Below are 49,702 nucleotides of genomic sequence, written 5' to 3' on the forward strand. Positions count from 1 at the left end.
AATCAGAAGCAGGGGAAGTCGGTCGGGCCGGGCGAGTCGGCCGCCGGCCTGCAGTCCGGCAACCATGCCGACAGCGGCGGCGAGCAGGACGAGCGACAGGCCGGCGGTGGTGAGGTGAGCGGCGTGCTGGACGGCCGGCATCCGGGCGCCCCAGACCGCCATCACCACGCCCAGGCCGAGGAAGTAGCTGGTCAGCAGGACACGGCTGCGGCGCACGGAAGCGTCGGCGCGGGTCATGCGGGGCGGCCACCCGCAGCAGGCTCGTCGGCCGTGTGCGGCACCAGGGCGACCTGCAGATGGCGCACAGCCTGCTTGGCGCGGGCCTGTGCGAGGTCCGCGGTGGGCGCGGTGGTGATCAGGTAGCCGATACGGGCGGTGAACATGTTGCCGCCGTCGGCCGGGAGGAGCAGCTGGTCGCCGACCTGGTGCTGGAAGTGCACGCGTTCCAACCAGCGCGGGCTGACGCCGTCGAATCCGAGGCGGAGCAAGGTGCCGGAGGTGTCAGGGTAGAGCAGCAGCATCGCGGCGGCCGAGGACCGGGTCGGGGTGAGGTCGGGGGCACGGCCGCAGGCGATGTCGGCGGCGGTGCGCGGCAGGTCGATGCCGGTGGCGAGCTGGACGAGATGGCCGATCATGTCACCGGCGATCCGGCCGTTGACCTCGACCAGCCGCGGCCGGCCGTCGACCAGCCGCATCTCGACATGGGAGACGCCGTCGGTGATTCCCAGGGCGTGGATCGCGGCGCGTGCCGCCGGTGCGACCACGTCGAGCAGTGGGTCGGCGGCGTCGACCGAGTGGGCCAGTTCCTCGAAATACGGCGGGGCGCTGACCGTCTTGCGGGTGACGGCCACCACGGTGGTCTCACCGCCGTAGGTGACACACTCGGCCGACACCTCGGGTCCGTCGAGATACTCCTCCACCAGCACGCTGGTGGACTCGAGTCCCAGCCCGGCCGCCTGGTCGGCGAACGCGAAGGCGGCGGTGAGCTGTTCGGGGGTGTCGGCGCGGATCACCCCGATGCTGGCCGCGTGCGCGGCGGGCTTCAGCACGACCGGGTAGCCGATCCGCTCGGCCGCCACCTGGGCCTCGGCACGCGTGCGCACGCTCACCGAGGCTGCCGACGGAACCCCGTGCCGGGCGAACAACGTACGGGAGGTGGCTTTGTTGCGGCATGCCTGCATGGCTTCCGGGGCAGTGGTGGGCAGGCCGAGCTGGCGGGCGAGGCGGGCGACCGGGACGAGGTACCACTCGGTCCAGGTGAACACGCCGGCAAGGTCGTAGCGGTCGGCCAGGTCCCGGCCGGCGGCGGACAGCGCCGCCTGGTCGGTCGGATCGGACACGACCACGCAGTCCCGCAGGTACGGCGTCTCCCACGAGGGCTCTTCGCCGGTGATCAGGACGACGTCGTAGACGGCGGCCACGGACTGAAGGCAGTACCCGCGGTACGCCTCGGCCTCCATGTCGGATGCGGCGACGACCAGGACGACAGGACGGTCGGGCAAGAACAGGCTCCTCAGAATCTAAAGAGGGGGCAGGGATATGTGGACGGCGGCCCTCGGCGGCGCAGGGCCGCTGAGTGTCCGGCGAGCAGCCGCCGCGAGCGGGGCCGGCGGAGCAGAGCGGCGAAGTCGGTGCCGGCCGAGGATGCTTAGGCGGGAGGAAACCGAGAACTGTCAGTCGGCACGACGGCGGCGCAACTCGAACGCCGCAGCCCAGTGCGGGTTTTCGCTGATCAGCCGACGGGCGTAGAGGGCGGTGAAGTTGTTGTTCAGCCCGGCGACCCCGTACGGGAGTTGGCGGCGCAGGTCCTCGAAGAGGTCCTTCACGCCGACGCGTGTGGCGCCGGAGGCCAGACGGCGGGCGGCCATGCGTTCCAGGGCCCGGTAGACGTTCGGGTTGTGGGCGTCGAAGGCGTGGAACTGCTCGGTGATGGTGCGACCGGTCGCGCGGTGCGATCCGAGGGCGGCGATAGACATGAAGTTCTCCACAGGCTGAGGACGCAGCAGGGTCAGGTGCGCAGGACGGGATCGGTGCGAAGGCGGGCGAAGGAGCAGAACAGGCCGATGGCCTGCAGGGCGGCGCATGCGGTGATGACGTGTCCCAGGGCGTCGGGCGGGGCGAGCGCGGTGAGTACGCCGGCGACGGGGAAGGGCAGCAGGAGGATGAGGATGGTCGCCGACAGGGTGCTGCCGAACTTCTCCGGAGGGATCAGGCGGGAGCGCAGGGTGCGCAGGACGACCGTCATGCCTCCTTCGCCCGCCATGAGGACCGCGACTAGGACGAGGTAGGACCGGTAGTCGGGGGCCTGGGCGGCGGCGAGACAGCCGAGTGAGGCGAGGGCGGCGCAGGCGGCGCCGACCGGCCACAGACCGAGGCGGTCGATCGCAAACCGGCAGAATGTGACGCTGAGGAGCGTCGCTGCGGCAGCGGCGGACCAGACGAGGCCGACGGCGGTGGTGGACTGCCCGAAGTGCTTGACGACGATCACGGGGCCGGCCGCTTGGAGAAGGCCGGTGGCCAGGTTGGACAGGGTCAGCCCGGTCACGAGCCAGCCGAGCGCGGGCAGCGAGCGGATGGTGCGCCACCCGGTGAGCAGTCCGGCGCCGGACTGCCCCTTCGGCGCGCGGGCCGGTGCCACGGGCGAGGGCGGGGTGCGCAGGGCGAGCATGGCAGCCAGCAGCGAGAGCACGCTGATCATTGCGAGCATCGGCGGCGGCCCGGCGAGCAGGAGCACTGCGGCGAACGCCGGCCCGGCCATGGTTGCGGTCTGGTCGATGCCAAGCAGGACGGCCTGGACACGGTGGGCCCGCCGTCCTGCTCGCCGTCCGGCGGCGGCGCCCGCGGTCTCGGCCGCGATATAGCTGAACTCGGTGAGCACGCCGGTCGTCGCCGCCAGCACCATCACGGTCGCGCCCGCCACGGTGCCGGACGGGTGGAGGTGGAGCAGGACCGCGCCAGCGGCGAGGGCCAGCGCCCTCCCCAGGGAGGCAAGGTGGAAGACCACCGAGGCACCGCGCCGGTCAACGACCGAGCCGGCCCACCCGAACGCAGCCAGCCGCGGAATCCACTCCAGGGCGAAGGCGGCGCCCGTCAGCGCAGCGGATCGCGTCGTGGCTAGGACAAGCAGCGGGATGCCGTAGGTGGACATCGCGAACGCCAACGCGTCCGCCGTGCGCGGCAGGTAGATGCTGCGCATCAGCCCGCCGGTGTGGCGTGCGTGCCGCGGTGTGACCGCTGCGCTCACGCGACCGGCTCAGGCTCGGGCACCCTGGCCACCTGGGGGTTGTCGGCCAGCCACTGGATCAGGAGGGTGCGGGGACGGGCCAGCCCCGCCTCGGCACCGTCGCCGGTCAGCGGAGAGAGAGCGTCGGCGCGCTCGGTGGAGAGCGACAGTGCCAACAGGTCGAGGACGTGCCGGATACGGCGGCTGAACTCGCAGACGGGGGCCGGGACGGCGTGACGCCGGGCCCAGCGAGCCATCGCGTCGTACAGGTCGGCCAACTCCGCTCCTGCCTCGGTAAGTTCGAGACCGGAGCCGGGTGCGATCCGGACGAGGCCGTGGGCGCGGGCCGTGTCGGAGGCGCTTCGCAGTTGGTGCGTGGAGAGGTCGGGCAGGGTGCCGGCCAGCCGTCGCGGCGGTATGGCGCCGTTGTCGTCGATCTCGGTGACCAGGCGGATCAAGGAGCGCGAGGCGAGAAGTTCGACGGCGTGGCGTACTTCGGCAGGGGTGAAGGGGGTGCTCATCGGCGCGGGCCTCCCGCCGGGATGGCTGCCTTCGGGCGGGCGGTCGTAGCGTGCGAGAAGAGATCGCGGTGGTGCCACGCCGGAGAGGATGCGGTCGTGCGAGCGGGTGGGAGCGCCGCGGGGGTCGGCCGTGGCTGGCTGCTGAGCCACGGCCTCGGCGCGGGCTTCGCCTGCGGGTGTCCCCAGACCGGGTGTTGGGCCGCCTGGTCGAGGCTCTGCCCGGCGGACCAGGCGGACAGGGCGCCGAGCACGGGGCCAAGGCCGTCGCCGGCTGCGGACAGCCGGTAGGGCTGGCCGATGCCGTCGGTGTCGACCAGGCCGTCGGCGACGAGCTGCCGCAGCGGCGGATAAATGTTGGTCCAGTCGCTGCTGGGCATCACGATCCGGGCCAGAGCCCGGCCGCTGACCTCCTGTCGGGACTTGAGCACCCACAGGATGGCGGCGGCGTGGCGCCGGGTGAGCAGGGTGAGGCCGTCCTCGATCTGCTCGATCGCGGGCAGCGGACCGTCCGCCTTCTCCAGGTGTTCCTCGGCCCAGGTGACGATCACCGGCAGGACCGGCAGCAGGGCCGCGCCACGTTCGGTGTGGCGGTAGCTCACGTGCCGTGCGGTGTGTTCGGTGCGTTCGACGAGTCCGGCGTCGCACAGAGACTTGAGCTTGGGGTGGAGCTGGCCGTTCTGCAGCCAGGACACCTTGGCCGCCAGCTCGCTGTAGCGCAGCGGCGGGCCGGAGAGGGCCAGGAGGATCCTCACGTTCCAGCGTGGGGTGATCATGGCGAGGGCCTCGGTGACCCGGGCGATGTCGGCGTCGGTGTCAGGGGGCAGAGCGGTGATGGCCAAGGGAGGAACTCCTGGGTGAAGGAAAGAGAGAGATCGCCTGGGTCAGCGGCTGTGTGCCGGGCTCGGCACCGGTAGAGGCGGAGCTGGAACGGACGGCGAGGGAGCCGGCGGGGCAGGCGTCGAAGCCGGGACGCGGGCCAGGCTCTGCAGGACGGCGGCGACCGACTTGGCCTGGACGTCGCGGACGGCGACGGCTTCGGCGAGCCGGCGTGCACCGTCGAGGAGGTGGGAGACCTCGTGCGGGTCGATCTGCCGCTCGGGGTGGATGAGCCGGGCGAGGTGGTCGCGGTGGACGTCGATGCTGCGCTCGGCGAGGGCGAGGTCGTCGTGCATGCCGAGCAGGGCGGAGAGCATGCCGGGCGGCTGGTCCTGGGCGTGGGCTTCGAGGTCGGCGAGCGGCGCGCCGTACAAGTCCTCGATCCGTCCGGCTATGTCGGTGGACGTGAGGTGGGGCAAGCGTGGGCTTTCACGGTCGGCGGGCCCGGGCCGCCCCGGCACGCTGCGGTGCCGGGGCGGCAGACGGGGGCAGGGTTGCGGTGGCCCTGAGCTGAGCCGTTCGTACGGGCCGAGCCTGCTGGGCAGGCGGGGGCATGGTGCGCAGCAGTCCGCCGAGGGCGGCGCGGTAGCCGTCGCGGGCCTCCAGTGCGGCTTCCAGCCACTGCGCGTCGAAGCGGAGCTTGTCCGCCGACAGTTCGCCCATGTCGCGGTCCGGGTCCATGTCGGCGTGGACGCGGTCGCGGACGCGGGCGACCTGCTCCTCGGTGAGCGCCAGGAACGAACGCAGCTCCAGGGCACGGGCGAGCGCGGGCGAGGCACCTGGGCTGGCAGCCGTCTCGTACAGCTCGGGTAGCGGGTTGCCGAAGACCTTCTGCAGGTCGGCGTCCATGGTGCTGGCCTTGTCCCGGCTCATCGGGCGGTCCTTGCCGGCCGCCACGCCGATGCCGGTGCGGCTGTGCCGGCGGGCCGGTGGGGAGCGCTGGTCTGCACCGCCGGGCCGGTTCGGGGCCGGAGGCGGGCGAGGCGCTGGGCGGCGAGGTCATCCTTCCCCGGGGCGTCCGGGTCGAGGAGCCAGCGCACGACCATGGCTCGGCCGTCGCGGGCGGTGACGGCCGCGTTCACCCGGTGGGCGAGGCCCATCGTCGGATCGTCGATCTCGCTGGGCTGGGTTTGCAGCGCAGCGAGGAGGTCGTCCTCCGCACGCTCCAGCACGGACTGGGCCTCGACGAGAAGGCCATGCCACTTGACGACGTCGGTGGCATCGGGATTCGCGGTCGGCGCGGCGGCGACCGCGGCCTTCAACTGGTCCATGCCCATGTCGAAGCGCGCTTCGATCCGTTCGGTGAGCACGCCCACGACATCCTCAGACTCATCGGATATGCCATCGGGCAAAGGGAAATCTCCTGTTCTGGAAAGGCCGATCCCTGGGGTGGGAGGGGCTGCCGTACCCGGTGGCTGAGCCGCTTACGGGCACCTGCTGGGCTCTGTCAGTCCAGGCACATTCGGACGTCGCGGTAGACGTACGTTCCGGAGACCCAGCCCTTGACCCCGGTGGTCTTGTCCGTGATGTAGAGCCAGTTGCCGCTCTTCTTGTGCACGGTGAACTTGTGGCTCTTGTAGAGCACGCCGAGCGCGGTGGACTTCGTGGTGGCCTTGGACCGGATGGTCACGGCCTTGGTGTGTACCTCGTACGGCAGCGGCGGCTGGGACGAGCAGCTGCTCGCGGGGGTCGCGCTGGCGGTGGTGGCGGACAGCACAGGCAGAGCGAGTGCGCCGAGCATGGCTGCGGATATGGCAATTCGGGTGGAGCGCATGCGGAAGAAACCTCCGTGAAGGCATAGGGATTGCGGGGAAGGTGCCGCGGGTGTTGTCCCGGCGGCTGTATAAGAGTCCGGATATTCGCCGGTTTGGCTAACCGGCGATCGTCGGCTATGTTGCGCCGCCCTGGTCGGCTTTGACGCTCAGCGTGAGCGGCCGGGCGGGCGCGGGGCAGGAGCCTTCGGCAAGCCGGCCGGGCGGCTAACTGCGGCTGCTGGGCGGACCGGCGGAAGAGGGCCGGCCTCGCCCGCGAGGCGGTCGTCGCACCACTGCAGTGCCTCGCCGAGCGTGTCGAAGCCGCCCTCGCGCAGGGTGTGCGTCCACGTCTCGGTGTCGACCTCTTCGACCACGACGCGGAACGGCGAGGGAGCTCGCTCGTCCAGGGCACGCAGGGCCACGACGATGACCATGTCGTCCGGGTCGTCGCTGGTGTAGGAGTAGCCCATGGCGTAGTGGTCGCCGTCGCCGGCGAGGCGCAACTCCAGCGCGCGCGTGGCCTCGTCCGCTGGCGGCGGGCCCAGTGGGGCGAGGGCGATGGCATCGGACGGACAGCCACGGTGGATGAGCCAGGACTGCGCCATCGCGGGCAGCGGCAGAGGGGCATGCTCGAAGCTGAACGTCCGCTTCTCGCGGTCCCGTTGCAGATGCACGGCGAGCACCTGCGGCATGCCGGGGTGCCCCCAGGTGGTGGTGCGGTCGAACAGGACGTAGTAGCTGTGCGGGCCGTCGTGGTGTTCGGCGAGGGGAACGAGCATGTCCTCGTGGACGGCGACCTTGCGGTAGAAGTCGAGGTATTTCTCCTCGTCGGCGTCGAGGTCGTCCAGGTCGAAGTCGACTTCGGGGAGGGACTTCCGGTCCGGCGCCGGGTCGGTGGGAGACAACAAGGGCCTTTCGGTGAAGTCAGCGCCGCTGCGCCGGGGTGGGCCGCGATGCGCCGGGGCGAGCCGGGACCTTCGGCGCCTGCACCGTGGGAGCCCGGCGGGCGGCGAACAGCGCGGCCCGTCCGGCGTCGGTGAGCGCGACCGGCTGGCCTGCGTGCACGGGGTGGCCGGTGTCCCGGACGACCAGGCCGGCGTCCTCCAACTGCTGCAGCTTGGCGTGGGGGATGCGGGTACCGGAGGCGGCTGTGACGGACATCCGGCCGGTCAGCAGGTGTTCGTAGAGCTTGGCGCCGCCGGCGATGGCGAGCAGCGCCGCCTGGTCATCCGTCGAGAGCTGCCGTGCGTCGGGCGCGGAAGCCGCCGCTGCGGCTTCGATGGGCTCCAGGGCGGCGAGCACCGCCCGGGCGGCGGCGTCCCGCGCGGCGGCGGCCTCTTCCAGCTGGTCCACGGTGCGGTCGATGCGCGTGAACAGGGCGCTGTCGACGTCGAACTCGCCGCTGGACAGGCGGTTGAGGAGCCGGAGGTAGAAGGTGACGCTGGTCTGGGCCTTGGCCAGTTCACGGTGCCGGTCGACCAGGTGGGCGTGCTGCTCGTCGAGGACGCCGCGGTCGCGGTAGGCCCACAGGGTGTCGATGTCGTGCCCGGTGACGGCTTGGAGGCGGTGGTCGAGCGGGGAGACCGCGCGCCGACCTGGTGTCGGCGCGGGTGGAGGGGGCATAGGCGGACCTCGGTGCGTTCAGCGGGTGTGATGGTGCGCGGGGTTTGGGGCGGGACGGGGCAGCCCCGGCAGTGCGGTGGGCGGCGGACCGGGCCGGGGCACGGGAGCGCGGGTGGTCAGCTGCGGGGAACGCGAGCGTGCCGCGTGGGTGCGGGCGCTCAGCGGCCGGCGGGTCATCCCCAGGCGGCGGCCGACCTCGTCGTAGACGTCGTTGCCTGCTCGCGGCCGGATGGCGACGACGTGGATCTCCTTGGGATGCGCGGACTCCGCGGGTGCCGGGCGGACGCCGTAGACGACGCGCCAGTCCTTGCGCGAGTCCACGAACAGCTTCCGGAATCCCTCCAGGTCACCGTCGAGACGCAGGCCGAAGCGCTGCGCGTTCACGACTTCCTGCAGGTAGGCGAGGGTGAGGTCGCGGATGTCGCTGGGGGCCTGGAGGAGATCGGTCAGCGCGCGGGGGTCGAAACTGAGTCCGAAGGCGGGCTGTCCCGCTCCCGCGGTCATGACGTCGGCTCGTCCGGTTCGGCGGCTTGTGTCGTGTTCGCCGTCTCCGTGCGCACGGACGGCGGCGGACCGGGCAGAAGGCGGTGCGCGGGCCGGTCGGGCGAGGTCATGCAGGCCGACAGCGGCCCACCCGGCGCGCGGATCGCCGCGACGGCGTGGGTGAGAAAGTCCCGGTGCCACACGAACAGGCCGGACAGCCCGGCTTCGGGATCCTTGTGCTGCTGGTAGGCGAGCCACAGGGCGTGGAGCCAGGCCACGACGTCGTCGTGCTCCTGCCACTGCAGGCACCAGGGTGCCGCGGTGGTGACCTCCGCCCCGTACACCGGGAGGAAGAAGTCATCCACCCAGTCGGACAGGGCGTCGAGTTCGTCCTCGCGTTCTTCTCCGTCGAGTTCCAGGATCGGGCGGGGCTCCGGTGGAGCGGCGGGAGGCGGCCCGCCGAGTCCTGGCATGCCGAAGGCGGCGAACGGTGATCCGCTGGGCGGCGGGGCGGACGCGAGGTGGTCGAGCTGCTGAGCCTGTTGCGCCGACTGCTCCATGAGCCGCCGCACGCTCGCCTCGATTCCCTCCAGCTGTCGATCCGGAATACGAACCGGCTCCAACTCGCCATCGTCAGGCGACTTTGTTGATTCGGACATTGAAAAGCTCGGCCTCCTACGAGACACGGGATGAGAAAAGGACGGAAGCGTCTGCGCGCGGCCCATCCGGCGAGCTGCACGGCCACTACGGCGGTATGTCGCCGACGGCTACGCTTGGGGAGCCGGTCGCCTTGGCAGCAGGCAAGGACGGGGCTCAGCCGGTAAGGTCCACGTCGTCCTGCGTGAGGGTCCGGCGGGTCGTCTCGGTGAGCCGGTCGGCCGCGATCGACGCGTAGTGCTCGGTCTTCTCCACGCCGATGAAGTCCCGGCCTTCCAGCAGAGCGGCCACACCCGTGGAGCCGGAGCCGGCGCAGAAGTCGAGGACCGTGCCGCCCTCGGGGCTGATCTTGACCAGCTCGCGCATCACCTCGACCGGCTTCTGCGTGATGTGCCGGCGCTGCGCGCCCGAGGGCTGCGACGCCGAGTACATGCCGGGCAGATAGACCGGGTTCCGGGAGCCGTCGATCGCCCCCTTCGACGCCCAGACGATGAATTCGCAGTTCTGGGTGAACCGGCCCTTCTGCGGCCTGGCCTGCGGCTTGTGCCAGGCCAGCACACCGCGCCACAGCCACCCGGCGGCCTGGATCGCGTCCGTCGTCGTCGGGAGCTGACGCCAGTCGGTGAACAGCAGCGCGGTCCCGCCGGTCTTCGTCAGACGGTGCGCTTCGGTCATGATCTGCGTCAGCCAGAACGCGTAGGACCTCTGGTCCATGTTCTCGCCGGTGAAGTCTGCGAGGTCGTTCTTGGCATCGGCGGAGGTGTACTTCTGCTTCGCGGAGCGGGTGGTGCGCTCCTTCGCGGTCCGGCCACCGCTGTTGTACGGCGGGTCGGTGATGACGGAGTCGACGCAGCCGTCCGGAAGGCCGGAGAGAACGGCAAGGGCGTCGCCCTGGTGAAGGGAAAAAGGCAAAGAGGGGCCCCTATTCGGGTGCGGATTCACGGTGGGAACTAGCCGCCTCGCACAGGAGTCCTCGCAGGCCGGAAGTGGGCGTGCAGAAGCCCAGGGCCGCAGACCGAGGAGGCGAGGGGAGTCCAAAAACTGTAGAGGCGAATCCGCCGACGACCAAGAAGTGCCGTGCGAGGGTGCCGGATTCCGGCACCTCGCGCCAGCTTTTTGGTCAACCGCCAATCCGCATCTACTGTTTTTGAACCGCCCGGCGCACACCGCCGCTGGCTACTCCCCCGCCACACCTCACGGAGGTACCCCCTTGCCCCGGCACACCTAGCTCACGGCCCGGCCAGCTGGGAGCGAGCGGCAACTCGCCCCACATCGGTCCGCCTTGATCGCCCACCCCGGCCGCCGCGCCCTTCCACCACGCCTCGCGCACGCGGCACGCCGGACACCGCACCCCCGAAGGACACGCTCATGACGTCTCGCTACCCACCCCTGCCCGACCTCGCTGACCCACGAGCGGTCCGCTCCGGTTGAAGGCGCTCGCCGCCGGCATCGGCGTCGTCTTCCTCTCCCCGCTTCTGCTCGCCGGCACCGGCATGATGATGGCGTCCTCCGCGAACGCCGTTCAAAGCAGCAGCAGCTCCCTCATCTGCCTGAACGACATCAACACCGGCAAGGTCGCCGAGCAGGTCACCAAGATCCTCGACGGGGCGTCCGGCAAGAACGTCCACGTCGAGGGCCTGGACCTGCCCGCCGAGCAGGTGCCCAATGCCCAGACGATCGTGGCCACCGGTATCAGCCTTGACGTCCCCAAGAAGGGCCAGGTCATCGCGCTCGCCACGGCGATGCAGGAGTCGAGGCTGCGCAACCTCAACTACGGCGACAGGGACAGCCTTGGGTTGTTCCAGCAGCGTCCCTCCCAGGGCTGGGGCACCGCCGAGCAGATCCGTGACCCGACGTACGCGAGCGAGCAGTTCTACAAGCACCTGCTCAAGGTGCACGGGTGGCAGCAGATGACCGTCACCCAGGCCGCCCAAGCCGTCCAGCAGTCCGGCTTGCCGGACGCCTACGCGCAGTGGGAGCACCTGGCCACCGCGCTGCAGGAAGCCATCGCCAAGACCTTCCCCGGCGCCGGCAACAACAAGGACGCCAAGGAGCCGAACCCAGGCAAGGACCCGGGAGCCGGCACTACCGGCTGCGCTCCAGGCCAGGACGGCTCCGGCTTCGGCCCGATCCCCGAGGGCAGCGTCCCGAAGGGATACAAGATCCCCAAGGACGCCGACCCGAAGGCACGCAACGCCATCGAGTGGGCGATGCACCAGCTCGGCACCCTCTACCAGTGGGGCGGATCCTGCACCAACGCCCACGGCCCCGACCCGATGGGCCGCTGCGACTGCAGCTCGCTGATGCAGCAGGCGTACGCACACGCCGGCGTCACCCTCAGCCGCACCACGTACACGCAGGTAAATGAAGGCAAGGCGGTCTCGGCCGCCCACCTCAAGCCCGGTGACCTCATCTTCAGCCGCGGCACGGCGAGCCGTCCCGAGCACGTCGGCATGTACATCGGCGAGGGCCTCGTGATCGAGGCACCGCGCACCACCAAGCCGGTCCGGATCACCCCGATCAAGGACTGGACGATTCTCGCCGCCCGCCGCGTCATCTGACGCCCCCGCCCGGACACCGCTCCGAACAGGCCCGGCCACGGCGATCTCCGCGCCCCGAGCGCATCTCCCCTCTGCTTCCCCTCTACCCGCCGGCCCCTCGTCTGGCCCGCGTATGCAAGGAGCCCCGCCACACCTATGTCCCTCCCTCTCGCAGACCGCGTCATCCAGCTCGCCTACGACCCAGGGATCTCACCCAAGGGCGGCGGCCTGCCCGGCCTGAGCGTGCTGAAGAACGTCGTCAACTCGATCAACATGTTCGGGATCATCGCCGTCGTCGGCGCCCTCGCTGTCTCGCTCGGCGTGTGGGCCTGGGGCCACCACACCGGTGGCCACCAGGCCGAGGCCAACGGCAAGAAGGGCGCCGTCGTCGCCGCGGGCGCCGCCCTCGGCCTCGGCGCCGCGAACGGAATCGTCGCGTTCTTCTCCGCCCTCGGCTCGCAGGTTCACTGATGCGGAACCGAGTCCCCACCCTCTCGCTGTCCTCTTACGGCGTCGGCTGGTCGGCCAACCGGCGCATCGCCATCGTCACCGCGGCCGTCGCCGTCCTGCTCGCCATCGCCGCAGCCGTCGCCTGGCTGTCCGGCAGCGGCAACGCCCACCGGGATCCGACCGCTGCCGGGCCGGCCGCGACGCGCAGCCCGTCCTCCTCCGAGGCCCCCGCCCCGAAACCCGAGGTCGGCTCCGGTTCCGTGCCCGAGCCTCCGCAGATCGCCGAGCCGGTCGCGTACGCCAAGGCAGCAGCCCAGATGCTGTGGTCCTACGACACCCGCGACACCAGCCGCGACCAGCAGCTCGCCGGCATGCGCGCGTGGATGACCAAGGAGCCCACCTACGCCGACTGGGCGTCCGTCTCCGGCCAGGTCCCGGATCCGGTGCTGTGGTCGCGGATGGCCGACCAGGACCAGCACGCCACCGCCCGCATCACCGAAGGCCACTACCCGGGCGCGTTCAAGCAGGCCCTCGCCGAGGACCCCTCGGCGATCACCGAGGCGTACATCTACGTCGTCACCGTCAACGGCAAGCAGCAGATCGCCTGGAAGAAGGGCGGCGGCGGAGCCGAAGACCGCGCGGTGACCCTCGCCGTGCAGTGCCGCCCCGGCCACGACTGCTCCCTGGCCGCCATCGCTCCGAGCGTCACGCAGTGACCCGCGCCTGACACGAGACAAGGAGGAGTAACTCCCCGTGGGTTTCTGTGATTACCCCCTGGCGGACAAGCTGTGCGCCGTCGGCGACGCGGTCGATTTCGCCTCGGACCCTGGCAAGGCCATCGGTGACTGGATGGCGAAGTCCGCAGGTGAGCTGGCTGCAGCAGCGGCCGACTTGGCCGCCAAGGCGGTCAACACCACCACGAGAGTCGACCTGAACGCCGGATGGTTCCGCGACAACTACGAGATGCTGCTGCCACTGGGCCTGGTCCTGCTGGTCGCCACCTTCTGCGCGCAACTCGTCCGGGCCGCTGTCAGACGCGACGGACAAGCCCTCACCCAGGCGTTCACCGGCACCATGTCAGGGGTCCTGTTCGCCTTCTGCGCCATCGCCCTGACCACGGTCGCCGTCGAAGTCGTCGACGCCGTCAGCGACGGCCTGTTCAAGACCGCGCACCTGAACATCGAGTCGGCCGTGCGCCGCATCGTCAAGGTCAGCCAGATCGGGTCCCTCGCCGGACTCGGCTGGCTCGTCCCGGTCGTCGTCGGTCTCGGCGCCGCCATCGGCGCCTTCCTCTACTGGTGCGTGATGATGGTCCGCAAGGTCGGCATCCTCGTCATGGTCACCCTCGCCGTCTTCGCATCCGCCGGCGGCGGCTGGGAAGTCGCACGCCGCTGGCGCAAGGGGTGGATCGAAGCTACCGCCACCCTGGTGGTCTCCAAGCTGCTGATGACCGTGATCTTCGTGCTCGGCATCGCAGCCATGGGCAAAACCGACGCCACCGACGGCATCGCCGCCCTCGCCGACGTCATGTCCGGCATCGTGATCATGATCCTGGTGCTGCTGTGCCCGTATGCCGTGTTCAAGTTCGTGCACTGGGCGGCCGACGGCACCGACGGCGAGTCCATCCACCGCGCTGGCGGCGCCGGAGCGCAGATCGCCAAGGCCCACGCCGAGAACGCCGCCCGCAAGGCCGCGGCAGCAGCGGCCACCGCCGGAACCGGCGGCGCGGCAGCCGGAGTGGGTGTCGCCGCCGCGCAAGGCCCCGACGCCGCAGGCGGAGGCGGATTCCCCGGCGACATCGCCGCCAACCCGACCGGCGACAGCGGCGGCAGCAAGGACGCTTCGCAGGGTGGCGGAACGGGCGGCTCGCCCGGTGGCGGTGCCATGAAGTCCGGCCTGGAGAAGGCCGTCCAGCCCGCGCCGACGAGCGTCTCCGACGACACCAGCGGCCAGGTGGGCGGCAGCCCGGGGCCGGGCGGATCCGGCGCGAGCGCCGCGTCCGGCCAGCAAGGCGGCTGGCAGTCAGTGCCGCCGACCACGACCCCGCCGCCGCAGGGCGCACCACCGTCCCCTGGGGCACAGAACGCCACGCCCGGCGGGACGGCCTCACCGCCGCCGCCTGCGACCGGCCTGTGATCCCCTGCCGTCTACCGGGGGCGGGACGTGCACGCCACCTCCCGCCCCCGGGTTCCACCCGCGCCTTTCAGGACCCGCCCCTTGACTGATCTCTCCGTCGCTCCGGTCACGGTGAAGTTTCCGCACCGGTCCCGCCGCGGCATCCTCCTCGGCCTCTCCCTGCCCCAACTCGTTCTTGTTTCCTGCACGCTGGCGCTGCTGCTGATGACGGTGGTCTCCACCGGGCTGGTCGGCGCCGTCGCCCTGGCACCGCTGTGGGCGGCTTCCGGTGCGCTCGTGGTGATCCGTCGGCACGGACGCTCCCTGATCGACTGGGCGCCGATCGTCGCCCGCTACGCACAGCGCCGACGCACCGGCCAGACGCTCTGGCTCGCCCGGCCCGTCACCCGGCCCCGGCAGGACGGCGTCCTCCACCTGCCCGGCACGGCCGCCTCCCTCAAGGTGGTCACCCCCGGCGACTCCGCCAACGGCGCCGCGGCCGTGCACGACCCGCACCGGCAGACCCTGACCGCCATCGCCCGGGTCAGCAGCCGCGCCTTCGCCCTCCTCGACCCCGCCACCCAGAACCACAACGTGGGCAGCTGGGGACGCGCGCTCGCGGGCATCGCCCGTACCGGGCACATCGCCACCGTGCAGGTGCTGGAACGCACCGTCCCCGACAGCGGCGACACCCTCACCCGCCACTGGGCCCAGAACGGGCAGCCCCAGACACCGGTCGCCGGACAGATCTACTCCGAACTGGTCGCCTCGGCCGGTCCCGCCGCCGCACCCCACGAGACCTACCTCGCCATCTCCCTCGATCTGAAGGCCGCCCGGCGCCTGATCTCGCAGGCCGGCGGCGGGCTGCCCGGGGCGTTCACCGTCATGGAGCAGACCACCGCGTCCATCGCCCAGGCGGTCCGCAACGCCGGACTGATGGTCACCGGGTGGCTGACCGCGCGGGAGATCGCCGCCGTCATCCGCACCGCCTACGACCCGGGGGCCCTCGCCGCACTCCAGCAGTGGTCCGACACCGGCCGCGCCGAGGCCGATCCCACAGCCGCAGGTCCCGTCGTCCAGGTCGAGGAGTACGACCGCCTCGCCACCGACAGCGCACGGCACGCCACATATTGGGTGGAGAACTGGCCCCGCACCGAGACGAACGCCGGATTCATGCACGGCCTCATGTTCACGGCCGGCGTGCGGCGCAGCCTGTCCCTCATCTACGTACCGCAGGGGCTCGAGTCCGCGCTGCGGGACGTCCAGCGCAAGAAGGCCGCGATCATCGCCGACGCCAACGAGCGCGCCCGCCGCGGGCAGGTCGACAGCGAGGAAGACTCCGTCGAGTACGCCGACGTCAAACAGCGTGAGCGCCAGCTCATCGCCGGGCACGCGGACGTCGCCCTGACCGGCCTCGTCACCGTCACCGCCGAGACCGACGCCCTCCTGGACGCCGCCTGCGCCCAGATCGAGACCCACGCCGTCACCTCGGGCGTCGACCTGCGACGGCTGAACTACCAGCAGCCCGACGCGTTCGCCGTTGCCGCACTTCCCCTCGCCCGCACCACCCTGTAGCTGCCGGTTCGCCCCCGCACCCCGCTCCCGCCTCTTTGGCGGCAAGGACCTCCCATTGATCCCTCCCCGTCCCAGCGCGCCCGACGCGCACCCTTACCTTCGGGCCGCCACCGCAGGCGTCCGCCACCACGCTCGTGCCCTCAACCGTGCCGCGCCCCCGGATCGCGGGCACCTCGACACTCTCCACGCCCACCTCACCGAACTACACCGGTTCATCGACCAGTTGGCCGAGGTAGCAGGGCCCCCGCATCCTGCAGCAGGCCGCCACCTCGCCACCGCGCACACCCGGCTGTGGCAGGCCACGACCGAGCTCCACTCCGCCTTCCACCTGCTGCCGGGCAAAACAGCGCAGGCAGACACGGAGACGAGCGCGTGCCATCCGGAACGGCTGCCCGAAGGGCCGCCCGTGCTGACCATCTGCCAACGCCACCTCGCTGCCGGGCACAGCATCCGGCGCAAGACCACCCCCACCAACCTCCGCCCGCACACCGCGGCCTGCGTGCGATGAGCACCACCCGCAGAATCGAGGGCCCCCGATGAGTCACCGGCCCGCTCGCCGCGCCCGCCGCGCCTCCGCCAGCCCGCTGTTCACCCCGCACGGCACCGACCGGGCCAGCCGCAAGGCAGCCCGCCGCCAGCTCGCCGAAGCCACCGCCAAGGCCCGCGCCGAAGCCAGCGCCCACCAGGCAGAGAGCACACCCGCCGAGCACGAGATGCCCGCTCCGCTCTACCCCCCGAGCGGACGCCCCGGGCCCGCCTCCGCCCGCAACAACCGGCTGAAGCTGCCCGCCCACCGCATGACCACCGCCGTGGCCGCTGGCGCCTACCCCTTCCTCGCCGAAGGCGGGCTCGGCGCCGAGGGCATCTACATCGGCCGCGACGTCCACGCCGAGGCATCGTTCGTCTTCGATCCGTTCGCGCTGTACGGCAAGGTCGAGGGCTTCACCAACCCCAACCTCCTGCTCGCTGGGGTGATCGGCCAGGGCAAGAGCGCGCTCGCCAAGTCCTTCGCGCTGCGTTCGGTGGCCTTCGGCTACCGCGTCTACGTCCCGTGCGATCCCAAGGGCGAGTGGACACCGGTGGCTCAAGCCCTCGGCGGCCGGTCCGTCGCTCTCGGCCCCGGACTGCCCGGACGCCTGAACCCCCTGGACGCGGCCCCGCGACCGGACAGCGTCACGGAGGCCGACTGGGTCGGCGAGATCCGCAAACGGCGCCTGCTCCTGCTCGGCTCCCTCGCCCGGACCGTCCTGGGCCGGGACCTGATGCCCATGGAGCACACCGCCCTCGACGTCGCCCTCGACGCCGTCGTCACCCGCGCCGCCGCCACCGGCCGCACCCCGCTCCTCGGCGACGTCGCCGCCACCCTCAACACCCCCAGTGCGCTCGACGAAGCCGCCGGCATGATGTCCGGCCAGCTCGGCGACGCCGCCCGCGACCTGGCCCACGCGATGCGCCGCCTCGTCCACGGTGACCTGGCCGGCATGTTCGACGCCCCATCCACCGTCGCCTTCGACCCGCACGCGCCGATGCTCACCATCGACCTGTCCCGCCTGGGCGGATCCGGCGACGACACCGCCCTCGTCCTGGCCATGACCTGCGCAAGTGCCTGGATGGAGTCCGCCCTCTCCGACCTGAACGGTGGCCGGCGCTGGATCGTGTACGACGAGGCGTGGCGACTGATGCGGCACGTCGGCCTGCTGCAGCGGATGCAGGCCCAGTGGAAGCTCAGCCGCGGCCTCGGTATCGCCAACCTCATGGTGATCCACCGGCTGTCCGACCTGCTCACCGCCGGCGACGCCGGATCACAAGGCCGCGCCCTCGCCGAGGGCCTCCTCGCCGACTGCAGCACCCGGATCATCTACCGCCAGGAGACCGACCAACTCCACGCCGCCGCCGCCCTGCTCGGCCTGACCTCTGTGGAAATGGACGCCATCGCGCACCTCAACCGGGGCCGTGGTCTGTGGAAAGTCGCTGGCAGATCCTTCATCGTCCAGCACCTGCTGCATCCCAACGAGCTGGCGCTCTTCGACACCGACGCCCGAATGCATTGAAAAAGCGTCTAGTTCACGAATCCTGACAACACCCCATCGAAGGACTCTCGTATCTCCCCGCGTGACCCGGACTTCGACCTGTACGACAACGTCGGCCGCGACGCCGACCAGATCCACGCCGCCCGGTACAACCTCGCCACCCGCGGCGACCTGAAGCGGTGGGCGCGACGCGACGCGCAGCCCTTCCGCGACGCGCATCCGCTGCCGGACCAGCCCTGGCCCGCACCTGATCTCACCCCCTACCTGGACGCCCTCGCCGCGGCTCAGACTCCGGCAGAGATCGAAGCAGTCACCGACCACGTCCTGGACGCCGCCGAACCTGCACTGCGCGCCGTGAGCGACTACCTCGTCGCCGCCGCCCGGTGGCGGCGGGAGAACCGCGGTGCGGCCAAGGGATCTCCCTCAAACCTGCTGATGACGGCGGCCAGCCGGGCGCTGTCGGTCCTGGCCCTCGCCGACGAGGCCGGCCTGAGCAGGCTGCGCGCCGCCTACGACCCGGCTCCCACCCCCGCGACACCGACCGGCGGCCAGCCTGGGGCCAGCGCAGGCGTCCCGCCCGCTCCTCCGTCCCCCGGTACCGCACCCCGCCGATAGCTCTCTTTCTGCGATTCCAGTCCCGCCCGACTCTCGCAAACGCGATCCCGAGGGACCACCACTGTTGATCGACACGGCACCGCCACCGCCTGCACACGGAGTCCTCTTGAAACGTCCCCCTCACCTGAACGCCACCGAATGGGCCGAATACCAACAACGCCGAGCCGAAGTCGACGACCTCATGGCACAGGTCGCCGACCAGGACGCCCAGATGGAACACGACCTGATCGCCACCCACGACGAGTACGAACTCGGCTTCAGTCAGGAGTCGCAGCCGGGAGTCACCCCCACTGGACGGACGCCTCCACCGCACCGATCTCCCGCCTCCTCCCGCGTGAGGAACCGTGGCCGCTGACGAAGCGAGCACCCCAGACTCCCGCCGCGTTGCCTCGCTCGCACCGCTTCCCGACCACCGCAACGTGGACACCCCGTGGTGGCAGGAGCTGTGGCGTCGCCACGCGCACATCACCACGCCGCTGCGGGCGCGCGGCCTGCAGTGCGACATCGAGTTCGGCCTCAGCGCCTACATCGTGCGCGTCTCTCTCCCCGACGACAGTTACCTGATCATCGGTCCGCCGCAGGAGCCGTCCTCCGAGCGCCCGCCCGGAGACCCCGAGGGCTGGATCGCGACGCGTGAGCACCCCGACGACCCGTCGCTGTTCGAGGTCCTCTACGACTCGGCCCCCTCCGACGACCCCGGCGCTCCCCAGCGGCCCGAAGCCCGCCACGGCGGCAGCGCCCAGCCCCTGATCGAGGCGATCAACCACCGCCTGGCCAAGCTCGGACTGCTGCCGCACCCCGTCTTGCCCGGCGAAAGCCCACACGTGCACTCAGCCCAGCCGACGCCCCCGCCCCAGGCCCAGGGCGTCCCCGGCACACCCGACGACGCTCCCATCTACGTCTACGGCGACGCGCTGCGCGCTCTGACCGACCGGCTCAACGGAGCGGAGTCGCATGCGGATACTGCTGCCCTGCTGCACCAGATCCTGGAGCCCACCGACGGACTGCTGGCGCAGCTCGGCGAGTTCTTCGAAGCAGCCGGGGAGAAAGCCAAGGAAGCGGAGGAGGACGACGGCTCCGACCTGTCGTACGACCTCGCCGACGCCGCCGCCGAGATCCGCAACCTCGGAGAGGTCCTGCACGTGGCCGAGGACAGGATGCGGGCCCTCACTCCGCTCGCGTCGGCACCGCGACTGCCCTCCAGCCCGGCCCGTACACCGTCCCTGCCCCCGCGAGTGCTCCCGCCGGCACAGCCGCGGCACACGCGCTGACCCCGGACCACCGCTTCCCTCCCGGAACACATGACTTCACTCCGCACCGACCTGGCCGCCTTCGCCGCCGCCCTTTCCGCGCGCCTGCCCGGCACCTGGACCAGCCAGTACCAGCGCCACTCGCAGTACGCCGACCAGTTCCCCCGCACCGAACAGCTCTGGGACACCGGCCACGTCGACTACGTCGTCAGCCAGTACGTCCTCACCCACGACGCCGTGCTCCACGGGCCGGCCGACCAGCGGCTCTACGTGACCGACCGGCCTCGCTACCCGCACCAGTTCGTCGTCGCTGCGCTCGCCCCCGACGGCGCGCGCATCAAGCCCCACCACTTCGCCGGAGTCGCGGAACCCAACGGCATCGCCGTTCCCAAGGACCCCGCGCGGGCGGCAGCACGCATCGCCCGGCGGCTGCTACCCCGCTACGAACAGGCCCTGCGGGCGGTCCTCAACAACGCGGAGCACCAGCCCCAGCCTCCGCACCGGCCCGCCCCACCGCAGGTCGACCAGGTCCTCACCCTGACCCTGTACAGCGACGGAGCCCTCGGCGCACCGTACGAGAGCGTGCCGGTGGATGCCCGCATGACCCTGTACACCCACGGCTTCCAGTACCACCCGCACCAAGCAGCGTTTCTCCTGCCCACCGCCTACGGGGACACCGGTCGTGCCCTTCGCGTCCACTCCGTGGTCCAGCAGCTCACGGCCAAGGGCATCGGCGTGAACCTGCGCCACTCGGCGCCCACCACCAGCGCCGCCCTGCCGCCGGCCTCAGCGAAGGCCGTGTCCCCGCTCCGCCGTACGCGCTGACCCCCCTGCCCCTAGATCCTTGGAGTCTCCATCCGCATCGCCCGCCGCACCCTGCCGCTGTTCGTCGGCGCCGCCTGCCTCGCCCTGGCGCTCACCGGTTGTGCCACCGACAACGATGCTGCCGTCGCCAAGCAGACGCCCAGCGCCAGCAGCGCGCCGCAGCCGGCGCCTGCCCTCAGCGCCGCCCAGGCCCGCGCCGTCATCACCCACTACTCGCAGATCAACAACGAGGCCAACGCCGATCGCAACCGCGCCCTGCTCGGCACCATCGAGGACGGCCCTCTGTACGCCATGTCCGTCTCGGACTACGCCGAGACCGAGGGACTTCCCGCGGCCGACCGCACGCCCTACAAGCCCTGGTCCTACGACACCGCCAGCACCAAGCTGTACATCCCGCGCCTGGCCGCCGGACAGGACCGCTGGTTCGCCGCCGCGCTCTCGGACGACAAGGGCAAGGCCCCCTCGCGTCTGGCGGTGTTCGCCGAACGACCCCAGCACAAGCGCTGGGAGATGGTGTCCGTCGTCGACCTCGACAGCCCGAAACTGCCGGACATCGCACTCGACCACGACGGGTACGCGACGGCCGTCGCCGCCGACGGCAACAAGCACCTCGCCGCCGACGCCGGCGTTCTGCGTGCCGCGGTGCTCGACAACTTCGCCACCGGCGGCACGCACACCGGGACGAAGGTCTTCACGCCGACCACGGCGAGCAAGCGGCAGATCGAGGTCCACGACAAGACCGGCACCCGCTACGGGGACCAGGGCACCACCGTCTTCGCCGGCGCCGACAACCGCTACAAGGACGCCTACGCCCTCAAGACCACCGACGGCGGCGCGCTAGTTCTCTTCTCCCACATGCACACGCAGACCGACGCCGTCGCGCACTCCGGCCTGCAGATCAACCCGGGCAAGGAGGACCGGGCCTGGCTCCACGATGTGCCCCGCACCTCCATCAGGTACACGTTCGTGTGCAACGACGCCGCCACCGTCCCCGCGAAGGCTGCCCCGTCCCGCCTGATCGGCTACACCTGCGCCCGCACCGATGCCTCCGGCCCGCCGGTCCCGTCCTGGTCGGCCCGCGTGTAGACGCACCCGCGCGCCACCTGATGGCCGCCGAACATTTCCCGCCCCCCTGCTTGCTGCGGAGAGCTCCCTGTCCACTCGCTCCTTCATCGCCCGCCCCACCGTCGGCACGGGCTACACCGGCATCCACGTCCAGCTCGACGGCGTGCCCAGCCACCACCTCCCCCTGCTCCTGGCCGCCTACCAGTACAAGTTCGGACGCGACATCGAGGCCATGTGCCGGCACCTCATCGACGACGTCGCCGTCGGCTGGGACGAACTCGGCACCGATCTCCTCGACGATGCCCCGCCCGCACTCGTGACCGCGCTGACCGGCGGCAACCACTGGCCCAGCCGAACCCTCGACCACCTGGTCACCCCGGACGGCTCGCCGCCGGTACGCATGTCGGTCACCAACGAGACCGCCGATGCGCAGGACATGGAGTGGGGGTACGTCCTGCACAAGGAGGGCGTCGAGGTGATCAGCCTCCTGCACGATGACATCGGCCCCATCGTGAGCTGGGCCATCGACCCGCGCACCGCCTTCAACGACCACCCGGCGGCTTGGTCCTCCCGCGACTCCCCGCCCGCTATCCGGGCATCGCGCAGCACGCCGAGTCCGAGCGCTCCTGCCGCAGCCCCGGCAAAGGCCAGCCCCTCGCGCCCCACCGCCCGCCGCTAGCTTTCCCTCGTCTTCCCGGAGCCTTCCCTGCCCCCGCGCACCACGCCCTTGATCACCGTCGTCATCGCCAGCCGCCTGCGCGAAGACCGGCTCGACTACCTGACAGCCATGCATGCGAGCCTGACCCGGCAGTCCGTGCCATGGGAGGCCGTGATCGCGCTCGACGGTGCCTCGCCCAACCGCCTGCCGGCCCCGCTCGCACAGGATGCCCGCGTTCGCACGCTTGCGCTTCCCCGGCCGGTCGGCGCCGCCTGCGCCCGGAACCTGGCCCTCGGCCATGTGCGCACCCCGTACACCAACTGGGCGGATGACGATGACGAGTTCACCGACGATGCGATGGCTCTACGGCTGAACACCCTGGAGTCCACCGGGGTCGGCTGGTGTGCCGGCTGGAGCGAGGACCAGCACCCCGACGGCTCGACCACCCTGTGGCGCTGCCCCACGCCGCCCGGCCGGCACGAGGCCGGTGACGTGTGGACGTACTGGAAGTCACCGGCGGACACCATCCCGATCGGGCCGACTACGATCCTCGCCCGCACCGACCTCGTGCGCGCCGCGCCGATGGGCGGCCTCGTCCAGGGCGAGGACTACTGCGCGGCCCTCGGCGTCACCGCTCTCGCGCCCGGGATCCTGCTGCCGGTCCCCGTGTACCGATACCGCAAGTGGAACGGGCAGATGACAGCCCAGGTCGGATATGACCAGCTGGAGGCGGCTGCCCGTGAGCACGCCTGGGCGTACGGCCGCAGCCTGCGCGCCGTCCTGCGCGGCGGCGAGGACCTGGTCCGTGACTGAGGCGCAGATCATCCTGGCGCACAGCCGGGAGTCCGGGATCGTCGCCATCGCCTCGGGCGAGCGGTTTGCCTGGGCGCACACCGCCCTCGCGGAGAGCGGCTTCCAGCGGGACGACGAGGGCGTCTGGCACCTGCCCGCGGACGGCACCCAGACCACCGTGGTCGACCTGGTCACGTGCGCGAAGCGGCACCGCACCCGCGTGCACACGAGCAGCCGCCGGTTCATCGGCGACGCCGCCCGCGACCTCGCGCGCCTACTGCCCGGCCAGTGGCACGCCTCGGTCGAGATCTACTCGCACCCCGCCTGGCAGGAAGACCTCGTCCCCTGGATCTGGGACAGCGGCGAACTCGGCCGCGCCGTCCAGACCGAGCGAATCCCCTACGCCGCGCTCCTCACCGACGCGGTGCAGCGCACCGCGCTGCTGTTCATCGAACGTCCCGGCCGTCAACTCGACTACCTGGTCGGAGCCTTCTCGCCCGAGGGACTGGAAGGGGGCTACGGCGATCCCCACGCCCCGCGCAGCATCGTCCTGCCGCCGTTTGCCGGGCGGGCTGCCCAGGCCCTCACCGGCCGGTACCTCCCCGCCTACGAGCAGGCCGTCCACGCCCGCCAGACGGCGGCCATCGCCGCCGTGCTCGGGGACATCCGCTGCGAGCACGACACCTGGCAGGCCATGAACGCCTCCGGACGCTACAGCGACGCCACCCCGCTGAGCGCCGCCGCTCGCGGCGCCGCGACGGAGTTGTTCCTCGACCACGCCTGGCGCCGTTTCCTGACCGTCGTCGACCACGCCCCGGCGCTGCTCGACCGGTGCCGACCCGCGAGCAGCCCGTGGCCCGACGACGCCGCGGCCCTCTCCCGTCTGGCCGACGCCGTGATCGATGCCGAGACCCTGGTCGACGAGATCGTCCACGGCGGTTTCGTGCCGGAGCAGGAGCGCCGAGCACGCGCGTGGTCGGCCATCGAGACCTGGCTCACTGACGGCGAAACGTTCTTGCGTCAGGCCCGCATCAGCGCACCCCACCGCCGCCCGGCCCTGCCCGTCGCCGCGCCGGCCCGCCCCTTCACCACGGCCCGGCCCGCGCACCGCGGCCCCTGACCCTTCCGCCCCACGCCCCACGCCCCGAGGAGAACACCGCCCCCTTGCAACCCGGCACCCACTTCGCCTTCGGCGACCACGAGGAACACGGCTTCGTCGCCTCCTTCACCGCGTCTATGCCCGCGCACCTCGCCCACTGGTACCTGGAGCGCGAGCAGTTCGAGCCCGTTCCCGGAGAACCCGGCCTGTACCGGCTCAGCGAGCCCGAGCGCGACGGAGTCCGCCGCACCCGCCAAGCCGTCCACGACCTGCGCCGCCACGGCTACACCGTGCAGGCCGACATCCGCCTTGACCCGTCCCTCTCGGCCGGCCCGGCACACCCCGCCCGGCCGAACGGCCTGCGGGAGCGCCGCAGCCGTCTCGCCCAGGCCGCCGCCGGCCGGACGACGCAGCGCTCTACACCGCCCACCACCTCCCCGCCAGCGGCCCGGCCGATCCCGCCGAAGCCCACCTACGCTCCGACCGTCCACCTGACGGCCGCGACCGGCGGGCGGTCCCGATGACACCCGCGAGCCGTCCGGCCCCCGACGGCCCCTTGCCGACCGCTCCCGAACCGGCCAACGGGCCACGTGACTTCCGTTTGCGGATGGCGGTCATCGACCGCGAGACCGAGGCCGCGCTCGACATGACACGCGACCGTTACGGCCGTACCGTCCACGCGGGCGCCGCGGCAGCCGCGCGAGCCCACCGCGACAAGGCCGCGGTGGAGGCGTACGCCGCCCACCTCGCCCCGCACGCCGAGGCTCTCCTCGATGCCGCCCGCCTGGTGCTCGATGAGCTGCTACCCACTCGGCACCTGGCCGGATGGCGGGCCGTCCTGGACGGCCTGGCCGTTTCGGCCGCCGAGATCCGCCGGGCGCTCGACCGGCCAGCCGCCCCCGGTTCCCCGGCCGCGCGCGCTCAGCACGCGGCCCTGTGGCCGCACCTGGCCGCCTGGGCGGACCACGGCTCCATCGCCAGCAACCTCGCCGACCAGCAGGGCGGCCAGCACCACAAAGCTCCGCTGGCCGACGAGGAACAGCAAATGTGGACCAAGAAGGCCCAGGCCGCGCAAAGACGCGGCGAGCTGGAGCTGACCGAGTCGTGGTACGCCGCCGACGGGCAGCCGATCACCCTCGCCTATTTGGTCGAGGATGACGACTCGACGGTGGTCGCGCTGCGTGGCGACCCGGACGCACCGGGCTGGCAGGTTGTCGGGCACTACGCCCACGAGTACGAGGCGGGCAAGGTGCTGCCCGCTCCGGTTCCGCCCGGCGTGCTGCGCGCGGACGTCTCCCGGTTCAACCGCCCGGCACCAGTCCCGGAGGTGTCCCTGCAGGACCTCATCCGCGATGTCGTCGAAGGCCACAGTGCCGGTGACGCCTCCAATGCGCTTCTCAGCGCTGTCCAGCGCGGCTATGACGTCGGCCCGATGGTCCGCCTGCAGGAACTCCTGGAGACCAGCGGCCAGTTCGCCAGCGCCCTGGAGACCGTGCAGGGCCGCCAGATCGCCGCCCGCCTGGCAGCGCTGAGCCGGCAGATCGAGTTCCTCACCCGCGAAGTCGAAGAGGCTGCCGAGGACCTCGGCGGGACCGTCGCCGTCCTGCCCCCGCACCGCACCCCCGTGCTGCGCACCCGTCCACGCCCCGCCGTGGACACCACACCGCCCACGCCGCCACCCCGCGCCAACACCACCGCCCGACACCGCTAAGCCCAAGTCCCACCTCGTCTTGACAAACACGAGCCCATGGAGCAGTACGCGATCAACCTTGCCCTCGCAAACTACAAGCACGATCGTGAGCTGTCTTGAGAGCCCACGGCCTAGGGGCGGCCATGCCAGCCGCCCCGGAGCAGCGGCTACTGCTGACGCTTACTCACGTGTGACACGGCGGTCATGCCAGCGCCGTAGGTGAAGGCAAGGACGGCACCGCCAGAAGCGACGGCAGTGAGGGCAGACTGCCCAAGAACAACGGAGCCGATCCCGGCAACCAGCCCAGCGATGACGGATACCAGAGCAACGACGACAACGTGATACACGCGGTGGTCACAGGTAGAAGTGGTGGCAGACAAGTAGGGCCCTCCCATACTCCGTCGGAGCGCCGTCACCTGAATCAGGGCAGGGTGCATCCTGCGCTGGATTCACGTCACAGCGTCGCCGCCCAGCGGGCGTCGCGATAGGGAAGCGCCGGCCAGGCGCGCCTATCGCTCCTCGGATGGAGCGCCGTAGCGGTTGGCCATCACCACCGATGCACCATGCCTTTCAAGGATCTCGTCGACCACGTCCATAGTAGCCAACCCCACTGACACACAGACAAGTTGGTGGCCGCTTCGGGGGAGCCCAAGCGCCGATCTGCAGCGACTCCCACTTACCTGGTCTTCACGCGCGAAGCCTCGTTGCAGGCACACCTCTCCTGGTGGCCGTGCTCCTGGCCAAGCGTCCCGCCCGCCGCACGGCCCTCGCCGGATACCTCGCCAAGCAGCCGCTCGCCGGCCCGGCGCTCCCTGGCACCGGCGCGGCCTTCGCTCTCACCGTCCTTCTCGCCGCGCGCCGACGTCTGGGCTCCGCGGGCAGTCGCGGTGCAGCTGGCGCCGGTGCCTGCTTCGAGGCCGGCATAAGACGCCCTGATCAGGGCGCAACCCCCACCTTGCAACCCCTTTGAGGAGATCGAATTATGGCTGTGCGTACGCACTGGACCGTGGAGCACGCCTGCTACCACCGTGTGGATCATGACCTGTCCAATCGCCCTGCCGACAAGCGGGCAGGCTTCGCCCGCTGGCTCGCGTCGAAGAACTGCACCGACTGCTGGAAGGTGGCGCGCGACGCCGACACCGGGTCCAAGGAGGACGTGTTGACCGAACTAAATCATGCGTATTCGCAGGTCAGAGCACCTTTCTGCTAGCTTTCGCGCCGTGTCTGGCGAACGACGTCCCGGAAGGGACCTAAAGAACTTCGTCCTGCCTCAAGTGGGCCAATTATTGGAGACGGGAGACTGTTGGGAGCCGTACCAGGTAGTGGACCCGCACGGCATACCGATCGAGGCCGTTGCGGTGTACCTCAAGGATTTGGTTGCAGCAGACGGCTCACCCCTGACTCCGCGCTCATACGGCATGGATCTGCTGCGTTGGTGGCGGTACCTTTGGGCGTTCGGGATCGAGTGGGACCGCGCGGTTCGGGAAGACGCCCGGGATTTCATGCTGTGGATGAGGCTTGCAGACAAGCCGGTGCGAATTCATTGGCGTCATCGAGGCAAGGACCCGGCAGAGATCCCAGCCTCCTCCCGGACCGTCAGGCCGGAACCCGGTACGCCGAATCCGGTGACCGGAAAGCCCTCCGTCGGCAAGAAGTACGCGCCAAGCACACGAGCGCACTGCGAGACGGTGCTGCGGTCGTTCTACGACTTCCATTTGGAGCGCAACACCGGATCGCTGCTGGTCAACCCGTTCCCTCTCGTCCGTAGCAGACGCTCGGCTCGCGCGAATGCGCACCACAGCCCTGAAAAGCCCTACAGCAACCAGCGCACCGGCCTCTACCGGCCCAAGGTGCCCAAGCGGATCCCGCGGCAGATCCCCGAGGAGAAGTACACCGAGGTCTTCGCGGGCCTCCGCTCGCATCGTGACCGCGCTCTCCTGGCGTTCTGGGTCGCGACGGGGGCCCGCGCGGAGGAACTGCTTACCTCCACTCAGAGTGACGCCTACGTCGGCGAGCAGACCATCGGTGTGATTCGTAAGGGCAGCCGTGCTTTCCAGGAACTCCCTGCCACTCGCGACGCGTTCGTCTGGCTGCGCCTCTACCAGGAGGAAGCCTGGAAGAAGGGCGTCCCTCGCGGACGTAAACGGCCGCTGTGGTGGACACTGCGTCGTCCCTGGCGGCCTTTGCAGTACGACGCGGCCCGCATGATGTTCAACCGGGCCAACGAACTTCTGGGCGCGAACTGGACCCTTCACGATCTGCGGCACACTGCAACGTTCCTGATGCTGGACGACCCGGACATGCCGCCCGTCTATGTCCAGCACATCCTGGGCCACAAGTACCTGTCGACCTTGGACATCTACAACCGTCCCACCAGAGACGACATCATCACGGCCGGGCTGGCCCATCATGCCCGGCAGCAGCAGCGTCGGGAGAATCCGCCGCCGGCACCCCCAGCACCGGCCTACAACCCCGACTCTCTCAACGTCCTTTTCGGAAGGCCCTTTTCGTGACCAGTCGTCTTGCCGTGCTCTCTCGCCCAGCGTCGGCTACTCATCGGGGAGGAGAGGCTGCCGCTCTACTTCGAGCGTTCCCGCCTCGTTCCCGGGAAACTTCGTGGCCACTGACTACAGAATCACGCGAGGCCGTCCTTGACCGCCTGGACAAGCCGCCCCTGCGAAGGGAGAACGCAGGAGTTCGGAGCTCTCAGATGGTCGGAGCCCGTCTGCTGCTGAGCTGGCTGGAGACATTCTCCGGCGAGACGTGGCAGGAACGGTGGAACGCCGCTCCTGCCTCGGCTTCCTACGACAACTGGCAGCAAGGCATCCTGGCCTGGGCGTCTACCCTCGGCAGGAGCCCCAGCCGTACTGCGCTCAGGTCTGGCCTGCTGGCTTTGATTTGTGCGGATGTCATCCGCCCCAGCATGGAATGGTTGGCCGGGAATTCATCGAGATACCTGCGGCCCGCTATTGCCGCTACCCGCGACCCCACTGGATTTGCCCGCTTGGCAAGTGACGCCTCTGGACACGACCGGGCCAACCGTAACAGCTCGGAAGCGTACAAGTTCATCGCCCAAATCGTCGCCGCTTACGGCGGCGGCGTCGACGACATTGTCGTAGGCGACCTGCTGACTCATCCGAAGCTGCTTGCGGGGTCGAGCGGCAAGGCAGTACGTCTCGCCTACACCTGGCTCCGGAACCGGGGCCAATTCCCTCCTGATGCCCCCGTCACCCTCAACCACGTGGCTGTCCGCACGGGACAGCTGCGACCAGCCGAGCTCATAGATCGATACAAGCTGCGCTGCCGACCCGTTCGTGATCTCTTGGTCGATTACCTCACCGAACGCCAGCCCAGCCTCGATTACACCAGTCTCACGACCCTCGCCCGCGAACTGGGCGGTCTCTTCTGGGCTGATCTCGAACACCACCACCCCGGCATCGACACCCTTCGACTACCGAAGGATGTGAGCGACGCCTGGAAAGCACGCATCGCAGTGAAGACCACACGCCGGCGCCGCCCTGACGGCACCATCCGAACAACGATCGAACCCCGCGAGAGCGCACCGGCCGTCAAGATTTCGGTGCGCGCCTTCTATCTGGACATCGCGGAGTGGGCCCTCGACGAGCCCGAACGATGGGGGCACTGGGCTGCACCATGCCCGGTCAGCGAAGCAGAGCTGGCAAAAAAGAAGCATGAGCAACGGAAGAAGTCCAGGTCGGACCAACGCACCCGTGAACGTCTGCCTGTATTACCCGTTATTGTCCAAACAGCTGAACGACTCCTCAAAGAAGCCACTGCACGTCTCCGAACTATTGAATCGGCTCCCTTGGGCTCCGCCGTCGACTTTCGCGGGGAGACCTTCTTCCTCCCCGCGTCCTCCAGCCGCACCGACGGAAAACCAGGACGTGTTCGGGACATCAACGGAACCAGCCGGGACATCCGCGGTGAAGAGAAGCGTGCGTTCTTCGCGTGGGCAACGATCGAGATCCTGCGCCATACGGGAATCCGGATTGAGGAGCTCCAAGAACTCAGCCATCACAGCATCATCCGCTACAAGCTCCCCACCACCGGCGAGACGGTCCCCCTCCTCCAGATCGCGCCATCAAAGACCGACAAGGAGCGACTGCTGCTCATCAACCCAGAACTTGCCGACGTTCTGAGCGCAGTCATCAGCCGCGCCCGTCAACCCGACGGGATTATTCCATCAATCCAAACATACGACGCGCATGAAAGGGTCTGGAACGCTCCGATGCCCATCCTCTTCCAGTGGGCTGTCAGTGGTGAACACAGAGCCATTTCATATGGCACCATCCGCAGGGCCTTGGACGAAACCCTCGAAGCATCCGGACTCACAGACAAAACCGGAATACCGCTGATTTTTCGGCCGCACGACTTCCGAAGGATCTTCATCACCGACGCCATCATGAACGGCCTGCCGCCCCATATCGCCCAAGTTATCGCAGGACATGACAGCCTCACGAGCACGATGGGCTACGCCGCCATTTACCCTGCCGAAGCCATCGAGGCGCACCGCGCTTTCATCGCTCGCCGTCGCCAGGCACGGCCTGCCGAAGAGTACCGCACAGTCACGTCAGAGGAATGGGATGAATTCCTCGGCCATTTCGAGAGAAGGAAACTCGCCCTCGGGGAGTGCGGGCGAGCCTACGGAACCGAGTGCAGTCACGAGCATGCGTGCGTCCGCTGCCCTGTGCTCATCGCCAGCCCTACCGAGCGTCCGCGACTGATTGAAATCCGGGACAACTTGCGAGACCGCATCTCCGAAGCAGAGCGTGAAGGATGGCTGGGAGAAGCAGAAGGACTACGGGTCAGCCTCACCGCCGCCGACGAAAAGATCACCCAACTGGACACCAGGCAAGAACGGAAGAAATCTCCAATATTCCTTGGAGTCCCCTCGTTCGATCAGGTAGTTGGACGCGCGTGCTGAAGCTATGGGTTTCGCATGACCAGAGAGCTCCGGCTCAGACGTGACTCGCCTACTCGCGGCTGGCGACCACCAGGTATCCATCGCTCTCGGGGTCGAAGGTGGTGGACTGCACCGTGAGCCCGACGCTCCGCAACTGCGCCACGAGGTCCTCGTACCGGTAGGGCCAGATGGACAACCGCTCCGAGCAGGCTCGCACTGCCCCATCCGGCTCGATCTGGGCGACCACGATCTCAAGGAAGTGTTCCTGCTCCCAGTGCTGCTCGATCTGCCAGTAGTAGCTGACCACCGCATCGCGGTCGTTGCGGCGGATGAGTCGATCGCGGACGTCTACCCGTGAGCCGGCGGAGCGCACGAGCTCCCAGTTGCGTGAGTGGAGCACAAGGCGTCCGCCCGGATTCAGCAGCCGCGACATCGCTTCCAGTGCGGTCAGGCGCCCGGCTGCGCCCTCAGCGTGCCCGAGCGAATTGCCGACGCAGAACACCAGATCGAACGTGGAGTCCTCCAGGTGGTCGGGCAGCTCGTCCCAACTCGCGCGGAGGGCACGAAGCGAGACACCCTGCTCGTCGGCGACCTTCTCGGTCCGGCGAACCATCCCATCACTGGCGTCTGCGGCGACCACGTCAAGGCCAAGACTCGCGAGACCGACGGCGAGCTGGCCGGTTCCACACGCGCAGTCGAGGACGCGTGCGTTGGGCGGCAGAGAGCCCACGACATCGCTGTAGTAAACCGCGGCTGCCTTGGCGGGGGTCAACCTGTCGTCCCCGATCAGCCACTCGTATACGTCGGAAAGCGCCCCATAACCAGCCACCGCGATAACCTCCATCACTCGACGACACGCGGGCTAGACCGCCCTGCGATTCGGACTTTGCGCCTCGCACTGTGCCGGGCCGTGTCAGCGAAGCATTGAGCAGGACCCAACCACTTCCGGCCGCTGAGACTCCACCGGATTTCGTGGGAAACCGCGACCGCCGCACCGACGCAGGTCCCCACTCCACCGGCGCCCCAACGGCCACGATGGGGACCGCGGCCGGCAAGCGCGCGGTCACTGCGGAGCGCTCTTACGCACAGCCATCCAAACTGATTGCCGAAACGCCGCGTCCGGATGAAGGACCGCCAGCGACCGCCTCTACTGCCAAGTAGTTCGGAGAAGAGTGGCTCGCGGCCAAGCGGGCCGAGGAGCAGGAGGCAGCCCTCACGTGGGCGAAGCAGTTCGACATGCCGCAGTTGGAGGGCCCGGCCAAGGCCCTGGACTGGGGCGAACGCTCCCGCCACCAGCTGATGACATCCGCGCACACCGAGCTCGTCATCGAGGGCACGTGGGACGAGGCGGACTGGGCGGAGCTGGAGGAGAAGGCCCGCGCCATCACCCGTGCCGGATGGTGGATCGACCAGCGCGACGCCGAAGGCACTGACCTGCTCGAACTCCTCGACGCAGCCAGTGAGGCGGACCGCGGGACGGAGAACCCGTTCCGCTGACGGCGGGGCAACATAGCCGGATAACGCCGGTTAGCCAAACCGGCGTTCCTCCGGACTATTGATGCTCCCACCCCGCCAGCATCTGCGTGGAAGGAACTCATGTCCCAGCTTCCGCCCACCTCGGCGTTCGCACCGACGCCCGACCCGCTCACCCCCGATCGGGATATCACCCACGCCCACTTCCAGGCCGGTGACACTGTCGTCGTCCTGAAGGGGATGGCTGGCGGAGAACTGTGGGGCGATGCGATGCGCGTCGTGGCCCCGTCCTGGCACACCCCGACCGACGAGGACGGCTGGCGGCTGCGTGATGCGACCGGCGGCGCCCAGTCCTACGTCACCGCCCACCCCCGCTACCTCGTGCACCTCTCGCGCCGCTGCCCGGACTGCCTGATCTACCTGCGCGCCATGGAGGATGCCCTCTTTACGCGGTTCACCGACCGCGACGAGCTGATCGACTGCGGCTGGTACACCACCACCGCCCTGGGCCAGCTCGTGCACATCGCGGACATCCGGAGTGGTCGATGACTTCCCCCACGCACCGTCCCGGCCGTTTCGCCGCGCTCGACAGAGCCAGGGCCCGAGCCACCGCATCTCCGGTCGATTCTTCCTGGCCGCTTCACCTGGCCAAAGACCTCCGCGACATCGAGGCCGACTGGAGAACTTCGGCCGAGGTGTGCGCGGATGCTGCCTGGGCGGCACGGTCGGCCGGACACAGCGTCCTGGCCCTGCTGTCCCCGCAGGACGTCACCGCAATGGGCCTTGACCCGATCACCGCCCGCACCTTGGCTCATCTGTACCTGAGCGCCCTGCGGTTCGACTTCCGCTGCCCCACCCTCCAACGCCTCGTCGAACAACTCGCGGAAACCGCGCGTCAGCCGCTGGACTGCTACACGCGGGCCTTGTACGCCTTCGCGCTGCTGGGCCAGTCCCGCCCGGAGGGCCTCGCGGTCATGGACGAGGTCCTCGCGGACGCCGGGCAGCACACCAAGACCCTGCACGTCCTGCTGCACGGGCTGTGGCTCGGCCAGGACCTGGACCACGGCGCGGAGCGTCTCCTGGCCCTCAGCTCCCGACCGGCCCTCGCCACCGGCAGCGACCCGATCGTCCTCTTCCGCGTGGCGGGTGCCCTGCGGCGGCTGGGCCGGTACGACGAAGGGCTGGGCGCCATCGACAGGGCGATCGACTGTCTCCCACCGGGGGACACCTCGGTGCACGCCGACCTGGTCCGCGAGCGCTCCCTACTCTGCACAGCCCGCGACCTTCATCAGCACCGGCCGCCCACCCGCACGTCGAGCGGGGTGCCGTCATGATCCCCCGCCTGCACGCGCGGACCCACTCGCCGCGCGACCCGCTCGCCGAGGCACTCGGGCGGCCCCTTTCCCCGAACGAGGGCCTGACGGAGTACACCATCGTCGCCCACTGGCCGGGCCTGGACTACTACACCCCGGATGACGAGCAGAGAACCTGGACGTCCGCTCAGTGGGCCGAGCACCTCGAAGATCCCTACCTGGAGCATCCGTTCACTGCCAGTGCGGACGACGACCGGCGGGCGATCCTCCATCTCGACATCCACCTCCACCCGGACGACCGGGAGCTGACCGGTCCCGAGTGGGCCGAAACCGCTCACCGGTTCGCGCGAGCCGCCGGTATCGAGATACCCGGCGCCGCGGAGCACGGCTGGCGGTGGATCGCCGTCCAAGCACAGCCCGGACGCCTGGACCTGGTCGCCAACCTGATCCACCTCGACGGCACGTGGCGCACCCCGCCCGCAGACATCCTGCGGCGCCTTGCGGACGAGGCACGCCGCATCGAACAGAACCTGAACCTGATCCCCGTCCGCACCGGTCCCACGGCGCGGCCTGCTGTCCGTACGGCGCCCACGGCATCCGCGCAGCTCGCGAGCGTCCTTACGCAGCTCGCCGACGAGCAGGCCGGCCCGCTGGCCACGGTCCGCGGACTGATCGAGCACACCGCTCACCGCATCGCCCGCCAGCCGGGAGCCGCCGACACCGGCACGGCGCACCGCCTGGAGCTGATCGCCCGCCGTCTCCACGCCATCCAGCAGGACCTGGACACCACTGCGGCCCACCTGGTCCAGTCCCGGATCGCCGCCGCAGCGCCCGTGGCCCGGCACATCACACACCGATCTCCGTAGGAGAAACGTCTCCTTGCCCCGCACCACCGACCGCTTCCTGGACATCCGTCGTGACCCGCACTCCGACGAACTCCTCGCCCATGGAGGCGACTTGGAGGCGCACAGCATTCTCCAGCGCGCGGGTTTCATCGCCGTCGTCCGCCTCCACGAGACCTACCACCGCGCACCCGCCGGCCTCACCCAGGGCGACGGGTCCCGTCTCGCCGCCGATGCCGTAGGGCGCTTGCGAGCTGCCGGCTACCACGTCGACTGCGACGCAGCTTTCGACACCGAGGCCCGGCCGGCCCGCTATCCCGCGCTCGGTGCTTCGGTCTCCCACCTTGCCGAGCGTCTGCGCGAAGCCACCGACACCGCCGAGGCAGCCGACATCCTCACCGAACTCACCGCTCCCCACGACGGCATCCTCGCTGGGTTCGAGGAGACCCTCGGCGCCCTGGCGGAGTTCTTCGACGGACTCGGCGACGCTAGCGATCCGCACACTGCCCGGCGCCTGCGCTACCTCGCCGATGAATACGTCCGCGTCATCCACTCCGACCTCGCGCACACCCGCGAACGGCTGGCCGACCGGCGCGCCCCTCACCCCGGCCGCCGCGCCTGCGCCGAGCGCGTTCCCGACCACGAGCCCGAACGCTCCGCCGTGTGCGCCTGCCCACCCCCGCCGCGTGCACTGCCAGCCCCGGCACCGCCACCCGTCGGTGCCACCCGCCTGCGCCGCTGAGCCCCCGCAACTGCCCAAGGACACCATGCACGACCACGACACCTCCGAGCGCCTCGCCTCGTACGCCGACGTCCTCGCCGGCGAACTCCCCGACACCTGGACCAGCACCCACCTGCCAGCCGACGCCAAGGACGACCTCGCCGAACTCGCCGACCGGATCTGGGACCTGGACATGGTCGCTGCCTCCCTCGCCGAGCACCCGCTGACGCAGGCAGCCGTCCTCGGCCGCACCGACGGCGCCCAGCTCGCCCTCCTGGACCGGCACGACGGACGCGACGGCTTCCTTCTCGCCGCCGTCGCCCCGCGCGCCCTGCCCGACGAGGCGTACCGCGCTGTCCCCGAGCCCAACGGCATCGCCCTGGCAGACGACCCCTTCCTGAGCGCCGAGCAGGTCGCCGGCGATCTGCTCGCCCGCTACGACCGTGCGCTCGCACAGGTCCGGCACAACGCCCTCGGCGGTATCCAGCCCTCCCAGCCGGACCGGATCGTCCTGACCTGGCAGCCGGACGGCAGCGTCGCCACCGCCCCCGCCGACGACCGTGCCGGCACGATCCTCATCGCCCACGGCTTCGTCCAGGACCCGCAGAGCGGCATCTACCGCCTGGAGGGCGACGACACCCACGCCCAGGCCCGCTCCCTGCGCGAGATCGGCCCGCAGCTCGACGCACTCGGCATCGGCACCGCCCTCCAGCACCCCGCCGGACGGACCGCGCCCATCTCCGCCCTGGCACCCATGCCGCCGGTACCGGCCGGCACCCGTATGCCAACCGCCAGGACTCGATGAACCAGGCGGAGGCCGACCTCGGCATCCGCCCTGCTCCTGACCGGTTACGACGTCAACAGCACGCCCGACGTCTTCGACGAAGCCACCTACCGGTAGGCCATGCACGGCCTCCGCACCCGAGCGGCCTGTCCCGCCGCACAGCAACCGTCACCGGCCGGCTCCCCGTCGCACTCCGCGCCGGTCCGCCCCGTACCCCGTAAGACGCCTGGGCTGCCCCGGCACCCCACCGGGGCCGCCCAGCACACAGCCCGACTCCCGGAGAAACCCGTAGCACCCCGCACTTCCCCACCGATCAGCAACCGGCTCAAGCCCCGGCTCGCCACCGCCCTCTTCCGCCGCTATCTGCGCGCCTGCATACCGAGCGGCCCCGACCACACCTCCCCTCTGGCCGGCGCCCGCCCGGAGGCCGTCCTCACCGAGGCACAGCGCGTCGGGCAGCGCCACCACCACTGACCGTCCACCGCCCCGGAGGAGCATGTCCCACCCCGCCCCCTACCCGTTGAGACTCGCCGACGAGATCACCCGCCAGCTCGGCCAGCTCGCCGACCACCTCTCCCAGCTTCCTCCGGCCCAGGCCGCGCAAGTCATCGCCCGCGTTCTCGACCCGGACAGCGGAGTCCTCGGGGGCGTCACCCACCTCGTCGCCACCGGAAGCATGTTCGCCAAGGACCAGGCAGAGCGCGGCGCGCTCCCCGCAGAGGTGTGGCTCGCTCTGGGCCGTGCCTCGAACGAACTGCACGACATCACCCTCGACCTGGACGAACACAAGGACACCCTGCAGCACGTCTGCACCCAGCCCGCCACCACTGCGGCGAAGCCCCCAGTGCCCGCCCCGCTCGTCGTCCGGCGGCGTCGGTGAAGAAGAAGCAGTGGCAGGGCTGGGGGCCCGGCGAGCAGGCCGAGCAGCACTACCTCGTCCAGCCCCGTGCCCTGGCCGGCGGTGGCGACGTCCGGCACCTCTCGGAGTTCCTGCGCGCCTCGGGCTGGCGGGACAAGTCCAAGCCGGGCGGCCCCCTGCACATGGAGAGCCCGGACCGCACCGTCCGCGTCGCCTACGACCCCTACGTCCTTCCCGGCGGCTGGACCATCCACGGCCGGGCAGAGGGGGCGAACGGCGAGTGGTCGGCTCACCTGGGCCGGCAGGCCCCGGTGGAGATCGTCGCCGGCCTGACCGACGCCCTCACACGTCCCCGCTCCGCACACGCCCCCAACGTCTGGGCCCCGTTGCAGGAGCAGAACTGGCACACGCGTTTCGAGGGCGAAAACTACGTGGCGACCAGCCCCGATGGCACCGCGTGGATGCAGTACCGCCAGAACCCCGACGGCACGGCGATGTGGTGGACCGGAGCGCAGGACAAACAGCGCAACGGCTGGACGGGCAACTTCACGCCGAACACCCCGATGCACCTCGTGCAAGCCTTCTCCACCGAACTCGCCAGCCCCGACCCCGTGATGCGCCCGCGCGGACGCGTCCCACACAGCGCGCAGATCCGCACCTGGTCGGTATCCGTCAAGCCCTCCCAGCTCAGCGCCTGGCAGCAGGCCCGCATCACGGCCGCCCGAGCCGCCACCTGGGCCCGCAACAGCGCCCGAAGCACCGGACCGCGCACCACCGCCCGCGCCCACGCCGCCGCCGACGGCACACGAACCCGCCGCTGACCACGACACCCACCACCCCGAGGAGCCCGATGCCCGCACTCACCCCGGACACCATCCGCGCCGCGACCGACACCCTGTGCCGCCTCACCGAATACCTGCGCGAGAACCCCGATCCCAAGGAGGCGCTCGCTCTCGTCGAGCCCCTCCTCGACGAATACACCGGCCTGCCCATCCAGCTCGGTGACACCCTGCGCGCCCTCGCCCGCGCCGTACAGAGCCACCCGAACACACCGCGCAGCGAGAAGATCAGTGATCTGGTCACCGAGCTGCGTGCCGCGGCGTGGGTGCAGACCGACCAGTACATGCTCCACTACGTCCTGGACGAGCTGCGCAAGGTGAAACCCGCAACGACCCCGGCGAAGGCCCACACCGCCCAGCCGGCTCCTCGCCGCTGAACCGACAGGACGCCTCTCCCATTTCCGCCGATCACCGCGCACACCGCGACCTCCTCCGCCACCTCGACCATTACGTGAGCGACAGCAAGAAGATCCTCGACGCCTGGGACGCCTACTCCGACGAGCACACCGACCTCGACGGATGGCCCTACGACGACCACGCCTACGGAAGGCGCGCGAGCCAGCGCGACGCCGACACCGCCGAGGCGTTCGAGCCGCTCCGGTACGGCGCCCATCACCTGCTGGCCACGGCCGAGACGCAACTGGCCCAGCTGCCGGAGACCAACGTGCAGAGCCGCTGGGTCTACCAGCTGAGCGTCCTGCGCGACGCCCTCGACCGACTCGACGAACTGCACGAGCAATGGCTGGTCACCCGAGACGCCCTCCCCACCACCGCCAAGCCCGGAACCCCGGACTTCGACGACGCACTCGCCGCACATCACGCCGAATCGTGGAGCTACCTCGACGACTGGGCCACCCACGGCAAGGCGCTCCGCGAGATCAACACGGCCGCCCGCAAAGCCCCTTCACCCCTGGCTCCCACACCGACACCGGCCCCGGCCACCGCGCCCGACCGGCGAGCTGCCGCACGGAAGTGAGCACGCCCCCGATCCCCGAGACCGTCGAGGTCGACTTCATCACGCCGCGCCACCTGGCCGGCGGCGGTGACCCCGCCTGGATCACCGTCCCCCTGCACCGTGCCTGCGGCTGGAGCAACGGCAACGACCCGCTGATGCCCCGCGTCCTGCTCTCGAGCCCGGACCAGAAGGCCCTCCTGCGCCTGGAACCCGACCCCGACGGACAGTGGTGGAAGCTCAACCATGCGGCGGAGGCGGACCGGCCCGCCTGGTACGCGAGTTTCGGCGCCCGCACCCCGGTCGAACTCATCGCCGCCTTCAGCGACGTCCCGCCGGCAACTCCAGGCCCGCCGCGCCAGCCGCTGGCCAGGAACAGCCGCAGCCGCTGAATGCCCCGCCCCCGCCCGGAAGGCACGTAACTCTTTGCCCCCCACCTCCTCCAACAGTTCCACCGACGGGTACGACATCGTCCTGCGCCTCCTGATCGGCCTCGCAGCCGTCGTCGTCCCCCTGTCCCACCTCGCCTGGCTGTCCGGCAACATCACCGCCTACCTCACCGGAGCCGGCTGGGCGCCGTACCAGCCGACCACCGCCCTGCTCCACCCCCAGCGCCTCTGGCCCCACGCGGGAGGAACATCCCTGCTGATCGGGGCACGCATCGTGCCCGTTCTCCTCCTCCTGACGCTCGGGACAACAGCGGGCATCCTGTGGGCCCGGCACAAGAACCGCAGCGGCGGCCGGAAGAAGAAGATCACCGGCATGGCCAAGGCCCGGGACATCGAACCGCTGATGGCCAAGGCGATCACCGACAAGGCCCGCTCCCTGCGCCCGAGCCTGAAGGACGCCAAGCACATCGAGGCCCGCGACACCGGCATCCTCCTCGGCAACCTTCAGGGCACCAAGCAGGAGATCCGCATGGGCTACGAGGACGTGGCCGTCGCCATCATGGCGCCACGCTCCGGCAAGACCACCTCGCTCGCGATCCCCTCCATCCTCGCCGCGCCCGGCCCGGTCCTGCTGACCTCGAACAAGGCCGCCGGCGATGCGTTCACCGCCACCTACGACGCCCGCGCCGCGGTGGGACGGGTGTGGTCGATGGACCCGCAGCAGATCGCGCACGCCGCACGCGAGATGTGGTGGAACCCCTTGGCGGACGCCAAAACCCTCGACGGCGCCGGGCGGCTGGCCGGCCACTTCCTCGCCGCCTCCGTGGACGCCTCCCAGCAGGGCGACTTCTGGTCCAAGGCCGGATCCAACATCCTCGCCCAGCTCTTCCTCGCCGCGGCCCTGGACGAGCGGCCGATCACCGACGTCATGCAGTGGCTGGCCTTCCCCGCCGACCGCACCCCGCTCGACATCCTCCGCGACCACGGGTTCACCGCCGTCGCCGCCCAGCTCAAGGGCACCGTGGAAGGACCGCCGGAAACACGGGACGGCATCTACGAAACCGCCCGCCAGTACGCCGCCGCGCTGCTCAACAGCGAGATCGCTGCCTGGGTCACCCCGCAGAAGAACGTCCCCGAGTTCAAGCCGTCCGCGTTCGTCACCTCCACCGACACCCTCTTCCTGCTCAGCAAGGACGGAGGCGGCGGAGCCTCGGCGCTGATCGCCGCATGCGCGGACTCGGTGATGCGGGCCGCGACCGCCCAGGCCGAACGCGCCGGCGGACGCCTCGACCCGCCCATGCTCGCGATCCTCGACGAAGCCGCCAACGTCTGCAAGATCAGCGACCTGCCGGACCTGTACTCCCACCTCGGGTCGCGCGGCATCATCCCCATCACGATCCTGCAGTCCTATCGCCAGGGTCAGAAGGTCTGGGGGGACGCCGGCATGGACGCCATGTGGTCCGCCTCGACCGTCAAGGTCATCGGCTCCGGTATCGACGACCCCGACTTCGCCGACAAGCTGTCCCGCCTGATCGGCGACCACGACGTCGAGACCACCTCGACCTCGCACTCCGAGTCCGGCAAGTCGACCTCGGTGTCGATGCGACAGCAGCGGATCCTTCCCGCCGACGAGATCCGCGCCCTGCCCAAGGGCACGGCCCTCTGCTTCGCCACCGGTCTGCGCGCCGCCATGCTCGACCTGCGCCCGTGGTACCAGGAGCCCGGCGCGGCAGAACTGTCCGCGGCATCCGACCGCGCATCCAAGGCGATCACCGCCCGGGCCATCGCCAAGCACGCACCGACGCAGTCCGACTTCGGGCCCGCCGCGTGAGCGAATCGCGCCTGCACCTGGTACCCGTCCGCTCCCGCGACGCCAAGGAGTTCGTCCGCCTCTGGCACCGGCACCACCCGCCGCCCACCGGACAGATATTCTCCCTCGGTGCCGCCGACGAGGCCGGCATCCTGCGCGCCGTAGCCGTGGTCGGCCGCCCTGTCGCCCGCCACTTGGACGACGGCACCACCCTCGAAGTCACCCGCACCGCCAGTCTATGCATCCTACGAACGCGACGACATGACGTCCGTCAGCAGCGCTGGACGCGGTCATCGCCGGCGGCCGTCCCGCTCAGCAAGCGGGGTACCACCACGTGCAGGCTCGCCGGGCCCGCTGAAACAGCCGCCAGATCCCGTTTCCCCGATCCCCTGGACCACCGTGTCTCTTTTGGACTTCCCCGATGTGTTCATCGGGTCCACCGACGACGGGCACACCTTCATCGTCATCAACCGCCGCATCCGCGATGCCGACCGGCTGCTGACCGAGGCCGGGTTCCTCACCCGGGAGCACCTCGGCCGCACGCTCTACCTGCTGCCGCCGGGCACTGCCCAGGACGCGCACGAGCGTGCCGGGATCGCGATGTACGGGCTCCTGGCCCACACCCACGACCTGGTCGATCTCTGCTGGACGACCCGCTGGAGCCCCGACAGTCCCGTCGCCGATCCGGAGATGCGCTTCCACTTCAGTGCCGGCACCGTGGCGGTGACGGCCAGGACCGCCGCCGCCCGTTCCCTCCTGGAGCAGCACGGCTTCACCCCGGTGGCGAACGGCTCTTCCTATCGCCCGCCGGACGGGCTGGACGAGCGCGGCCTGCTCGGCGCCGTGACAGCTGCCGAAACCCACGCCTACACCCACGGTCTCGGTGTCCGCGTCGACCTCGGCATCCCCACGCCGGCCGACATCCCTCCCGCTCCCCGCCGCCCGTCAGCTGCCGCCCCCCGCACGCCGACCACGCCTTCGACCTGTCGTCGCACCCGCTGACCCCACGCGGGTGCGGTCGGGTGTGAACGATCGCCGAGCTGCGGCCAAGGGCACGCGGCGGTACACACCTTCGCACTCCAGCCGCTAACCGCTATCCCTATTGGAGTCTTGCCACGTCATCCAACACCCCGAGCGCGCATGACCTCGCCTGCGCGCTTGCGGACCAGATCCGCCCCGGCGCTGCTCCCCGTGATGTGACCGTCAGCTTCAGCGTCCGCCGACAGGCAGCAGCCAAGTATGACCACGGCTCCTGCGGCGGCCCGGTGACGGTCTTCGCCCAAGCACTGCACGCCCGCCTCTACGGCCTTCCCACGGACGACGATCCGCTGCCCACCGCCCTGGACGCGCTGCTGCAGGCCACACACATCGCGACCGCCCCCGAGCAGCAGACCGCGATCCTGCAACAGCTCGCCGAGCAGCTGTGCAACGCCATCGAGATCATCCAGCGCTACCAGTACCAGGCCCAATGGGACCGGCTCCCCGACACCGTCGCCGAGCAGCTCCGGGATGCCCGCGACCAGGCCCAGCAGGTCGCCAAGACCCTCGACGCCGTCGCCCCGCCTTCAGCAGCCAGCCCGCCGCGCCCCTGCCGCCTGCCGCGCAACCGGCCCGCACCGCCAGACCAATCGCGCTCACGACTCCACCGGCCGGGCGCCGCCGCTGACCTCCGGCGACAGCCCACCCGCCGGGAAAGGCACCAACCTGGCCACCGCCGATCCCCTCCACACCCGCCTCACCCAAGAACGGTGCGCGCTGGGCGTGTTCGTCCCCGCCGGCCTGCACCCGGCAACCGCACAGCGCCAGCACCTCGACCAGCTCGCGCAGGCAGGTGCCGACCTGTTTGAGGTCGGCCTGCCCACCGAGGACGCCGCCCTCGACGGCCCCGTCATTCAGGCCGCCTACCACCGCGCCCTGCGCAGCGGAAACGCCCTCGACCACGCCGTGCGCGCCGTCGAACATGCCGCCAGCCTCCGGCCGACCGTTGTCATGACCTACTGGGAGCCCGTGAGCCGCCACGGGACCGCGTACGTGGCCCGCCTGTTCGCCGACGCCGGTGCCGCCGGCGTGATGATCGTCGACCTGCCCGCCCACCAAGCGGCCCGCTGGCACGAAATCGCACGGGAGACGGGCCTTCGCACTCCGCGCCTCATCCCGCGCACCACCCCTGAGCCCCTGCTCCCGGCCGCGGTCGCCGGCGCGTCCGGATGGCTGTACGCACCCGCCAGCATGGCCCCCACCGGCTACCGAGGGCCGCTGGGCATCCCGGCGCTCGCCGGCTTCACCCAGCGCCTGCGTGCCGCGAGCCCGCTGCCCGTGGTGTCGGGAGTGGGGATCTCCACCCCGGCCCTCGCCGCGCGCGTCGCTCCGCTGGTGGACGCCGTCGTCATCGGCACCCCCGTCGTCCGCGCCCTGGCCACCGATCCTGCCCAAGCCCCGGACGTGACGGCCGCGTTCGCCCAGGCACTGCGCCCGCCCACTCTCACGGAGACCCGTGCCTGATCGCTCCGCCCCGACCGAGGCCCTCGACCGGATCGTGGCCGACGCCCTTGTCCTGCACCGAGCCCTGCGCACCAACACCATCGGCCACGCGAACGCGCTGGCCGCGCGGATCACCGACGCCCAAGACCTCGCCGGCGCCGCCCTGCGGCTGTTCCTCGACCTCGCCCAGCACACGCCGCACACCACGGCCGGGGAGCTGCTGCTCCTCGACCACATCGCGCAGATCGCCAAGGCCGCCCAGGACGCAAGCGCCGAACTGACCGCAGCCCTTGCCCGCGCCGTGGAGAACCAACGCCGCCGAGCCAACGCCACGACGGGGCCAGCCGTCCTCATCCGCCCCTCACCACAGCAGTTCATCGAGTCGACCACCGACCTCCTCGACCGCATCCCCGCCCTCCACCACGCCATACACCGCGACCGGCTGATCCCGCCCAGCCGGCTGACGCACCAGCCTCATTGAGGGCGCGCCCCCCATTTCCTCACCTCCAGGACGGAACATTTCAGATCAGCCTCAATTCCGTGCCCTTTCCCTGGGCGCGGGAGTTCAGTCCAGCACCCTGCTCGCCCTTTCAGCAGAAGGGATCCTCCCGAAGGTCGACTACGCAATATTCGCCGACACCGGATGGGAACCCAAAGCCGTTTACGCTCATCTGGACCGACTGGAACAGGAGATAGCCAAGCCCGCCGGTATACCGGTTCTCCGTGTCTCGTCCGGAAACATTCGCAGCGACGCCCTGAATCCGGACCACCGCTTCGCCTCCATGCCCCTGCACATCCTGAACAAGGACGGGCGGCCTGGCATGACGCGCAGGCAGTGCACCGGCGAATATAAGGTAAAGCCGATAAAGCAGAAGGTACGCGAACTCCTCGGACACCCCTACCCCTCGCGCGTTCCCAAGGGCGTGTTCGTTGAGCAGTGGGTGGGAATCTCCACCGACGAATTCCACCGCGCCAAAGACGCCGACGTGAAATACATGCGCAACCGGCATCCGCTTCTCGACCTGAGCTGGAGCAGAGCAGACTGCGTCCGTTGCCTCTCCTCACTCGGGCTGGCCGATACACCGAAATCAAGCTGCCTGGGATGCCCATTCCACGGAAATGCGCAATGGAGGCATATCAGGGACACGTCCCCGTCCGAGTGGGCGGACGTCGTCGAATTCGACGCGGCCATCCGGCAGGGCAATGCCCGCGCCAACGCCTCGGGCAGCCGACTGCTCGGCGAGGCATTCCTGCACCGCTCCCGCGTCCCGCTGAGCCAGGCGCCGATCGACCACGTCACCGCCGCCGAGCGGGCAGCACTGCGCATAGACGCGGACGAAGCCGACGCGCTGGAGAACGGCGTCGTGGACGGCTGCTCCCCCTGGGCGTGCCGCGGGGACACGGACGCGCTGACCCGCGACGACTTCAGGCTGGCCACGTGATACTCGACCTCTTCGCGGGGCCGGGCGGCTGGAGCAGGGCACTGGGCGTCCTCGGCGTGCGCGACGTCGGCCTGGAATGGGACGAGTGGGCATGCAAGACGCGCGTGGCCGCTGGACAGTTGACGGTCCGGACCGACGTGGCCATGTATCCGACGTGGCCCTTCCTCGGCCGCACGCGCGGGCTGATCGCCTCCCCGCCGTGCCAGGCGTGGAGCATGGCCGGCAAACGCCTCGGCCTGGTGGACCAGCCGCTGGTGCACGCGGCGGTGGAGGATCTCGCTGCCGGACGTGACACCCGAGAGCGTCTCCTCGCCGCCTGCCGCGACGAGCGCTCCCTGCTCGCGGCCGAGCCGATGCGCTACCTGCACGCCCTCAACACGGTCGGCGAGCCCGAGTGGGTCGCGATGGAGGAGGTGCCGGACGTCCTGCCGCTGTGGAAGCAGTACGCGGCCGTTCTGCGCGGCTGGGGGTTCTCGGTCTGGTACGGGATCCTCAACGCCGCCGACTTCGGCGTTCCACAGACGCGCAGGCGAGCGATCCTGATCGCCTCCCGGGTCCGTACGGCACAGCCTCCCACGCCCACCCACGCCCAGGACGCCGAGCCGGAATCGCTGTTCGGTCCGGGCCGCGCCCGCTGGGTCAGCATGGCCGAGGCCCTGGGATGGGGCGCGACCGACCGGCCCGTGCCCACCGTCTGCGCCGGCGGCGGACCGGGCGGCGGGCCCGAACCGTTCCCGTCGGGCTCCCGCAAGTCGCTCTCCGACGCCCGGGAGCGCGGCACCTGGATGCCCAGGCCGGACGGCGTGCTCCTGCAGTCCCGCCGCGAAGGAACTGGCTGGAAGGCACGGCACGGCGCACGGCAGAACCGTGCCGCCGACGCTCCGGCGCCGACCTTCACCACCGAGGCGCACCGCTGGTCCTGGTCCCTGCGCAGCAACAACCAAGCGAACGCCACCGTCCGCCCGCTGTCCGAGCCGGCGGGCACGCTGTTCTTCGGGCACCGCGCGAACGAGTGCACCTGGGTCGCCGAACCCGCCTCGCCTCCGACCGAGGACACGGACACGGACACGCCAGCGGTGCCGGAGCCGATCCGGATCACCGCCCGCGAGGCCGGCCTCCTGCAGACCTTCCCCGCCGACTACCCCTGGGCCGGCAACAAGGGCCAGCAGTTCTCCCAGATCGGCAACGCCGTACCGCCGTTGCTCGCCGGCCACCTCCTCGCCCCGCACCTCGGCGTCACCGTCAACCCCGACGACTTCACCCTCGCAGCCTGATGCCCCACGTCCCCGAACCCGAAAAAGACGACCTCGACGCCATCGCACCGCCGCAGCCGGTATTCCACGTCGAACAGGCCCTCCTCGGCGCCCTCCTCCTGGATCCACACCGTCTCAGCGACGTGACCGGCATCGCCGCCGACTCCTTCTCCACCCCCGCGCACGCCGCCCTGTTCGCCGCCATCAGCACCCTGCCTCCGCCCGACCCCGCCGAGCACGCGAAGAACACCAAGTGGCTCGACCAAGTGCTCGCCACGGGGCGCGAACAGGCGCGCGGACTGACCGCCTCCTACCTGCACACCCTCGTCCAGGTCTGCCCCTGGCCCCGCCACGCACCGGCCTACGCCAGGATGGTCGAGGCCGAACACGCCCGCCGTCGCCTGCAGACGGCCGCCAAACGCCTCACCCAGATTGTCAACGACGCGTCCCTCCCGCACCCAGTCGAGACAGTGCTCGCCGAGGCCGACGCGCTCGCCGCGGTCGTGGACGACATCACGAGCCGCTTCCCGCCGCGCGCCGGAGTGCTCCCCCGCACCGCGGCACCGCCGCCAGCCATCACCACCGACCACACCGAGGCAGCCGAGGAGGAGCAGCTGCTCCTCGCGACCGCCACCGCCCACCCCGCCGACATCGAGTCCGTCCGGTGGCTGCTGCCCGACGACCTCACCCGGCCCCTGCACGCCGGCCTGTGGCAATGCCTGACCGCCCTGGCCCGCCGCCGCGAGCCCGTCGACCCCGTCACCGTCCTATGGGAAGCCCAACAGCGCGGCCTGCTCGACAACGCGAGTGAACCCAGCAAGGTGCTCCGCCTGCTGGCCGAACCGGCCGGATCCGTAGAGCACTGGGCCGAGCGAGCCCTGCAGCGCTCCCTCCTGGCCACCGCCGATCACGCTGGCCGGCGCATCTCGGCGTACGCAGGAGACCCGGCGAGCACCCTGTTCCAGCTTGTGGTCGGCGCCCGCCGCGCCCTCGCCGACATCAGGGCCGTGCGCACCCGCTGGCAGCACGCCACCGGAACTGTCCCGCCACCACGGCCGCGGCCGGCACCTGCCACTCGCGCCGGTCCGCCGACCACGACGGCCGCTCACGCCGCCCGCGCCGCGCGAGCAACCCGATAGCACCCCGCACACGCCGGTGGCCGGACCCGAAGGCCGGCCACCGGCAGAAGAGACGACATCCCCACGTGACTCCCCCTATCGACGCCCACGTCCGCCTCGACACCCACCCCACCCATCCCAGCGCCGTGACCGCCGTCCTGACCGGCAGTCAGGCCCGCATTGCTCTCATGGCTCTGGAGGCAGCCGACTGGACCGTCGCAGCCGACAACGTCCTGGTCCTGGCCCGCATCGACCACGAGGAGCCCTACTGGGCCAGGGACGCAGCCAAGCACCTGTCCGCCGACGGCATCACCGTCGACATCACCCCTCGACTCCGGGAGGCCATGGACGAGGAATGGACCTGGGCGAACTATGCGATGCCGTGGTGCACCCGCAGCGAGATCCGCGAGGTCTCCAACCAGGCGCAGAAGATCCACGACGACATCCGCCACGGCCATCTCCTCATCCACGCACACGCCCACGACGGCCACACCACCGTCGCGGTAGGCACGTACCTCGGCCGTGACGGCAAGTCCGTCTACCTCCACGGCGAGAACCACCTTCGCCAGATCGCCGACACCTTCGACTCACCCGCTCAGGCCCTGCTCGCCTTCGAAAAGGTCCACGGCGCCGACATGCACTCCGGTCCCGCACCCCTGACCGACACCGAACGCGCCGCCATCGAAGCCCGATCCGTCTTCGACGTCACGACGGCCAAGTCGGAATCCACCCGCCCGGAGCCGGAAACCGTCCCCGTCTACCTGGCCGATGCCGGCGACCACGACGCACTCCTCGACACCTTCCTCAACCACACGGCGAGTTCGAGAAATGGCGGACCTGGTCGGATGACACGACCCACGCCATCCACGAGTCACAGACCCTGCGCATCGAACGCGTCCACGAAACCCCGCCCCACGAGACCGCCTGGACCGTAGCCGCCTACGAGACGCCCGTCTCCGACCGCATGTGGGTCCTCACCGCGAACGGCGCCACCCCCGCCCCAGTGCTGCAGGATCTGCTGGACCACCTCGCTGACGGCGACGGCTGGGACACAGTCATCGGTGCACCGGTGGACGAAAAGAGGGGCACCGCGGCCAGCCAGCCGCTCTCCGACGCCGGATGGAAGCACACCGTGGACGGGCGATGGATCCGCTGGACATCCCCCGACGGGAACGCGGGCGTCCAGTTCGACGCCTTCACAGCACAACACCCGAATCAGAACCTGGCCACCTGGACTATCTGGGCCGGCCCCGGACCGGACCGGCCCACCTGGGCCATCACCGCGTCCCCGGCCACCCCGAGTTCACTGCTGGCCAATCTCTCCGAAACCCTCGCCCACGAGACCGGCACGCGCCAATCACAGCCGGGCCGCCAGCACAGGACCCGCCTCGCCGCCAGGGCGCCGGCAGCTCCAGCGGTCACGGCCGGCCGACCCGCCAGCCGTTCACGCTGATCAACGGGCCACCACGAGCCGTGCAACATAGCGCGGGATCGCCGGTTGGCCAAACCGGCGATCCCGCGCACCATAGATAGTCCACCGCCACCCACTGCCCGGACGTCGAAAGGCACCGCCCACGACCGCAGACACGACACAAAGCGCAGCCCGTCAGGTGACGTGCAGCGGTATCCGTTCACGCCGCCGCGTAGCTCGCCTGGAACAATTCCTGCGCCCGCTCCACGTCCCTCGGCGTACGGAGCTGCACCTCCAGATCGCCCGTCCCGTGGTGACCGAGCCCGGACACCCCGGTGCTCGCGGTGGCTACTCCCCGGACGACCTCACTTTGCCCCTGCACTGGGGTCTACGGCAGTGATCCCAGCGAGATGCTCTGCATACTGGGCCGAACCAGCTGGTTGGTGGCGTACTTAGGCGAGCGCGCCCTGCTGCATTTTCTCCCGGCCATCGCCGAGCACGTAGGTCGGCGCGTCGAGTCGTACGCCGGCGACCCGGCGAACACGCCGTTCAAGCTCGCCATCGGCGCCCGCCGCTCCCTCACCGATCTCGGCACCGTCCGCACCCGCTGGCTGCACGCCACCGCAACGACACCCCCGCCATGAGCACACCCCGCGTCCACCACCTGGCCGGCGCGCCGACCGCGCCGGCCCCCGCAGCGCGCGAGCACCCTGGTAAGCACGCCGCACGAGCTGGTGGTCGGGCCCGAAGGCCACGGCCACCAGCAGCCACTGCTTGAGCCGGTTGCAGAGCCGATCGCCCAGCAATCTCAGGACAAGGTCCGTTTCCGGGGTGTGTTCACGGACGTGGAATGCGAGTGGTCGACGTGGCAGTCCACCGACCCGGACTCGCCGGGCCGGATCGACGCCTACTGCATCCTCGTGTACGGCCTGATCCCCGAGGCCAACCAAGGCGCCATCGTCCACGCCCCGCGGCCCCACAGCCCAGCGGCCGGCCGGGAGGCCCGGCGCCGGCGTACGGGCGCCGTATCGGCTAAGAGCTCGTAACCCGATCATGATCGGGCCTTCTTCAGCCGTCTCCAGTGTGGCCAGGGCGGCAGCACCGGTTCGATCAGCGCCCACAAGTTATCGTCCACAATCCACGGCCGAGTGCCCACAGCATCCCGAACGGCAAAATCATCACATCGGTCACACCCGAGCAGAGCGCTTCAACAAGATCGTGTTGCGAGCTTCTAACGACAGACTGAGTCG

At 70.4% G+C, this 49,702-nt stretch carries 57 protein-coding genes and 4 pseudogenes; 44 read left to right on the forward strand and 17 right to left on the reverse strand.

Annotated features, from left to right (window positions below; all coding sequences use genetic code 11):
* The 15 genes and pseudogenes from AC5WS8_RS35460 to AC5WS8_RS35530 form a co-directional block, all read right to left on the reverse strand.
* Positions 1 to 237, reverse strand: a pseudogene (locus tag AC5WS8_RS35460) (MFS transporter); the annotation flags it as partial.
* Positions 234 to 1,460, reverse strand: a complete 1,227-nt coding sequence (locus AC5WS8_RS35465) for an ATP-grasp domain-containing protein (RefSeq protein WP_435612759.1) — start codon at positions 1,458 to 1,460, stop codon at positions 234 to 236. The gene AC5WS8_RS35465 and the pseudogene AC5WS8_RS35460, both read right to left, overlap by 4 nt.
* A gap of 213 nt (positions 1,461 to 1,673) precedes the next feature.
* Complete coding sequence (locus AC5WS8_RS35470; protein WP_040896681.1) at positions 1,674 to 1,976, reverse strand: hypothetical protein; 303 nt, start codon at positions 1,974 to 1,976, stop codon at positions 1,674 to 1,676.
* Between the two features lie 32 nt (positions 1,977 to 2,008).
* Positions 2,009 to 3,244: an MFS transporter gene (locus tag AC5WS8_RS35475; RefSeq protein WP_360964992.1), complete on the reverse strand. Its 1,236-nt coding sequence runs from the start codon at positions 3,242 to 3,244 to the stop codon at positions 2,009 to 2,011.
* On the reverse strand, positions 3,241 to 3,744 hold the full coding sequence (locus AC5WS8_RS35480; RefSeq protein ID WP_496107627.1) for a regulator: 504 nt from the start codon (positions 3,742 to 3,744) through the stop codon (positions 3,241 to 3,243). Before AC5WS8_RS35480 ends, AC5WS8_RS35475 begins: the two co-directional genes overlap by 4 nt.
* Positions 3,741 to 4,583: a winged helix-turn-helix transcriptional regulator gene (locus tag AC5WS8_RS35485; RefSeq protein WP_006143148.1), complete on the reverse strand. Its 843-nt coding sequence runs from the start codon at positions 4,581 to 4,583 to the stop codon at positions 3,741 to 3,743. The genes AC5WS8_RS35480 and AC5WS8_RS35485 overlap by 4 nt, the downstream gene beginning before the upstream one ends.
* 42 nt (positions 4,584 to 4,625) lie before the next feature.
* Complete coding sequence (locus AC5WS8_RS35490) at positions 4,626 to 5,039, reverse strand: hypothetical protein (RefSeq protein WP_365604909.1); 414 nt, start codon at positions 5,037 to 5,039, stop codon at positions 4,626 to 4,628.
* A 10-nt stretch (positions 5,040 to 5,049) separates the two neighbouring features.
* Positions 5,050 to 5,493, reverse strand: coding sequence for a hypothetical protein (locus AC5WS8_RS35495; RefSeq protein WP_006143150.1), 444 nt, complete (start codon positions 5,491 to 5,493; stop codon positions 5,050 to 5,052).
* A complete protein-coding gene (locus AC5WS8_RS35500) occupies positions 5,490 to 5,972 on the reverse strand; it encodes a hypothetical protein (protein WP_496107628.1) in 483 nt (160 codons plus the stop codon). The genes AC5WS8_RS35495 and AC5WS8_RS35500 overlap by 4 nt, the downstream gene beginning before the upstream one ends.
* 95 nt (positions 5,973 to 6,067) lie before the next feature.
* Positions 6,068 to 6,361: an SH3 domain-containing protein gene (locus AC5WS8_RS35505; RefSeq protein ID WP_061915846.1), complete on the reverse strand. Its 294-nt coding sequence runs from the start codon at positions 6,359 to 6,361 to the stop codon at positions 6,068 to 6,070.
* Between the two features lie 180 nt (positions 6,362 to 6,541).
* The gene (locus tag AC5WS8_RS35510; RefSeq protein ID WP_399172613.1) at positions 6,542 to 7,282 is read right to left on the reverse strand and encodes a hypothetical protein; all 741 of its coding nucleotides are present in this window, start codon (positions 7,280 to 7,282) and stop codon (positions 6,542 to 6,544) included.
* Positions 7,283 to 7,298: 16 nt separating this feature from the next.
* The gene (locus tag AC5WS8_RS35515; protein ID WP_006143154.1) at positions 7,299 to 7,997 is read right to left on the reverse strand and encodes a hypothetical protein; all 699 of its coding nucleotides are present in this window, start codon (positions 7,995 to 7,997) and stop codon (positions 7,299 to 7,301) included.
* 18 nt (positions 7,998 to 8,015) lie between these two features.
* A complete protein-coding gene (locus AC5WS8_RS35520) occupies positions 8,016 to 8,501 on the reverse strand; it encodes a hypothetical protein (protein ID WP_061915839.1) in 486 nt (161 codons plus the stop codon).
* Entirely contained in the window at positions 8,498 to 9,040 is a 543-nt protein-coding gene (locus tag AC5WS8_RS35525) for a DUF4913 domain-containing protein (protein WP_061915836.1), read from the reverse strand. Before AC5WS8_RS35525 ends, AC5WS8_RS35520 begins: the two co-directional genes overlap by 4 nt.
* Positions 9,041 to 9,293: 253 nt before the next feature.
* Positions 9,294 to 10,049 (reverse strand): DNA-methyltransferase, encoded by a 756-nt coding sequence (locus AC5WS8_RS35530; RefSeq protein WP_361226356.1) that lies wholly within the window; start codon positions 10,047 to 10,049, stop codon positions 9,294 to 9,296.
* Positions 10,050 to 10,564: 515 nt separating this feature from the next.
* Here AC5WS8_RS35530 and AC5WS8_RS35535 point away from each other — a divergent pair.
* The 20 genes from AC5WS8_RS35535 to AC5WS8_RS35630 all read left to right on the forward strand — a co-directional run bounded on the left by AC5WS8_RS35535 (position 10,565) and on the right by AC5WS8_RS35630 (position 30,786).
* A complete protein-coding gene (locus AC5WS8_RS35535) occupies positions 10,565 to 11,698 on the forward strand; it encodes a C40 family peptidase (protein ID WP_351733933.1) in 1,134 nt (377 codons plus the stop codon).
* A 135-nt stretch (positions 11,699 to 11,833) separates the two neighbouring features.
* Complete coding sequence (locus tag AC5WS8_RS35540) at positions 11,834 to 12,148, forward strand: DUF6112 family protein (protein ID WP_451548580.1); 315 nt, start codon at positions 11,834 to 11,836, stop codon at positions 12,146 to 12,148.
* Positions 12,148 to 12,843: a hypothetical protein gene (locus AC5WS8_RS35545; RefSeq protein ID WP_496107629.1), complete on the forward strand. Its 696-nt coding sequence runs from the start codon at positions 12,148 to 12,150 to the stop codon at positions 12,841 to 12,843. The genes AC5WS8_RS35540 and AC5WS8_RS35545 overlap by 1 nt, the downstream gene beginning before the upstream one ends.
* 37 nt (positions 12,844 to 12,880) lie before the next feature.
* Complete coding sequence (locus tag AC5WS8_RS35550) at positions 12,881 to 14,263, forward strand: SCO6881 family protein (RefSeq protein WP_496107630.1); 1,383 nt, start codon at positions 12,881 to 12,883, stop codon at positions 14,261 to 14,263.
* 81 nt (positions 14,264 to 14,344) lie between these two features.
* Positions 14,345 to 15,817, forward strand: coding sequence for an SCO6880 family protein (locus tag AC5WS8_RS35555; protein WP_496107631.1), 1,473 nt, complete (start codon positions 14,345 to 14,347; stop codon positions 15,815 to 15,817).
* Positions 15,818 to 15,872: 55 nt separating this feature from the next.
* On the forward strand, positions 15,873 to 16,325 hold the full coding sequence (locus AC5WS8_RS35560) for a DUF6238 family protein (RefSeq protein ID WP_496107632.1): 453 nt from the start codon (positions 15,873 to 15,875) through the stop codon (positions 16,323 to 16,325).
* A gap of 28 nt (positions 16,326 to 16,353) precedes the next feature.
* Positions 16,354 to 17,868 (forward strand): putative type IV secretion/conjugal transfer ATPase, encoded by a 1,515-nt coding sequence (locus AC5WS8_RS35565; RefSeq protein WP_496107633.1) that lies wholly within the window; start codon positions 16,354 to 16,356, stop codon positions 17,866 to 17,868.
* A 333-nt stretch (positions 17,869 to 18,201) separates the two neighbouring features.
* The gene (locus tag AC5WS8_RS35570; RefSeq protein WP_006143170.1) at positions 18,202 to 18,462 is read left to right on the forward strand and encodes a hypothetical protein; all 261 of its coding nucleotides are present in this window, start codon (positions 18,202 to 18,204) and stop codon (positions 18,460 to 18,462) included.
* A gap of 106 nt (positions 18,463 to 18,568) precedes the next feature.
* Positions 18,569 to 18,817 carry a hypothetical protein gene (locus AC5WS8_RS35575; protein ID WP_189926037.1) on the forward strand — a complete coding sequence of 83 codons (249 nt, stop codon included), beginning with the start codon at positions 18,569 to 18,571 and terminating at the stop codon, positions 18,815 to 18,817.
* On the forward strand, positions 18,807 to 19,733 hold the full coding sequence (locus AC5WS8_RS35580) for a hypothetical protein (RefSeq protein WP_496107634.1): 927 nt from the start codon (positions 18,807 to 18,809) through the stop codon (positions 19,731 to 19,733). Before AC5WS8_RS35575 ends, AC5WS8_RS35580 begins: the two co-directional genes overlap by 11 nt.
* 30 nt (positions 19,734 to 19,763) lie before the next feature.
* Positions 19,764 to 20,537 carry a hypothetical protein gene (locus tag AC5WS8_RS35585; RefSeq protein WP_496107635.1) on the forward strand — a complete coding sequence of 258 codons (774 nt, stop codon included), beginning with the start codon at positions 19,764 to 19,766 and terminating at the stop codon, positions 20,535 to 20,537.
* 84 nt (positions 20,538 to 20,621) lie between these two features.
* Entirely contained in the window at positions 20,622 to 21,623 is a 1,002-nt protein-coding gene (locus AC5WS8_RS35590; protein ID WP_496107657.1) for a DUF8094 domain-containing protein, read from the forward strand.
* A 142-nt stretch (positions 21,624 to 21,765) separates the two neighbouring features.
* On the forward strand, positions 21,766 to 22,281 hold the full coding sequence (locus AC5WS8_RS35595; RefSeq protein WP_496107636.1) for a hypothetical protein: 516 nt from the start codon (positions 21,766 to 21,768) through the stop codon (positions 22,279 to 22,281).
* Positions 22,282 to 22,329: 48 nt separating this feature from the next.
* On the forward strand, positions 22,330 to 23,073 hold the full coding sequence (locus AC5WS8_RS35600) for a glycosyltransferase family 2 protein (RefSeq protein WP_189925636.1): 744 nt from the start codon (positions 22,330 to 22,332) through the stop codon (positions 23,071 to 23,073).
* Positions 23,066 to 24,172: a hypothetical protein gene (locus AC5WS8_RS35605; protein ID WP_496107637.1), complete on the forward strand. Its 1,107-nt coding sequence runs from the start codon at positions 23,066 to 23,068 to the stop codon at positions 24,170 to 24,172. Before AC5WS8_RS35600 ends, AC5WS8_RS35605 begins: the two co-directional genes overlap by 8 nt.
* A gap of 44 nt (positions 24,173 to 24,216) precedes the next feature.
* The gene (locus AC5WS8_RS35610; protein ID WP_061915806.1) at positions 24,217 to 24,675 is read left to right on the forward strand and encodes a hypothetical protein; all 459 of its coding nucleotides are present in this window, start codon (positions 24,217 to 24,219) and stop codon (positions 24,673 to 24,675) included.
* Positions 24,672 to 25,862, forward strand: coding sequence for a hypothetical protein (locus tag AC5WS8_RS35615; protein WP_496107638.1), 1,191 nt, complete (start codon positions 24,672 to 24,674; stop codon positions 25,860 to 25,862). The genes AC5WS8_RS35610 and AC5WS8_RS35615 overlap by 4 nt, the downstream gene beginning before the upstream one ends.
* A 961-nt stretch (positions 25,863 to 26,823) precedes the next feature.
* Positions 26,824 to 27,051, forward strand: a complete 228-nt coding sequence (locus AC5WS8_RS35620) for a hypothetical protein (RefSeq protein ID WP_496107639.1) — start codon at positions 26,824 to 26,826, stop codon at positions 27,049 to 27,051.
* Positions 27,052 to 27,163: 112 nt separating this feature from the next.
* Complete coding sequence (locus tag AC5WS8_RS35625) at positions 27,164 to 28,354, forward strand: tyrosine-type recombinase/integrase (protein ID WP_496107640.1); 1,191 nt, start codon at positions 27,164 to 27,166, stop codon at positions 28,352 to 28,354.
* A 197-nt stretch (positions 28,355 to 28,551) separates the two neighbouring features.
* On the forward strand, positions 28,552 to 30,786 hold the full coding sequence (locus tag AC5WS8_RS35630; protein WP_496107641.1) for a tyrosine-type recombinase/integrase: 2,235 nt from the start codon (positions 28,552 to 28,554) through the stop codon (positions 30,784 to 30,786).
* A gap of 49 nt (positions 30,787 to 30,835) precedes the next feature.
* Here the strand turns inward: AC5WS8_RS35630 and AC5WS8_RS35635 are convergent, their stop codons facing one another.
* Complete coding sequence (locus AC5WS8_RS35635; protein WP_496107642.1) at positions 30,836 to 31,609, reverse strand: class I SAM-dependent methyltransferase; 774 nt, start codon at positions 31,607 to 31,609, stop codon at positions 30,836 to 30,838.
* A gap of 323 nt (positions 31,610 to 31,932) precedes the next feature.
* Here AC5WS8_RS35635 and AC5WS8_RS35640 point away from each other — a divergent pair.
* The 15 genes and pseudogenes from AC5WS8_RS35640 to AC5WS8_RS35710 form a co-directional block, all read left to right on the forward strand.
* A pseudogene (locus tag AC5WS8_RS35640) lies at positions 31,933 to 32,262 on the forward strand (hypothetical protein); the annotation flags it as partial.
* 99 nt (positions 32,263 to 32,361) lie between these two features.
* Positions 32,362 to 32,787: a hypothetical protein gene (locus AC5WS8_RS35645; RefSeq protein ID WP_189925631.1), complete on the forward strand. Its 426-nt coding sequence runs from the start codon at positions 32,362 to 32,364 to the stop codon at positions 32,785 to 32,787.
* Entirely contained in the window at positions 32,784 to 33,572 is a 789-nt protein-coding gene (locus AC5WS8_RS35650) for a hypothetical protein (protein WP_496107643.1), read from the forward strand. Before AC5WS8_RS35645 ends, AC5WS8_RS35650 begins: the two co-directional genes overlap by 4 nt.
* Positions 33,569 to 34,417, forward strand: coding sequence for a relaxase/mobilization nuclease (locus AC5WS8_RS35655; protein ID WP_189925627.1), 849 nt, complete (start codon positions 33,569 to 33,571; stop codon positions 34,415 to 34,417). The genes AC5WS8_RS35650 and AC5WS8_RS35655 overlap by 4 nt, the downstream gene beginning before the upstream one ends.
* 13 nt (positions 34,418 to 34,430) lie before the next feature.
* The gene (locus AC5WS8_RS35660) at positions 34,431 to 35,135 is read left to right on the forward strand and encodes a hypothetical protein (protein ID WP_189925626.1); all 705 of its coding nucleotides are present in this window, start codon (positions 34,431 to 34,433) and stop codon (positions 35,133 to 35,135) included.
* Between the two features lie 25 nt (positions 35,136 to 35,160).
* Entirely contained in the window at positions 35,161 to 35,919 is a 759-nt protein-coding gene (locus tag AC5WS8_RS35665; protein WP_496107644.1) for a hypothetical protein, read from the forward strand.
* 99 nt (positions 35,920 to 36,018) lie between these two features.
* The gene (locus AC5WS8_RS35670) at positions 36,019 to 36,372 is read left to right on the forward strand and encodes a hypothetical protein (protein ID WP_496107645.1); all 354 of its coding nucleotides are present in this window, start codon (positions 36,019 to 36,021) and stop codon (positions 36,370 to 36,372) included.
* 22 nt (positions 36,373 to 36,394) lie between these two features.
* Positions 36,395 to 36,778, forward strand: a complete 384-nt coding sequence (locus AC5WS8_RS35675; RefSeq protein ID WP_189925621.1) for a hypothetical protein — start codon at positions 36,395 to 36,397, stop codon at positions 36,776 to 36,778.
* Entirely contained in the window at positions 36,775 to 37,578 is an 804-nt protein-coding gene (locus AC5WS8_RS35680; RefSeq protein WP_496107646.1) for an SPDY domain-containing protein, read from the forward strand. Before AC5WS8_RS35675 ends, AC5WS8_RS35680 begins: the two co-directional genes overlap by 4 nt.
* 29 nt (positions 37,579 to 37,607) lie before the next feature.
* On the forward strand, positions 37,608 to 37,973 hold the full coding sequence (locus AC5WS8_RS35685; protein WP_496107647.1) for a hypothetical protein: 366 nt from the start codon (positions 37,608 to 37,610) through the stop codon (positions 37,971 to 37,973).
* A gap of 74 nt (positions 37,974 to 38,047) precedes the next feature.
* The gene (locus AC5WS8_RS35690) at positions 38,048 to 38,572 is read left to right on the forward strand and encodes a hypothetical protein (RefSeq protein WP_496107648.1); all 525 of its coding nucleotides are present in this window, start codon (positions 38,048 to 38,050) and stop codon (positions 38,570 to 38,572) included.
* Positions 38,569 to 38,904 (forward strand): annotated as a pseudogene (locus tag AC5WS8_RS35695) (SPDY domain-containing protein); the annotation flags it as partial. The gene AC5WS8_RS35690 and the pseudogene AC5WS8_RS35695, both read left to right, overlap by 4 nt.
* Before the next feature lie 70 nt (positions 38,905 to 38,974).
* Positions 38,975 to 40,768, forward strand: coding sequence for a type IV secretory system conjugative DNA transfer family protein (locus AC5WS8_RS35700; protein WP_496107649.1), 1,794 nt, complete (start codon positions 38,975 to 38,977; stop codon positions 40,766 to 40,768).
* Positions 40,765 to 40,971: pseudogene (locus AC5WS8_RS35705) on the forward strand (XF1762 family protein); the annotation flags it as partial. The gene AC5WS8_RS35700 and the pseudogene AC5WS8_RS35705, both read left to right, overlap by 4 nt.
* A gap of 175 nt (positions 40,972 to 41,146) precedes the next feature.
* Positions 41,147 to 41,749: a hypothetical protein gene (locus AC5WS8_RS35710; RefSeq protein WP_496107650.1), complete on the forward strand. Its 603-nt coding sequence runs from the start codon at positions 41,147 to 41,149 to the stop codon at positions 41,747 to 41,749.
* Between the two features lie 116 nt (positions 41,750 to 41,865).
* Here the strand turns inward: AC5WS8_RS35710 and AC5WS8_RS35715 are convergent, their stop codons facing one another.
* A complete protein-coding gene (locus AC5WS8_RS35715) occupies positions 41,866 to 42,216 on the reverse strand; it encodes a hypothetical protein (RefSeq protein WP_496107651.1) in 351 nt (116 codons plus the stop codon).
* Between the two features lie 235 nt (positions 42,217 to 42,451).
* On the opposite strand from AC5WS8_RS35715, the gene trpA reads away from it, so the two are divergent.
* The 9 genes from trpA to AC5WS8_RS35760 all read left to right on the forward strand — a co-directional run bounded on the left by trpA (position 42,452) and on the right by AC5WS8_RS35760 (position 49,498).
* Positions 42,452 to 43,249 carry a tryptophan synthase subunit alpha gene (gene trpA / locus AC5WS8_RS35720; protein WP_496107658.1) on the forward strand — a complete coding sequence of 266 codons (798 nt, stop codon included), beginning with the start codon at positions 42,452 to 42,454 and terminating at the stop codon, positions 43,247 to 43,249.
* Positions 43,242 to 43,709, forward strand: a complete 468-nt coding sequence (locus AC5WS8_RS35725; RefSeq protein WP_390830384.1) for a hypothetical protein — start codon at positions 43,242 to 43,244, stop codon at positions 43,707 to 43,709. The genes trpA and AC5WS8_RS35725 overlap by 8 nt, the downstream gene beginning before the upstream one ends.
* A 97-nt stretch (positions 43,710 to 43,806) precedes the next feature.
* Positions 43,807 to 44,670, forward strand: coding sequence for an adenine nucleotide alpha hydrolase family protein (locus AC5WS8_RS35730; protein WP_496107659.1), 864 nt, complete (start codon positions 43,807 to 43,809; stop codon positions 44,668 to 44,670).
* A complete protein-coding gene (locus AC5WS8_RS35735; RefSeq protein ID WP_496107652.1) occupies positions 44,667 to 45,944 on the forward strand; it encodes a DNA cytosine methyltransferase in 1,278 nt (425 codons plus the stop codon). Before AC5WS8_RS35730 ends, AC5WS8_RS35735 begins: the two co-directional genes overlap by 4 nt.
* Positions 45,944 to 47,062 carry a DnaB-like helicase N-terminal domain-containing protein gene (locus AC5WS8_RS35740; RefSeq protein WP_496107653.1) on the forward strand — a complete coding sequence of 373 codons (1,119 nt, stop codon included), beginning with the start codon at positions 45,944 to 45,946 and terminating at the stop codon, positions 47,060 to 47,062. The genes AC5WS8_RS35735 and AC5WS8_RS35740 overlap by 1 nt, the downstream gene beginning before the upstream one ends.
* Positions 47,063 to 47,127: 65 nt before the next feature.
* Complete coding sequence (locus tag AC5WS8_RS35745; protein ID WP_496107654.1) at positions 47,128 to 47,976, forward strand: hypothetical protein; 849 nt, start codon at positions 47,128 to 47,130, stop codon at positions 47,974 to 47,976.
* Complete coding sequence (locus tag AC5WS8_RS35750) at positions 47,928 to 48,494, forward strand: SPDY domain-containing protein (protein WP_496107660.1); 567 nt, start codon at positions 47,928 to 47,930, stop codon at positions 48,492 to 48,494. Before AC5WS8_RS35745 ends, AC5WS8_RS35750 begins: the two co-directional genes overlap by 49 nt.
* Before the next feature lie 401 nt (positions 48,495 to 48,895).
* Entirely contained in the window at positions 48,896 to 49,096 is a 201-nt protein-coding gene (locus AC5WS8_RS35755) for a hypothetical protein (protein ID WP_496107655.1), read from the forward strand.
* Between the two features lie 90 nt (positions 49,097 to 49,186).
* Positions 49,187 to 49,498 (forward strand): hypothetical protein, encoded by a 312-nt coding sequence (locus AC5WS8_RS35760; protein ID WP_496107656.1) that lies wholly within the window; start codon positions 49,187 to 49,189, stop codon positions 49,496 to 49,498.
* Positions 49,499 to 49,702: the final 204 nt, after the last annotated feature.

It is taken from the genome of Streptomyces sp. PTL18 (genome assembly GCF_059510295.1).

Excerpts from the sequence above, each read along its gene's own strand:
- AC5WS8_RS35585 (WP_496107635.1), top strand. The coding sequence starts at position 19,764 with ATGACTTCACTCCGCACCGACCTGGCCGCCTTCGCCGCCGCCCTTTCC.
- AC5WS8_RS35545 (WP_496107629.1), top strand. The coding sequence starts at position 12,148 with ATGCGGAACCGAGTCCCCACCCTCTCGCTGTCCTCTTACGGCGTCGGC.
- AC5WS8_RS35665 (WP_496107644.1), top strand. The coding sequence starts at position 35,161 with ATGCACGACCACGACACCTCCGAGCGCCTCGCCTCGTACGCCGACGTC.
- AC5WS8_RS35540 (WP_451548580.1), top strand. The coding sequence starts at position 11,834 with ATGTCCCTCCCTCTCGCAGACCGCGTCATCCAGCTCGCCTACGACCCA.
- AC5WS8_RS35505 (WP_061915846.1), bottom strand. The coding sequence starts at position 6,361 with ATGCTCGGCGCACTCGCTCTGCCTGTGCTGTCCGCCACCACCGCCAGC.
- AC5WS8_RS35655 (WP_189925627.1), top strand. The coding sequence starts at position 33,569 with ATGATCCCCCGCCTGCACGCGCGGACCCACTCGCCGCGCGACCCGCTC.
- AC5WS8_RS35525 (WP_061915836.1), bottom strand. The coding sequence starts at position 9,040 with ATGGAGCAGTCGGCGCAACAGGCTCAGCAGCTCGACCACCTCGCGTCC.
- AC5WS8_RS35675 (WP_189925621.1), top strand. The coding sequence starts at position 36,395 with ATGTCCCACCCCGCCCCCTACCCGTTGAGACTCGCCGACGAGATCACC.
- AC5WS8_RS35495 (WP_006143150.1), bottom strand. The coding sequence starts at position 5,493 with ATGAGCCGGGACAAGGCCAGCACCATGGACGCCGACCTGCAGAAGGTC.
- AC5WS8_RS35480 (WP_496107627.1), bottom strand. The coding sequence starts at position 3,744 with ATGAGCACCCCCTTCACCCCTGCCGAAGTACGCCACGCCGTCGAACTT.
- AC5WS8_RS35470 (WP_040896681.1), bottom strand. The coding sequence starts at position 1,976 with ATGTCTATCGCCGCCCTCGGATCGCACCGCGCGACCGGTCGCACCATC.
- AC5WS8_RS35565 (WP_496107633.1), top strand. The coding sequence starts at position 16,354 with ATGAGTCACCGGCCCGCTCGCCGCGCCCGCCGCGCCTCCGCCAGCCCG.
- AC5WS8_RS35685 (WP_496107647.1), top strand. The coding sequence starts at position 37,608 with ATGCCCGCACTCACCCCGGACACCATCCGCGCCGCGACCGACACCCTG.
- AC5WS8_RS35635 (WP_496107642.1), bottom strand. The coding sequence starts at position 31,609 with ATGGAGGTTATCGCGGTGGCTGGTTATGGGGCGCTTTCCGACGTATAC.
- AC5WS8_RS35650 (WP_496107643.1), top strand. The coding sequence starts at position 32,784 with ATGACTTCCCCCACGCACCGTCCCGGCCGTTTCGCCGCGCTCGACAGA.
- AC5WS8_RS35515 (WP_006143154.1), bottom strand. The coding sequence starts at position 7,997 with ATGCCCCCTCCACCCGCGCCGACACCAGGTCGGCGCGCGGTCTCCCCG.
- AC5WS8_RS35670 (WP_496107645.1), top strand. The coding sequence starts at position 36,019 with ATGCACGGCCTCCGCACCCGAGCGGCCTGTCCCGCCGCACAGCAACCG.
- AC5WS8_RS35520 (WP_061915839.1), bottom strand. The coding sequence starts at position 8,501 with ATGACCGCGGGAGCGGGACAGCCCGCCTTCGGACTCAGTTTCGACCCC.
- AC5WS8_RS35620 (WP_496107639.1), top strand. The coding sequence starts at position 26,824 with ATGGCTGTGCGTACGCACTGGACCGTGGAGCACGCCTGCTACCACCGT.
- AC5WS8_RS35465 (WP_435612759.1), bottom strand. The coding sequence starts at position 1,460 with ATGGAGGCCGAGGCGTACCGCGGGTACTGCCTTCAGTCCGTGGCCGCC.
- AC5WS8_RS35615 (WP_496107638.1), top strand. The coding sequence starts at position 24,672 with ATGACACCCGCGAGCCGTCCGGCCCCCGACGGCCCCTTGCCGACCGCT.
- AC5WS8_RS35740 (WP_496107653.1), top strand. The coding sequence starts at position 45,944 with ATGCCCCACGTCCCCGAACCCGAAAAAGACGACCTCGACGCCATCGCA.
- AC5WS8_RS35645 (WP_189925631.1), top strand. The coding sequence starts at position 32,362 with ATGTCCCAGCTTCCGCCCACCTCGGCGTTCGCACCGACGCCCGACCCG.
- AC5WS8_RS35630 (WP_496107641.1), top strand. The coding sequence starts at position 28,552 with ATGGTCGGAGCCCGTCTGCTGCTGAGCTGGCTGGAGACATTCTCCGGC.